The sequence below is a fragment of the Massilia varians genome (genome assembly GCF_027923905.1).
Classification (GTDB): domain Bacteria; phylum Pseudomonadota; class Gammaproteobacteria; order Burkholderiales; family Burkholderiaceae_D; genus Telluria; species Telluria varians_B.
The window spans coordinates 1-56,606 of the sequence record NZ_AP026966.1; the positions used below are offsets into that span (position 1 = coordinate 1).

Genomic DNA, 56,606 nt, shown 5'->3' on the forward strand with positions numbered 1-56,606 from the left:
ATGGAAAACTTTTGGCAGACCTGTTCCGCGCAGCTGGAACTCGAGCTGACGCCGCAGCAATACAGTGCGTGGATCAAATCGCTGGTCGTCCTCGATTACGAGGATGGCAAGCTGCGCATCGCCGCGCCGAACCGGTTCAAGCTCGACTGGGTCAAGACCCAGTTCGCCACGCGCATCACCGAGCTCGCCTGCCAGTACTGGGAAGCGCCGGTGGAAGTGCAGTTCGTGCTCGATCCGAAGAACAACCCGGCCAGGAAGCCGGCGGGTCCTGCCGCTGCTGCCGGCGACGGCAGCGCCAGCGGCAACGGCGCCCCGCGCCCTGCCGATCCGGCGCCGAGCCAGGGCAACGTGAACATCGCCAACTCGCCCAAGCGCGAGCAGAGCCGCATCAACACCGACCTGACCTTCGAGAGCTTCGTCACCGGTAAGGCCAACCAGCTGGCGCGCGCCGCCGCGATCCAGGTCGCCAACAACCCGGGCGTGTCGTACAACCCGCTGTTCTTCTACGGCGGCGTCGGCCTCGGTAAGACCCACCTGATCCATGCGATCGGCAACCAGGTCATGGCCGACAACCCGAACGCGCGCATCCGCTACATCCACGCCGAGCAGTACGTGCGCGACGTCGTCACCGCCTACCAGCGCAAGGGCTTCGACGACTTCAAGCACTACTACCACTCGCTGGACATGCTGCTGATCGACGATATCCAGTTCTTCGGCGGCAAGAGCCGCACGCAGGAAGAATTCTTCTATGCGTTCGAAGCGCTAATCGCCGCCAAGAAGCAGATCATCATCACCTCGGATACCTATCCGAAAGAGATCACCGGCATGGACGACCGCCTGATCTCGCGCTTCGACTCCGGCCTGACGGTGGCGATCGAGCCGCCGGAGCTGGAAATGCGCGTGGCGATTCTGCTCAAAAAAGCGCAGTCCGAGAACGTGACCCTGTCGGACGACGTCGCCTTCTTCGTGGCCAAGCACCTGCGCTCCAACGTGCGCGAGCTGGAAGGCGCGCTGCGCAAGATCCTGGCCTACTCGCGCTTCCACGGCAAGGACATCACCATCGACGTGGTGAAGGAAGCCCTGAAAGACCTGCTGTCGGTGCAGAACCGCCAGATCTCGGTGGAGAACATCCAGAAGACGGTGGCGGACTTCTTCAACATCAAGGTGGCGGACATGTACTCCAAGCGCCGGCCGGCGAACATCGCCCGTCCGCGCCAGATCGCCATGTACCTGGCCAAGGAGCTGACCCAGAAGAGCCTGCCGGAGATCGGCGAGCTGTTCGGCGGCCGCGACCACACCACCGTGCTGCACGCGGTGCGCAAGATCGCCCAGGACCGCCAGAAGAACGCCGAGTGCAACCATGAGCTGCACGTGCTGGAGCAGACGCTGAAAGGTTAATACGTAGGGTGGACGGGTCCTCCCGTCCGCGCGTCCAGCCAGCGGTTGATGAGACGCGATGCGATGATTCGGAAGATAGTTGAACGCGCGGACGGCGGAGCCGTCCACCCTACAAAAAGCGATTGCCGCCCCAATATCCGGAGAGGTTTGTGTTATCTCCCGGCAATTGGCAAAATAGTGTTAGAGCAACAAATAATTAATACTTAACTGAGGATATCTATGCAACTGGTCAAAACCACCCGAGACACGCTTCTCCGGCCACTGCAGATCGTGAGTGGTATTGTCGAGCGTCGGCACACCATGCCGATTCTGGCCAATATCCTCATTCGCAAGGACGGCGAAAGCGTCTCGTTCCTCTCGACCGACACCGAAGTCCAGATCACCACGCTCGCCAACATCGGCTCGGGCGACGACGTGACCGGCACCACGGTGGCGGCGCGCAAGCTGCTGGACATCCTGCGCGCGCTGCCGGAGTCGGGCGATGTCACCATGACCCTGCAGAACAAGCGCCTGGCCGTCCAGAGCGGCAAGTCGCGCTTCGCCCTGCAGACCCTGGCCGCGGAAGAATTCCCGACCGTGTCGGTGGCCGACAGCTACAACGCCAGCGTCACCCTGCCGCAGAAGACGCTGAAGCACCTGTTCAACATGGTGCACTTCGCGATGGCCCAGCAGGACATCCGCTACTACCTGAACGGCCTGCTGTTGGTGCTGGACGGTAACAATATCATCGCCGTCGCCACCGACGGCCACCGCCTGGCCTTCTGCCAGGTGGCCACCGAGCAGGCCTTCGAGCGCCAGGAAGTGATCATCCCGCGCAAGACCATCATCGAACTGCAGCGCCTGCTGGAAGAAAGCGATGAGGAGGTGCGCCTGGATATCGCCGCCTCGCAGGTGAAGCTGACCTTCGCCGACATCGAGCTGGTCTCGAAGCTGGTCGAGGGCAAGTTCCCTGACTACACCCGCGTGATCCCGAAGGGCTACAAGAACGAGTTCACGATCGGCCGTGACGAGCTGCTGCGTTCGCTGCAGCGCGCCGCGATCATGACCAGCGACAAGTTCAAGGGCGTGCGCTGCATCATCGAGCCGGGCGTCATGAAGATCAGCTCGACCAATGCCGACCAGGAAGAAGCGGTCGAAGAACTCGAGATCGACTACGGCGGCGACACCATCGACATCGGTTTCAATGTCACCTACCTGCTCGACGTGCTCAACAACCTGAAGTGCGACCAGGTGAACATCGCGCTGGGCGATTCGAACTCGTCGGCGCTGATCTCGATTCCCGACAATGGCGACTTCAAGTACGTCGTCATGCCGATGCGGATTTAAGCAGCACCCACGCAGCATTTGGGTTCGGGCGCCGCTTTCGTGGGCGCCTGAATCACCCGTTTTATAGAGAAAGCAGTCCATGTCCGAGAATACCCAACCAGAAATGACTCCCGCCGCCAAGGCGGACGAATACGGCGCGTCCTCGATCCAGATCCTGGAAGGCCTGGAAGCGGTGCGCAAGCGCCCGGGCATGTACATTGGCGACACCTCGGACGGCACCGGCCTGCACCACCTGGTGTTCGAGGTGCTCGACAACTCGATCGACGAGGCCCTGGCCGGCTACTGCACCGAGATCCACGTCACCATCCACTCCGACAACTCGATCTCGATCACCGACAACGGCCGCGGCATCCCGACCGGCGTCAAGATGGACGACAAGCACGAGCCGAAGCGCTCGGCAACCGAGATCGCCCTGACGGAACTGCACGCCGGCGGCAAGTTCAACCAGAACTCGTACAAGGTCTCCGGCGGCCTGCACGGCGTCGGCGTCTCGTGCGTGAACGCGCTGTCGAAGCTGCTGCGCGTGACCGTGCGCCAGAAAGGCAAGATCCACCAGCTGGAATTCTCGCGCGGCGTCCCGGTGGACCGCATCATCGAGGTGGTCGACGGCGTGGAAGTCTCGCCGATGAAGGTCCTGGGCGACACCGACAAGCGCGGCACCGAAGTGCACTTCTGGGCCGACGAGGAAATCTTCACCACCGTCGAGTTCCACTACGAGATCCTGAGCAAGCGCATCCGCGAACTCTCGTTCCTGAACAACGGCGTCAACATCAAGCTCTCCGACCAGCGCACCGGCAAGGAAGAAGTGTTCGCCTTCGAAGGCGGCACCCGCGGCTTCGTGGAGTACATCAACAAGGCCAAGTCGGTCCTGCACCCGACCGTGTTCCAGGCCACCGGCGAGCGCGTGTCGGACCAGGGCACCAACATCTCGGTGGACGTGTCGATGCAGTGGAACGACGCCTACAACGAGCAGGTGCTGTGCTTCACCAACAACATCCCGCAGCGCGACGGCGGCACCCACCTGACCGGCCTGCGCGCGGCGATGACGCGCGTGATCAACAAGTACATCGACGAGAACGAATTCGCCAAGAAGGCGAAGGTGGAGATCTCGGGCGACGACATGCGCGAGGGCCTGACCTGCGTGCTGTCCGTCAAAGTGCCGGAGCCGAAGTTCTCGTCGCAGACCAAGGACAAGCTGGTGTCGTCGGAAGTGCGCGGACCGGTCGAGGAGATCGTGGCCAAGACCCTGACCGACTTCCTGATGGAGAAGCCGAACGACGCCAAGATCATCTGCGGCAAGATCGTGGAAGCGGCCCGTGCGCGCGAAGCGGCGCGCAAGGCGCGCGACCTGACCCGCCGCAAGGGCGTGATGGACGGGCTGGGCCTGTCCTCGAAGCTGGCCGACTGCCAGGAACGCGACCCGGCGCTGGCCGAGCTGTACATCGTCGAGGGTGACTCGGCAGGCGGCTCCGCTAAGCAGGGCCGCGACCGCAAGTTCCAGGCCATCCTGCCGCTGCGCGGCAAGGTGCTGAACGTGGAAAAGGCACGCTTCGAGAAGATGCTGTCGTCGGAGCAGATCACCACCCTGATCGCGACCCTGGGCACCTCGATCGGCCCGGACGAATTCAACGTCGACAAGCTGCGCTACCACCGCATCATCATCATGACCGACGCGGACGTCGACGGCGCCCACATCCGCACCCTGCTGCTGACGCTGTTCTACCGCCAGATGCCGCAGCTGGTGGAGCGCGGCCACGTGTACATCGCGCAGCCGCCGCTGTACAAGGTGAAGGCCGGCCGCGACGAGCGCTACCTGAAGGACGACGTCGAAGAAGCGAGCTACATGATGACGGTGGCGCTGAACAGCGCCTCGCTGATCCCGCGCGAAGACGCCGAGCCGATCAGCGGCGAAGCGCTGGCCGAGCTGGTGCGCCAGTACAACCTGTCGAACGCCATCATGATGCGCCTGACCCGCGTGATCGACCGCGCGGCGCTGACCGCGATCACGGCCGGCGTGACGCTGGACATGAGCACGCTGGAGAAGGCCGAGGCCTCGGCCAAGGCGATGGAAGCGGCGATCAAGGATCCGGCCGTGAAGGTGGTCGTGCGTTCGGACGAGCTGTCCGAAAAGCACGCGCTGCGCATCGAGCGCATGCGCCACGGTAACGTGAACGTGACCTCGATCGACGCCGACTTTGTGCAGAGCAACGACTACGCCGTGCTGGCCAATGCGGCCGCCACCTTCCAGGGCCTGATCGGCGAAGGCGCCATCATCCGCCGCGGCGAAGGCGAGAAGATGAAGGAGTTCGCGGTGCGCGGCTTCCACGAAGCCATGATCTGGCTGCGCGAAGAGGCGGAACGCGGTGTTTCGAAACAGCGTTACAAGGGTCTGGGCGAGATGAATCCGGAGCAGCTGTGGGAGACCACGATGGATCCGACCGTGCGCCGCCTGTTGAAGGTGCAGATCGAGGATGCGATTGCGGCTGATCAGATCTTTACCACGCTGATGGGGGATGAAGTCGAACCGCGTCGTAACTTCATTGAGACGAATGCGCTGCAGGCGGGGAATATCGACGTCTAAGCGTTCTGCGCTCCAAGCCAAAACGGCCTCGTACTTGTACGAGGCCGTTTTTTATTCCAGCGTCCACTGGTGACGGCGGCTACTCGATTTGTTCCTCGAACTCATTCAGGCGCTTCAGGACCGCCTGGTTCTTGGCATACTTGCGCTTCAACTGCTGGAGCTTCTTGTCCGTGCCAGTGCACAGCTTGCGGATTTCGCGTTTGACTTCCTGCATGCGCTGCTCGTCTGATGGATCGGGAATCGCACCTCGGAAGTGGTCGCAACCCTCACGCTGTTCTACATACTTGGCGACATCGGAAGGAAGGCGGGCTTCCGCTGCAGCCGCTGAACCGAGGCCCAAGCAAAGTAGGGCAAGTACCGCCTTCATCGTTAGACGCATGGCTACGCTCCGGTCTCTGGCTCCTGCTCTGGAATTGGTCGCACAACGAGGAACTGGTACAACATCGCGCTGAGGAAGGCAATGCCGGCGCCTGCCAGCAAGGCCGGCACGAAGGACCAGGCTTGCGCCATATAGCCGGTGAAGATCGGTGCCAATGCGCTGCCGATGAAACCGCCGAAGTTCTGGATCGCGCCCAACGAAGCGATACGGCTGCGCGGCGCCACGACCGTGACCAGCGACCAGGAACAAGCCGAGGCAGCATTGGCCAGGAAGATGACCACCGAAATACAGGCAATAGCCAAGGTATTGCTCTCGACCAGTGCCGCAGGAATCGTGAACGCTACCATGCCAAGCATGGCGATCACGACCGCCGTGCGGCGGCCGGCCAGCACCGATGAGGCACGCTGTGTGATCTGGTCGGAGGCCCAACCGGCCACCAAAGCGCCGGCGAAGCCGCACAGGAAGGGAATGGTTGCCGCCACGCCGACGTAGGCAAGGTCCATGTTGCGCTCTGTGCGCAGGTAACCGGGCAGCCAGGTCAGGTAAACCCAATTGAGATAGACCGATCCAAAGAAGCCGAGCAGCATGCCCCAGGTTGCACGGTGCCGGAACAGGGCGAGCCAAGAGGAGAAGCCCGCTTTCGGCGCCTCTTCCACCCTCTGGCCTTCATCCAGATAAGCCAGCTCCTCCGCGGACATCTGCTCGCGCGCCGGGTCGCGATACAGCATCACCCAGACGACCGCCGCCACGATGCCGAGTGCGCCGGTAACGAAGAATGCCCAGTGCCAGCTGGTGGCGGCGATCAGGGGCGACAGGCACAGTGGTGCCAGTGCAAAACCCAATGGGGACGCCGAGTTGTAGATGCCCGTCGGCGTACCGCGTGCCTTGATGGGGAACCAATTGCTCACGACACGCGCCGCCGCCGGGAACTGTGGCGCCTCGCCGATACCGAGCACGACCCGGGCAAGCACGAACCAGCCGAAGGTCGAGACCAGGCCGCCCGCAGCTTGTGCCAGCGACCACAGCACCAAGCCCGCGCCGAGCAGCCAGCGCGGGCCAATCTTGTCGACCAGGGCGCCAACAGGGAGCTGGCAAAGCGCATAGCTCCAGGAGAAGGCCGACAACAGTAAACCCATCTGGCCAAGCGAGAGGCCGAGGTCGGTGCGAATGAATTCATTGGCGACGGCAAGTGTTGCACGGTCGAGGTAGTTAATGACGCCAGTAACGACCAGGAGGACCAGTGCGATGTTCTGACGGCGACGGATGCGTGGAGGTGTAACTCCATAGGAAGGGGAAGCATTCATCCCGTGATGCTACCAACGAATATTGATCTGGCGAAAGGAATTTTCATTCAGAAAACTTTGGCCAGGTTCGCCGACACAATCGCGCAGAACGCGTTCTCGATATTGTTGATGAGATATTGAACAAGACGTAGACTATGTCAATCAACGATCCCATCAATCTGAGTCCACGTGCCATCCCGACCAAAAGACACGATTCCGTGGAGCGATGACGAACTCGGAGCGGCCATCAAGGCTTACCTGTCCATGCTCCACAAGGAGCTGGCTGGGATTGCCTACAACAAGGCTGCGGTGAACCGTGATCTCCGTGCTGACGCATTAGCTGCACGCACCGAAGGCTCCGTCGAGTTCCGAATGCAGAACATCTCCGCTGCGTTGTACGAGCTAAAAATGCCCTATATCGTCGGCTATAAGCCAGCTCGTAATATCGGTTCGGATGTCAAAGAAAAGATGAGCGCCTTGCTGAGTGCCTATGGTGTCGAATCGCTGGAGCCTTATGTGCCGACAGCCGACATCAATTCGCGAGCCTGTCAGTATTTCTGTGTGGAACGGGGTCATGAAATAATCTCGAAAGGACTGTTCCATGACCGAAGTGATGACCACCAAAAAGCCCAAGAAACAGAAAGCCGCATACCCATTCCCGGTCGAGCTGATCGACCAGTTGCTCGCCCAGGTCGAGAACAAGGACGCCGAATCGATCCTCGGTGAAGCTGGCCTGGCCGGACAGCTCAAGAAGATGCTGGCCGAGCGCATGCTGTCGGCCGAGCTGAGCCATCACCTGGCCAGCGAGGGCGAAGGCAGCAAGAATCACCGTAACGGCAGCAGTCCGAAGAAGGTGCTGACACCGGGCGGCGAACTCCATCTGGACATTCCACGTGATCGCCTGTCGAGCTTCGAGCCCAAGCTGGTGGCCAAGCACCAGCGCCGGATGACGGGCTTTGACGATCACGTCATCAGCATGTACGCGCGCGGCATGAGCGTGCGCGAAATCCAGGGGCATTTGTTGGAGCTGTACGGTACCGACGTCTCGCCAGACCTGATCTCGACCATCACCGACGAGGTTCTCGAAGAGGTCAATCAATGGCAGCAGCGGCCACTCGAAGCGATGTACCCGATCGTCTATTTCGACGCGCTGCGCCTGAAAATCCGGGACGAAGGCACCGTCAAGAACAAGGCCGTCTACCTGGCCTTGGGCATTCGTGCCGATGGCCGCAAGGAGGTGCTGGGCCTGTGGATCGAGCAAACGGAAGGAGCCAAGTTTTGGCTGAAGGTTTTCAACGAACTGAAGAACCGAGGACTGGAGGACATCCTGATCGCCGTCGTCGACGGCCTGCGCGGCTTCCCTGAGGCCATCGAGGCGGTATACCCGCAAGCGCAGATTCAGACCTGCATCGTACACCTGATTCGCAACTCGACAACGCTGGCAGCGTGGAAGGACCGCAAGGAGCTGGCGGCGGCCCTGAAGCCCGTCTACCAGGCTGCCAATGCTGACTTGGCTGAAGCGGCGCTTGACGCGTTCGCGGCCGGGCCATGGGGCACCAGATTTCCGACGGTGGCAGCGATGTGGCGCCGCCAGTGGCAGCAGGTAATTCCCTTCTTCGCCTATCCGCCGGAAGTGCGCACCATCATCTACACGACCAATGCCATCGAGAGCTTGCATATGCGCCTGCGAAAGATCGTCAAGAACCGCGGCCACTTCCCCAGCGACGAAGCAGCAACCAAATTGTTGTTTCTGGCCTTGCGCAATATCGAGAAAGATTGGAAGATGCCGCAGCGTACCTGGAAACAGGCTGCCAATCAGTTCGCCATTATGTTCGGCGAGCGCTTCACGAACGCAATTACCTAACTACGAATTCTGGCCCCGCACACAGAATTTCTGACAGGTCCCAATTCGCTTTCGGCGCGTGTTTCCGAACTAAGACAACGACACTTGGGCGCCATTCCACGTGGGGCGATCACTCCTGGTGTGAATACCTCGACCGTCACGACATTCGTGCGCGATCCCGCGGTCAAGGCATGGGTTCTCCAAGCAGCTAACGGCCACTGCGAAGCTTGCGGCAGCCCAGCGCCATTTATCGGAACCGATGGCTTGCCATATCTCGAAGTCCACCACGTCATGCCGTTGTCGAGTCACGGTTCGGATAGGACGACAAACGCTGTTGCGCTTTGTCCAAACTGCCACCGCCGCTGTCATCATTCGATGGATCGGGATGAATTCAGAATCATGCTATATGAGCGAATTCCACGCCTGATTCTCGAGGTTCCCGAACCACATGACCATGCCGCCGCAGAGCCAATGCCTTCGGAAGTCAATTCGGCTCTTTCGCAAGCAATGCCATCGTCCTCCGGCTGACCACCTCGCCTGCCACCATGAACACACCCTCGCCCGTGTAATGCACGGTCTCGGGATGTTTCGGCGTCTTCGCCGCCCGCGCTGCGACCACTTCCCAGATGAAGAAGTTGTACTTGTCCACCAGGCTGTCGTCATGCAGCCGGCAAGCGAAGTGGGCGTGACATTCTCGAATGGCCGGTGCAGCAACGCCCTCCACCGCCTCTGGCGTCAAGCCGAAACGCTCAAACTTGTCGACCTCGCTGCCAGACGTGGTGCCGATCCCCACCACCGCATCCAGCAGCGCCGTGGTCGGCAGGTTGATGACGCACTCGCGGTTTTGCCGCACCATCTCGAAGCTATGGTTGCTTGATGCGATCACGCAGCCCACCAGGGAGGGAGAGAACTCCATCACGATGTGCCAGCCCATGGTCATGATGTTGCGCCGGCCTTCCCAGCATGAGCTGACGAGCACGATCGGTCCCGGCTCCAAATAACGGCGGATCTTTTCCAGCGGGACATCCTGTTTCGTATAGGTCCGTGCCATGCTCGTCCTCGCGTACGTTTGCCTGCGGCAACCCGGCATTTCAGGGCTGAGTTGCTATAGTAAGACGTATCAGATATCAGCCGGAGCACAACCAAAATGCGACTTCTTCGCCAAGCCGCCATCATCCTCGGAGGAACTTTGGTTTCCACAATCGCCATCGCCGCGCCCGAACAGCAGGCCGCGGCCTTCATGAATATCTACTCGACGCACTGCCTGAAGTACCTGCACGACTTCGACGGCCTGCGCAAGCAGCTATCAAGCTTCCCCCAGCTGCCCGCCGAGGCCGCGGCCGTGTTCCTGCAGGGCGCCAAGGGCAATGCCTGGTCGGTGCCGAGCCAGCACGGCCAGTTCATCATGGTCGTCCATTCGGACAAGAACCTGTGCGCGCTGTACGCCAAGACGGTGCCGGCCGCGACGGTGCAGGCGATGTTCGAAAAGACGGTGGGCAAGGCGCCCGAGCCTTTCCGCAGCGAGCGCAAGCGCAATACCTCGGAAAAGGGGCCGGACGGCGTCAAGAGCACCGTCGCCTATGAATGGAGCACGGACAAGTCGCCGCGCAAGCCGCTGTTCGCGCTCACCACCACCACCAGCAAGAACAGCGTGGCACAGGGCGTCGCCACCGCGGCGATCGGCCACTAAAGCGCTTGCGGCGGCGCTGCCCGCTTACGGCACCTTGATCTTGATCACGGCGTTGCCCGAGGTCAGGTACAGGTTGCCCTTGCCGTCGTTGGTGATGCCCCGGATCGGCGCCAGGCTGCCCGGCAGGCTCCCTGCCTGCAGCGTGCCGTTGCGCGCGGTGCCGGCGATGGTGCTCACCACGCCCTCCGGCGTGATTCTCCGCACCAGGTTGTTGACCGCGTCGGCCGCGTAGACGTTGCCCTGCGGGTCGACCGTCAGCGCCACCACTTCCTCGAAGGTCGCCGCCGTCCCGGTGCCGTTGGCCGCGCCGCGCCCGTTCGGTGCGCCCGCCAGCGGGGTCAACACGTTGGCGTTGACGGTGGTGGGATTGAAGGTACGGCTGATCCTGCGCTGCAGGTCGAACACGTAGACGTTGTTGTTGCTGTCGACCGCCACGCCGCGCGCTTCCGCGGTGCGCGTGCCGATCAGGTCCTGGGCCACGTCAATGCCTTCCAGCATGCCCGTCGCGCCGGCGACGATGCGCCGCGTGCTGACGCCGTTCGTCACCAGGAGGTGGTCGCGCGCGTCGGCCGCGATCCCTTTCGGGACGAGCACCGGCATGCTGCCCGCGGTGACATTGCTGCCCACCGGGATGGTCGCCACCGTCGCCACCTGGCCGGCGCTGCTGATGCTGCGGATGCGCATCTCGTCCGTGACGTACAGGGTGCCGCTGCTGTTGATCGCCAGCGCCAGCGGCTGGAGGAAGCGTGCGCGGTCGCCGGGGCCGTCGACGTACTGGCTGGCGCGCACGGCGCCGGCCAGGGTGGTGACGGCGCCGGCCGGGGTGATCTTGCGGATGGTGTCGTTGCCGGTGTCGGCCACGTACACGTTGCCGGCGGCGTCGATGGCGATGCCGGTGGGCTTGTCGAAGCGCGCAGCTTCGCCGGTGGCGTTGGTGCTGCCTGCATCGAGGGCGCTGCCGGCGAAGATGCTGATGGCGGCCTGCGCGGGCGGCTGCTTGTCATCGTCCTTGTCCTTGGGCGGATGGTCGCCGCAGGCGGCCAGCAAGAGCATCAGTGCCGACGCTCCCAGTACCTTCACGCGCATGCGCGCCCTCTTTGCCACCGCCGGTCGCTTCATCGTCGTCTCCAGGATTCGATGAGCAAAATGCTAGCACGGTACTTGCACCGAGACGCGTCGAATCTTCATGCGGCCCGCATGAATCAAGCGTCCTGCGCGCCTCCGCTCATGCGATCAAGGAACTGCACCGAAGCACGCTCGCTCATCACCAGCACCAGCTTCAGGCGCGCGCGCGTCATGCCGACGAACAGTTTTCTCAGCGTGAGTTCGTCCATCTCTTCGAAGTCGATCTCGGTGAAGATCAGCGCCGGCGCCGACTGGCCCTTGAAGCGGTACACCGATTCCGCCAGCAGCCCGCCCTCGCGGAACACCGGGTTGCCGAACAGGTCGTAGGCGCCGGTGAAGGAGCGCAGGGTGTGCGCGTCGCTCAGTTTATCGAGCTTGAGGATGGCCGACTTTTCGCGCCCGCGGAAGGAGCAGATCGCGATGTCCTGGCGCCCGAAGCCCGCGGCCAGGCACAGAGTGACGGCGCGCCGGGTCTGCGACAGCATGGCCTCGACGTCGCCTTCCGGGTAAGTGAGCTCCTCGATGTCGGCGCCCTTGAAGGGGCTGCCCGCCTCCACCGGCTGGCTGACGGCGCCGATCGAGCCCAGCATCTGCACCACTTCGCGCGGGCTGCGGTAGTTGGTGTTCGAGTGCAGCACCACCCAGCCGGGCAGCGGCACCATCTCTTTGCCGTACAGGTTCTGGTCCGGGTCTTCCAGCCAGATGGCGCGGCCGCCCTCCTTGAGCATGCGCAGCACGATGTCGCGCCAGGTGGTGGTGAAATCCTGGCCCTCGTCGACGATGACGACGTCGTACTGCCAGGTCTCGGGCAGGTCCGCTTCCACCAGCGCGCCCTCGATCTCGGCCCAGACGGTGGGCGCGCCGTAGTCGGGCGTCCTGCCCTGGGCGCGCAGCCAGGCGTCGCACAATTCGTGGAAGTTGGCGACCCGGCCGCCTGCGGGCACAAGGCGCTCGATGTGGTCGGCCAGCGGGCGGTTGAAGCAGACGTAGAGCGGGCGCAGGCCGGCATCGATGGCGGCCGTGTATTCGGCCAGCGCCAGCTGGGTCTTGCCGCTGCCGGCGGTGCCCACCACGCGCAGGCGGAAGGGAGAGAACTCGAGCCGGCGCGCCCAGGTGGCCAGGCCCCCCGACAGGCGCGTGACCATGCTGGTGGCGCAGCCGATCATCGAGCTCGGGTCCGGGCGCAGGCTCAGGGTGTCGCCGAGGTAGCGGGTGACCCGGTCGAACTCCTCGGTGCGGGCGGTGAGCGGCAGGATTTCGCGGATCTTCGCGCCCAGGCGGCCCTTGGTGGTGGCGTCGATGATGTGGCTGGGGTCGATGCCGGCCTGCTGCGGGTCCTTCACGATGTAGTCGGGGCAGTACAGCAGGTAGTCGATCGACAGCTCGCCCTGGTAGCGCTTGGCGAAGCCTTCGATGGTGTGCAGGATCTGATGGCGGATCTTGCGCGGCTTGCCCTGGTAGTTCTTGACCAGGCCATCCTTGCTCTCGTTGAGGAAGCCGGCGATCTGCTCGATCAGCAGCAGCCTGCCGTTCGGCGCCACGATGATGAAGTCGATGTCGCCGTAGGCCGAGAAGCCGTGCTCGACGTTGGTCCAGTGGACGCCGTGGTAGATCTCGTAGGGCGTGTCCGAGAGGCGCTTCTCGAGGAGCGTCAGGGTTTCGATTTCACGCGCGGCAGACCCGGTGACGGACATCTCGCGCCAGCCGGCAGGATGGATATGGGCCATGGATCGTCGGGTGCCTGTTTTTTAGATAGAAACATTGTAAAGCCGATCATGTTTGTTGCCAGCACCGTTGAACCGGATGCGCCGCACAACCGTAGGGTGGTCGGCTTCGCCGACCGCGCGTCCAGCCAGTGCGAGCGATGTGGCAACGCAACCGTGAGTTGAACGCGCGGTCGGCAGAGCCGACCACCCTACGAATACCCACGCAGTTCAGCGGCAAACGAACGCACTTGCGCGCAGCTGTCTGCCGCTGCCCGGAAACACCACGCGCTCAGCGCCTCCATCAGCTGCTCCTCGCTGGCCAGCGAACGCTGCCACAGCTGCGCCAGCTGTTCGCGCAAGGCCTGCACCCTGCTGAGATAGTCGCTGGAAGCCAGCAGCCCGCCCAGCCGGCCCTGCTCGTCGCCATTCAGGTAGCCGGGGTCACGGCTCAGCAGGCGCAAGGCCGCTTTCCGGTCCAGTCCGCTACCTGGGGCGATGCCGCGCAATTCGCGCCGCCACACCGGCCTGAGCCGGGCATTCAGCGCCGCCATCACCCGCGCGCGGTTGGCCAGCACGGCGCGCAGGGTCGCCGCGTCCACCAGCGCGTGGCGGTAGCGGATGCGGGGTGGCGCCGGCAGCGGCCGCGCCTTGGCCAGGCGCAGCCACTCCAGCAGCCGGATGTACATCCAGCCGATGTCGAATTCGTACCATTTCACCGACAGCTTGGCCGAGGTGGCGAAAGTATGGTGGTTGTTGTGCAGTTCTTCGCCGCCGATCAGCACGCCGAACGGGACGATGTTGGTGGCTGCTTCCTGGCAGTCGAAATTACGGTAGCCGACGGCGTGCCCGGCGCCGTTGATCACGCCTGCCGCCAGCACCGGAATCCAGAGCATCTGGATGCCCCACACCGACAGGCCGATGACGCCGAACAGCAACACGTCGAGCACCAGCAGCAGGCCGACGCCCTGCCAGGTGAAGCGGCTGTACAGGCCGCGTTCGATGGCGTCGTCCGGGCAGCCGGCGGCGTAGCGCGCAATGGCGTCAACGTCTTGGCTGGCAGTGCGGTAAAGTTCGGCGCCGCGCAGCAGCACCGTGCGCAGGCCCACCTGGCGGGGGCTGTGCGGGTCGCCCTCGCGTTCGCAGTGTGCATGGTGGCGGCGGTGGATGGCCACCCATTCGCGCGTGACCATGCCGGTGGTGAGCCACAGCCAGAAGCGGAAGAAATGGGCCACCAGCGGGTGCAGGGACAGGGCGCGGTGCGCCTGGTGGCGGTGCAGGTAGACGGTGACGGCCACGATGGTGACGTGCGTGGCCAGCAGGGTGTAGGCCAGGATGGCAAGGGGCGAGGCCCCCGTCAGCCCATCGGCCAGGAAAAGCAGGAATGCATCCATCGCGTGCTCCCGTGGTCAGCTACGGAAGCGAAGTATGCGCGCTTCCCGCGCCCAGGAAGCGCACGCCTGCGGTGCACAGGCTTGAGCAGGATCAGCGGCGGCGCGGCGCCGGACGTGGGCCCGAGGGGCCGCGGTTTTCGATGTGGCGGAAAGTGATGCGTGCCTTGTTCAGGTCATACGGCGACATTTCCAGAGTGACACGGTCGCCCGCCAGGATGCGGATGTGGTTCTTCTTCATGCGGCCCGAGGTGTAGGCGATCAGCTTGTGGCCGTTATCGAGCTCAACGCGGAAACGCATTTCAGGCAGGATTTCGGACACCAGTCCGTTCATTTCGATCAGTTCTTCTTTAGCCATGCTAGCTCCTTATGCTGTTGACGGCCCGCGCGGCGCACGGGTCGTTGAAACGTCGGTCGCACCGCCCGGCGAAGCATGGCGGCGTTTGCTGATGCTGGCCAGACCGGGGCCAGGGTGGAGAGAGGAAAGCGCGCAGCTGCAAATGGAACAACAGGTGCGGAGGCTTGGGCGGCGGCGTAGCGCGATGTTGCAGATACGGAGCCGGGGGATGTCGGAAGCGCTGCTTCGACGACAGACCGCCAGTATACCAGCGATGGCGCTGCGCTGCAGAAAAGTGCCCTGTTCAAATATTGCCCGATTGCTATACTGCCCACTTTGATGGAGGCGCAACAAGCATGAAATACCTGATGGCGCTGGCCCTGCTGGCTGGTTTGGCACTGTCGGGCACAGGCCAGGCAGCGATCCACTGCACCCTGCTGGTCGATGCCGGCACCGGCAAGGTCCTGGTGCGCGAAGGCCAGTGCGAGCAGCGCGTCACGCCGGCCTCGACCTTCAAGGTGGCGATCAGCCTGATGGGCTACGACAGCGGCATCCTGGTCGATACGGCCACGCCGCAGTGGCCCTTCCGCGAGGGCTACGTCGACTGGCTGCCGGAATGGCGCACCACGACAAGCCCGGCCGCGTGGATGAAGCACTCGGTGGTCTGGTATTCGCAGCAGGTGACGACCCGGCTCGGCGCGGAGCGCTTCCAGTCCTACCTCGACCGCTTCGACTACGGCAACCGCGACGCTTCCGGCAACCCCGGCAAGAACGACGGGCTGACCCAGGCCTGGCTGGGCAGCTCGCTAAAGATCTCGGCCGACGAGCAGGCGGTATTCCTGCGCAAGCTGGTCAACCGCACGCTGCCGGTATCCCCCAGGGCCTTCGACATGACCGCCGCGCTGATGCGTCATGCGCGCCTGCGCAGCGGCTGGGACGTGTATGCGAAGACCGGCACCGGCTCGGAACCGGGCTCCCCGCCGCACGGCTGGCTGGTGGGCTGGGCCGTCGACGGCGGACGCACGGTCGTGTTCGCGCGCCTGGTGCAGGACGAGCAGCGCGAGAGCGGCGGCCGGGCCGGCCTGCGCGTGCGCGACGCCTTCATGAAGGAGCTGCCGGCGCTGCTCGAGAAACTGTAGCCGCTTCCGCAGCGCAGCAATTTTTGCTTGACATGCGATCCATTCCTCTCTTAGAGTGGATCGCATGTCCTTCCACCTGCATCTGTCGACTTCCCTACCTGCCGCCGGCGTGCTATCGCTGGCAGCCCTGCTACTACGCGCGTAAATCACGCCGTACGTCCCGGCCTGTCGCCGGCCCGCAAGCAGTCAAGGAAAGTTGTACCGATGTCCAAGATTCCGTTTCATACCCCGTCGTTCTCCGCTACCGGCACCATGCTGGCCGTTGGCTCGCGCGCACAGTTTCGTCTCCTGCTAAAGCTACTGACCGGTTGCCGGGCCTAGCGTTCGTGGCCCGTCCGGCAGCCTGCCGCCACACCTCCGCCCAACCGGGCCACCGTGTCACGCAAACCAGGAGCAAACGCAATGCTGAAGAACCCCGCCGCCAAATACCGCCCTTTCCCCGCCGTCCAGCTGGCTGACCGCCAGTGGCCCGGCCGCAGCATCACCAAGCCGCCGGTCTGGATGAGCACCGACCTGCGCGACGGCAACCAGGCCCTGATCGAGCCGATGAGCCCGGAGAAGAAGCTGCGCTTCTTCGAGATGCTGGTCAAGATCGGCATCAAGGAGATCGAGGTCGGCTTCCCTTCCGCATCGCAGACCGACTTCGACTTCGTGCGCATGCTGGTCGAGGAAAAGCGCATCCCCGACGACGTGACCATCATCGTCCTGACCCAGGCGCGCGAGGAGCTGATCCGCCGCACGGTGGAATCGGCCGCCGGCGCCAAGCGCGCCATCGTCCACGTCTACAACTCGGTGGCCCCGGTGTTCCGCCGCGTGGTGTTCGGCATGGAACGCGAGGAGATCGTGCAGATCGCGGTGAAGGGCACGCAGCTCATCAAGGAACTGGTGGCGCAGCATCCGCAGACCCAATGGGGCCTGGAGTATTCGCCGGAATCCTTCTCCACCACCGAGCTGGACTTCTCGAAGCAGATCGTGGACGCCGTCAGCAATGTGTGGCAGCCGACGCTCGACAACAAGATGATCGTCAACCTGCCCTCCACCGTGGAAGCGAGCACGCCCAACGTCTACGCCGACCAGATCGAGTGGATGTGCCGCCACCTGGAGCGCCGCGAGTCCCTGGTCATCAGCGTGCACCCGCATAACGACCGCGGCACCGCCGTGGCGGCGGCCGAGCTGGCCGTGATGGCCGGCGCCGACCGCGTCGAGGGCTGCCTGTTCGGCAACGGCGAGCGCACCGGCAACGTCGACCTGGTCACGCTGGCGATGAACCTCTACACCCAGGGCATCGACCCGGGCCTGGATTTCTCCGACATCGACGCGGTGCGCCAGGTGGTGGAGGAATGCAACCAGCTGCCGGTGCACCCGCGCCATCCGTATGCCGGCGACCTGGTCTTCACCGCCTTCTCCGGCTCGCACCAGGACGCCATCAAGAAGGGCTTCGCGGTGCAGAAGGCGGACGCCATCTGGGAAGTGCCCTACCTGCCGATCGACCCGGCCGACCTGGGGCGCAGCTACGACGCCGTCATCCGCGTCAACAGCCAGTCTGGCAAGGGCGGCATGGCCTACCTGCTGGAGCAGGAATACGGCCTGGAACTGCCGCGCCGCCTGCAGATCGAATTCTCGCGCGCGGTGCAGCGCGTGGCCGATGCCACCGGCCGTGAAATCGACGCGGCCAGCATCCACACGCTGTTCGCGCGCGAATACCTGGAGCAGGAGACGCCATGGCAATACGTGGCGCACCGCATGACGGAGGACAGCGCGCACGGCGTGCAGATCGCACTCGATCTCACGCGCCACCACGCGCCGCAGGCCATGCAGGGCAAGGGCAACGGCCCGATCGACGCCTTCGTGAATGCGCTGGGCCTGGACATCCGCGTGATGGACTACCATGAGCATGCGATCGGCCACGGCGCCGACGCCCGCGCCGCCTGCTACGTCGAACTGCGCGTGGGCAGCGGCCAGACCCTGTTCGGCGTGGGCATCGACAGCAATATCGTGACGGCCTCGTTCCGTGCGGTGCTGTCGGCGGTGAACCGCCACCTGGCGATCGCGGGCGCGGGAGAAGCAGCGATCGCTGCCTGACACGTCCAGCGCATGAATAGCGAGTTCATCACTTCTGTTCCCATCCTCCGCACGCAGCGCCTCAGGCTGCGTGCATACCGGCGCGAGGACTTCGACGTCTTCGCGGCGCATCTGGCCGACCCGGTCAGCGCGGCCCACCTGGTCCCGGCCGACCGCCATGCCGCATGGCGCATCTTCTATGCGCAAGCGGGGCTATGGCTCATCCATGGCGCCGACTGGTGGGCGGTCGAGGAACAGGAAACCGGCCGGCTGGTCGAAAGTGTCGGCGCCTTCTTTCGCGAGGACGCCACCGTGATGGAGCTTGGCTGGAATACCTATCGCGCCTTCTAGGGCCGCGGATTCGTGAACGAAGCGGCGGCGGCGGCCTTGCACCATGCGCTCGAGATCCGGCGCGAACCGGCAGTCCGGGCCCTGATCGCTTCCACCAATGCATCGTCGCTGCGGGTTGCCGGGCGCCTTGGCCTGGTTTATGAAGCGGACACCGAGATCGCCGGCAAAGCGGTCGGCATCTACTCGCGTCAGCGCTCCCTGAAAGGCGTATTGGGAGGAGAATGATGGTCCATGGGGCCATCGGCTCACCCACAGGAGGAAGCATGAACAAGGACGCTCAACAAGTCGCGATCGTCACCGGCGCCTCGCGCGGCATCGGCGCCGCCCTGGCCCAGCGGCTGGCCGAGGATGGCTACCAGGTGGTGGTCAACTACGCCAGCAACGAGGCCGAGGCCCAGCGCGTGGTCGCCACCCTGCATGCCTGCGGCCACAAGGCGGTGGCGGTGAAGGCCGACGTGGCCAAGCCGGAGGAGGTGCGCGCGCTGTTCGACGCCGCCGAACGCGAGCTGGGCAAGGTGGACGTGCTGGTCAACAATGCCGGCGTGCTCAAGACCATGCCGCTGGCCGATACCTCCGACGAGCTGTTCGCCCAGACCTTCGGCGTCAACGTGCAGGGCACCTTCAACACCCTGCGCGAAGCGGCGCGGCGCCTGAACGACGGCGGGCGCATCGTGAACTTCTCCACCACCGTGCTGGCCATGAAGCTGCCCGGCTACGCCATCTACAGTGCCAGCAAGGCCGCGGTGGAAGCGATGGGCGCGGTGTTCGCCAAGGAATTGCGCGGGCGCCGCATCCGCGTCAACACGGTGGCGCCCGGGCCGGTTGCCACCGAGCTGTTCTTCTCGGGGAAAACCCAGGAGCAGATCGACCACTTTGCCAGGCTGCCGCCGCTCGAGCGCCTCGGCGAGCCGGGCGACATCGCGCGCATCGTATCCTTCCTGGTGAGCGAGGAGTCCGGCTGGATCAACGGCCAGGTGCTGCGCGCCAACGGCGGCACCGCCTGAAGATTGCCCCCCATGTCCTACCGTCTCGCCATTTTCGACTTCGACGGCACGCTGGCCGATTCCTTCCCCTTCTTCATCAGCGTGTTCAACCAGATCGCCGACGAGCTCGGCTTTCGCCGCATCGCCGCGGAGGAGGCCCAGCAGCTGCGCCACCACGATACCCGCACCATCATGCGCCACGTCGGCATACCGGCCTGGAAGCTGCCGCTGGCCTCGCGCAGCTTTATCGGACTGATGCGCGAGAACGCGGCGCGCATTCCGCTGTTCGAGGGCATCGGCGAGGTGCTGCACACGCTCGACCGCGAGGGCGTGCGGCTGGCGATCGTGTCCTCGAACTCGGAACAGAACGTGCGCCTGGTGCTGGGGCCGCGCCTGAGCGCGCTGTTCGGCCACTACGAATGCGGAATGTCGATGTTCGGCAAGGCCGGGCGCATCCGCAAGGTGGTGAAACGCGCGGCGGTGCCGGCCGCACATGCGCTCTACGTGGGCGACCAGGCGCTGGACGCCGATGCGGCGCGGCGCGCGGGCGTGGCCTTCGGCGCGGTGAGCTGGGGCTATGCGCCGATCGAGGCGCTGCGGCGGGTGGCGCCGGACCGGGAGTTCGGCACGCCGCAAGAGTTGCTGCACATCGTCAGCCCCGGAGCTAACCCTTCACGCACACCACCTGTTTAAGGGTGTGCACGACCTCGACCAGGTCGCGCTGCGCATGCATGACCGCGTCGATGTCCTTGTAGGCCATCGGAATCTCGTCGATCACGCCTTCGTCCTTGCGCGATTCCACCCCTCGGGTGGCGCGCTCGACGTCCGCCTTCGTGAAGCGGCGCTTGGCCTCGGTGCGGCTCATGACACGCCCGGCGCCATGGCTGCAGCTGTTGAAACTTTCCGGGTTACCCTTGCCGCGCACGATGAAGCTCTTGGCGCCCATCGATCCCGGAATAATGCCGAGCTCGCCTTCTCGCGCCGACACCGCGCCCTTGCGGGTGACGAAGACGTCCTTGCCGAAGTGCTTCTCCTTCTGCACATAGTTGTGGTGGCAATTGACTGCCTCCACATGCGTCTCGAAGCCTTGCGGGATCACCTCGCGCATCGCGCGAATCACGTTGTGCATCATCACCTCGCGGTTGATGCGCGCGAACTTCTGGGCCCAGCCGACCGCTTCCACGTAGTCGTCGTAGTGCTCGGTGCCTTCCTCGAGGTAGGCCAGGTCCTGGTCGGGCAGGTTGACCATGTGGCGCCGCATGTCCTGGCGCGCCAGCTCGATGAAATGGGTGCCGATCGCATTGCCGACCCCGCGCGAGCCGGAGTGCAGCATCACCCACACGGAACCCTCCTCGTCCAGGCAGACCTCGACGAAGTGGTTGCCGCTGCCCAGGGTGCCGAGGTGCTTGTGGTGGTTGGTGCCGCGCAGCTTCGGGTACTTGCGGCAGATGGCGTCGAACTCGTCCTTGAGCCTGGCCCAGCCGGCATCGACCGGCGGCGGCGGATTGTTCCAGGAGCCGGCGTCGCGCCCCTTGTGCTGGCGCGTCTTGGGCGACATGCCGTGCGGCACCACCTGTTCGATGGCGCTGCGCAGGCCCGACAGGTTGTCGGGCAGATCGTCGGCGCGCAGGGTGGTCTTGGCCGCCATCATGCCGCAGCCGATGTCCACGCCGACCGCGGCGGGAATCACCGCGCCCAGGGTCGGGATCACGCTGCCGATGGTCGAGCCCTTGCCAACATGGACGTCCGGCATCACGGCGACGTGGTGGAAGACGAACGGCAGTTGCGCCAGCTTTTCCAGCTGCTGCCTGGCTTCGGGCTCGACGGGCACGCCTTGCGTCCACATCTTGACCGGTTTGCCGCCTGCGGGCGAGAGCAGCTCGATGCCCGATGCCGTCCTGTTGTCCTGTTTGCTGTCCTTGTGCTTCATGGGCGCCATCTTCGCGCAAATCCGAAAACGGTGCAGCGCGCCACGCCCTTGCCGCGCCGCCCGGTTGCGCCCGCCCCATGCCGCTTCTATACTCCGTCAGGCAATGCCTTCATGCATCATCTGACAACGGAACCGCCATGCGCAAGCCCTTCTACCTGCTCCCTGCACTTCTTGCACCGCTGCTGCTGGCCGGCTGCGTCAACGATTCGGCCAGCTACCCGATCGACGGCAAGGAGCATGCGCTTACCGTGCGCGTGCTGCAGGATTATTTTTGGAGCAAGGATGCGACGCTGCGCCTCACGGTCGCCCGCATGCCGGACTGCCAGCGCCAGCTGGAGCTGGGCAAGGTGTCGCTGTCGGGCCTGGAGATCGAGCTGTTCGCGAGCGGCCCCAACCTGTACACGCTGCGCTCGGGCGAGGATGTCTGGCAGGTGGAAACCCAGGGCTGCACCGAGCTGGAGGCGCCGCAAGCGAATGCCGTCACCGGCCAGGCGCTGGGCAGCTTCCATCTCGACGAGCACGACAAGCTGGTCTTCGAGGCGGCCGCCGCGGGGGCCGGCAGCGCTGCCGGGAACGAGTAAAGCGTAGGAAAGCGCGGCCGGCGCAGGAGCCCGTCCACGCGTCCTGCGTGCGTTGGATCCCCTCGTCCGACGCAGGTGGCGACCGGTACGTTGCCGGCCGCGCCGCCCTACCCGGCCATCATCGACATCGTCAGGGGCGCAGCCAGCCGCGCCCGATCGGTACCGCCAGCACGCGGCGGTACAGGTTTTCCGCCACCGGCAGCAAGTGGGCGCAGGCCGCGCGCACGGCCGGCGTCTGCACCAGCAAGGCCATCGCCGCCGACATCAGGAGCGCACCCGCCATGTCCTTCGGCCAGTGCACGCCGAGGTAGACGCGCGACCAGGCCACCACCAGCGCCAGCGGCAGCAGCGTCCATCCGACGCGGCGCGCCTCCTGCACCCGGCTGAACGCCAGCACCAGGGCCACCGAGAAGATGCTGGTGGCGTGGTCGCTCGGGAACGAGCTGTCCGGCGCGTGCAGCAGGAAGGTCTGGCCGATTTCCGCCACGAAGGGCCGCGGGCTGTACCAGAACTGGCCGATCAGCGCGTTCAGCGTGAGCGCGCAGCCGGCCGCGATGAAGGCACGCAGCGCGACCTCGCGCCCCGGCCCGCCGCCGAGCCACAGCATGACAAGCGACAGCGGCACCACGAAGATCAGCCACTGCGCGGCGAAGATGGCAGCCATCAACTGCCAGCCGGTCAGGCCGGCCTGGGCGTTGAGGGTAGAGAAAAGAATCAGGTTGAGATGCTCGAACATGGCGCCGGCTTGAAGATAAGAGTTTGATAACCGTTCCTGTAGCTTAGCCGAGCCCAGCCGCCACACTGTTCAAGAAGTGCAACAGATTGTGACAAACCCTTGTCAATGTCGCGCGTAACTGCTTCAGCTCAATGACGGTGGAGCAGGCGCCTCAGCTGTGCCAGTTCCATGTCCCGGCCCGATTTCTCGAGCACGCTTTCCAGCAGGGTACGGTCGCCGTCGCGCAGCATGGTCCACTGCGTGAAGTACTCGTGCACGGTGCGCCAGGGCGGAAAGCCGGCCGGCATGCTGCGCCAGGTGGCGCCGGTGTGGAGGAAATAGAGGACGGCGCAGAACACGTCGTACAGGTCGTGCTTGCGGGGCCGGGTCTTGCGGCGCGCCGCTTCCAGCATGCCGCGCACGGGCTCGAACTGCTCGCGAGAAATATCGCTGGGAAAGACCGGACGATCCATGGCGCGTCCTCCGAAAATGACTTGGAGGCCGGCGATCCGGAACAGGTTCCAAGGCGGGCGCGGCGGCCCGCCCTTCCAGATTATTCCTAGTCGCGGGCGAGCGCCAGGAATTCGGTGCGCAAAGCCAGGTTCGGTTGCAGTTCACCGAGCAGGGCCGAGGTGATGGTTTCCTCGCCAATGGCGCGGATGCCGCGGCTTTCCATGCACATGTGGCGGCACTTGACGACCACGCCCACCGCCTTCGGCTCCAGCACTTCCATCAGCGCGTTGGCGATCTGGATCGTCATGCGTTCCTGCACCTGCAGGCGCTTCGAGAAGATGTCGACCAGGCGGGTGAGCTTGGAGAGGCCGACGATCTTGCCGTTCGGCAGGTAGCCGACCGTGGCCTTGCCGAAGAAGGGCGCCAGGTGGTGTTCGCAATGGCTGTAGACCGGGATGCCGCGCACCACGATCAGCTCGTTGTACTCCTCGGCGCCGTCCTCGAAGGCCTTGAGCACTTCGACAGGATCCTGGTCATAGCCCGAGGTCCAGTGTTTCCAGGCCTTCGCCATGCGGTGCGGCGTTTCCTGCAGGCCCGGACGGTCCGGATCCTCGCCCAGGCTGGTCAGCAGGCGGCGCCAGTCGTGTTCGGTGAAAGCTTCTTTGTCAGACATGGTGAACCTTAAAAAATCGATTGCCGCAAGTATATAGAAAATGCGCGAAGGGTTCCGGCGGCTGCCGATTTATTGAGCAAAGTTAATATCGCCCCGTTACGGAACAAGTAGCGTGGAAGGTGGTTCCACTCCTGGGAGATCGCCATGTTCGGCAGCACGGTCCTCGAAGTCGCCATCGGCCTGACGTTTTGCTACGGCACCCTGGCGCTGGTCGTCAGTACCTTGCAGGAAGCGCTGGCGGCGGCCTTCAGCCTGCGCGCCAACATGCTGCTCGACGCGGTCAAGCGCATGCTGGACGATCCGCGCTGCGAGGCGCTGGCGCAGAGCCTGTACGACCATCCGCTGGTCAATCCGCATGGCAGCACCCATGCGCGGCGCAAGCTGGCCGTGCGGCCATCCTACATCGAACCGGCACACTTCGCGATCGCCTTGCTCGATTCGCTGCGCAGCAATCCGGCCATCCCGCTGCAGGCGGCGATCGAGGCCCTGCCCGACGAGCAGGTCAAGCGCGTGCTGCTGGCCCTGTACCGCCAGTCCAGCGGGGACCTGCAGCGCTTCCAGGAGGGCATCGCCGGCTGGTTCAACAGCGCCATGGAACGCCTGTCCGGCGTCTACAAGCGGCGCCAGCTGCTGATTTCCTTCCTGATGGCCCTGCTGCTCACCATCCTGCTGAACATCGACAGCATCCACCTGTTCCAGACCCTGTGGCAGAACCCGGCGCTGGCCGCGCAGATCAAGGCCGCCCCGGGCGCGCTCGACGCCGAGGCCCTGCGCCAGCTGTGGGCGATGCCGATCGGCTGGAGCAGCTTCCCGCCGCGGCTCGACAGCGCCTTTGCGCTGCAGGTGGCAGGCTGGCTGATCACCGCCGGCACCACGCTGTTCGGCGCCCCGTTCTGGTTCGACCTGCTGCAGCGCGCGGTGCAGCTGCGCGGCACCGGGGCCAAGCCCCAGCCGCAGCTTGCGGTACGCACGGAGCACGCGCCGGCGCAGTCCTGAGCGCTACCTCCCCGGCGGGCGGTGGGCGTCCACCAGGACGCTCGACACCGACATGTGCGGCACCCGTTCGGGCCATTCGTCATCCGGCCCGAACCAGCGCGCCTCCGAGATCTCGGAGGTGTCGAGGCGGATCTCGCCATCCAGGTAATCGGCCGTGAAGGCCAGCATCAGCGAATGCGGGAAGGGCCAGGACTGGCTCGCGAAATAGCGCAGGTTCTGCACCCGCAGCCCCACCTCCTCGTAGACCTCGCGGTGGATCGCCTCTTCCACCGACTCGCCCGCCTCCAGGAAGCCGGCCAGCGGCACGAAGCGCTTGGTCGGCGAAGCGATGTGCATCGCCAGCAGCACGCTGTCTCCCTTCCTGATCAGGACCATCATGGCCGGCGAGATGCGCGGGTAGGCCATGTGCCCGCACTGCACGCACTTGTAGCAGCGCTCGCCGGCCGCCAGCACGGTGCCGCTGCCGCAGGCGCCGCAGAAGCGGTGGGTGCGCGCCCACTCCGCGACCTGGGCGGCGCGCGCCGCCAGGCCCAGCAGGGCCTCGTCCATGTCCGCGAACAGCGAGCGCAGGCCGCGCAGGGCATAGCCCGGCGGCAGCGCGGGCTCGCTGTCGAACCAGCCGGTCTCGCAATAGCGCTCGCCATACAGCCCGAGCGGCTGCAGGCGGGCACGGTCGACCTCGAGCCGGTCGAGCGTGGCGGCGTCGGGCAGCGCGAGATCGTGTTCGCGCACCAGGAGCCGGCCGCCGTGGAACAGGAAGCTCAGGGGCGCGGGATCGGATTGCTGCGCGAACAGCGGCGTGAAGCTGGAAGGGGTCTGGAGCATGATCGGATCGGTTCGGACGGACAGGACAATAACCCGATCATACCGCCTTTCGCGGCGCCCTTCTTCCACCCCCGTTAAGAACCTGTCCGGGCAAAACGAAGTGAACTAATCCTGCTCAGCAGGCTCAAAGTTGGGCTGTTCGCTGCATCGCCCCCGACACCAGGAGATCACCGATGGACGACACCCCAGTTGTGCTTGGCATTAACCGGACCCAGGACGCCAGCATCTGCCTCATGCAGGGCTCGCACCTTGCCTGGGCCATCCAGAAAGAACGTCTCACGCGTCACAAGCACCACTGGGGTAAGCCCGGCGACCTGCGCGACCACTATGCGCCGCGCCTGCCCGGGCTCGAACGGCCGGTCGACATCGTCGTCGAATGCTTCTCGTCCGACGAAGAAATCGGCAGCCTGCCCGTCTATGACGACGAACTGGCCGCCACGCTGGCGCTGGCGCGCGACGGCCGGCGCGCGCGCATCTCGCACCACCTGGCGCACCTGTACAGCGTGTTCCACCCCTCCCCTTTCGACGAGGCCGCGGTGATGGTCATCGACGGCCAGGGCAGCCCGGTCTCCGACTTCACCGAACACTGGAGCGACGCCGCCACCACGCCGGGCGACCGGCGCGAAGTCGCTTCCTTCTACAGCGCCAGCCGCAAGGAGATCCGCTGCATCGGCAAGCAGGTCCGGCCGCCTGACGGCAGCCGCCACGACGATGGCCGCCTCGTCGGCCTCGGCATGTTCTACTTCCTGCTGACCCAGGCGATCTTCCCGGGCGAGGGCAACGAGGGCAAGGTGATGGGCCTGGCCCCCTACGGCGACCCGGCGGCGCTCGGCCTGCCGCCGCTCGACGTCGAAGGCATGGCGGTCGGCATTCCCTCCGCCTGGCGCGCGCTGCTGCGCGAGCGCAGCCGCTTCCGCTTCGGCAGCGCGGAAGCGCGCTTCACCGACTGCGCCAACCTGGCCGCCGCCGGCCAGCGCGCCTTCGAGGACGCCCTGCTGGCGCTGGCGCACTGGCTGTACCGCCAGACCGGGGCCGAGCACCTGTGCTTCGCCGGCGGCACGGCCCTGAACTGCTCCGCCAACGAGCGCCTGCTGCGCGAGACCCCGTTCCGCCGCATGTTCCTGCCGCCGGCGCCGAGCGACGCCGGCACCGCCCTGGGCTGCGCCATCTACGGGCTCACCGAGCTGGCCGGCCGGCCCTGCGACTTCCGCTGGAGCGCCGACTACCTCGGCCCGCCGCCGCAGCTGTCCGACATCGAAGCGGCGCTCGACGGCGCCACCGACCTGGTGGTCGAACGGCCGCGCGGCCGCGACGCCCTGTGCGCGCGCATGCTCGACCTGTTGTGCACCGGGCGCGTGGTCGGCCTGTACCAGGGCCGCAGCGAATTCGGCCCGCGTGCGCTGGGCCACCGCAGCATCCTGGCCGATCCGCGCCGCGACCGCATCCGCGACTGGATCAATGCACGGATCAAGCAGCGCGAATGGTTCCGCCCGCTCGCCCCGTTGGTGCCGGAAGAACGCGCCGCCGTCTACTTCGACGTGGCCGGCCCGTCTCCCTTCATGCAATTCGCCGCGCCGGTGCGGCCCGAAGTCGCGCCGATGCTGCCGGCCATTACCCATGTGGACGGCACCGCGCGCCTGCAGACCGTCGGCCCCGCGGACGACCCGCTGCTGCGCGCCCTGCTGGCCGGCTTCGAGGTGCGTACCGGGGTGCCGGTGCTGCTCAACACCTCCTTCAACGGCCGGAACGAGCCCATCGTCGAGACGCCCTTCGAGGCCGTCGCCGCATTCCGGCAGATGCCCCTGCACGCACTGGCGATCCCGCCTTTCCTCGTCACCAAGCGCAGCGAGCCGGAGCTGCCGGTATGATCCGTGCCTATCCCGGGCGCCCGAGCGTGCGGGCGGGCGAGACGCTCACCCTGCACGTCTCGGGCGACCAGCCGCGCTTTCGCATCGCCATCTACCGCTGGGAGCACGGGCTGGTGCCGGTCTGGTGCGGCGCCTGGCTGCGCGCCGAGCACCTGCCTGACGGCCGCGCCGACGAAGACTGGCAGTGGCCGCCCTACCAGGTGGAGACCGGCGACGACTGGCCCTCGGGCGTCTACATCGCCCATCTCGAGCTGCCGCAGGGCCAGCCCCTGCGGCTGTCCACCGATGCCGCCGCCGCCCTGTTCGTGGTACGCGCCAGGGCGAGCAAGACGATCCTGTACAAGCTGCCCGTGGCCACCTGGCATGCCTACAACTGCGCCGGCGGCGGCTGCTTCTACACCAATCCGCCGCGTTCCGAACATCCGCCCGGCGCCCGGGTCTCGCTGCGCCGGCCCGGCGGCGGCATCGGCGGCCCCACCTGGGGCGCGCAAGACCACTATGACCCGCGCTCCCCGCGCCAGACCTTCGCGCACTGGGATGCGCGCTTCATCCGCTGGATGGCGTGCTGCGGCTATGCGGCCGACTTCTGCACCGACCTCGACATCCATGCGCAGCCGGGGCTGCTGCAGGATTACCGCCTGCTGGTCAGCGTGGGCCACGACGAATACTGGAGCGAAGCCACCCGCGACGCGGTCGAAGATTTCGTTGCGGGCGGCGGCAACCTGGCCCTGTTCGGCGCCAATCTGTGCTGGTGGCGTCCTACGCGGCCCGATCCACCTGGTCGACGAGGGCGCAGCCATGGTTTGCCACCAGGGCGGCAAGCACGGCGCCCTGGACCACTGGTGGCCCGCCACCGGCGCCCGGCGTCCGGAAGACTCCCTGAGCGGCGCCAGCTACCGCCACGGCGGCGGCTGGTGGGACGGCCCGCGCGACACCCCCGGCTTCGTGGTCCAGCAGCCCGGCCCTTGGATCTTCGCGGGCACCGGCCTGGCGCGCGGCGAATCGCTCGGCGGCGATACCTGGCCGCCGCTGCCGGGATACGAGTGCGACGGCGTACCGGTCGACCACATCGGGCCGGACGGCCAGGTCATCCTGTCGGCCTGGCGCGACGAAGCCGGCACGCCGGACGGCTACCAGCTGCTGGCCGCCTGCCCGCTCGACCGGCGCTGGCAGGAACTGCCGCCGCGCGAGCGCCATCGCGCCGGCGAGGGCATCCACGTCGCGGCGATGGGCATGTTCCGGCATGGCGGCACCGTGTTTTCGGCGGGGACGACCGACTGGGCGCAGGTGCTGGGCGAAGCGCGCGACCGCAGGGTCGAACGCATCACCCGCAACGTCCTCGACCGGCTGTCCCATGCCTGACACCCGATGTCGGTCCGGGAGCGTCAGACAAGATGAAGGCCGCCGCGCCGCTATGGCGCCTGGCTGTGGAGTTTGTGCAAGGCTGGATGAATTGGAGAACACATGAACCGGCGTTCCTTCCTGCACCGTCACGCTATCCGCAGCGTCATCGTGTTTCGCGCCCTCCAGCTGGGGGACATGCTCTGTTCGGTACCCGCCCTGCGTGCGCTGCGCAGCGCCTTGCCGGACGCGCGGATCGTGCTCACGGGCCTGCCCTGGGCGGCGCAGTTCGCCCGGCGCTTCGACGCCTACATCGACGATTTCATCCCCTTCCCGGGCCACCCGCTGCTGCCCGAACAGGCGGCCCGCCACGAGGAACTCACGGCCTACTATGCATCTCTATGCGACCAGGGTTTCGACCTCACCCTGCAGCTGCACGGCAGCGGCGACGTGAGCAACCATATCGTCGCCGGTTTCGGGGCCCGCGCCATGGCTGGCTTCACCCGCGGCGCGGCAAGCCAGACCGAGCGTACCCTGCTCGTGCCCTGGCCCGACACCGGCGCCGAACAGGAACGGCTGCTGGCCCTGCTCGAGCGGCTGGGCGCACCGGACGCCGGCCCCCAGCTCGAATTTCCCTTGCGGCGCGAGGACATCGAGGAACTCGAGACCAGCAAGCTGGCGCCAGGCCTCGAGCCCGGCAACTACATCTGCATCCATCCGGGCGCACGCAAGCGCGATAAATGCTGGCCGCCCGAACGCTTCGCGGAAGTGGCGGACCAGCTCAGGGAAGAATTCGGCCTCGACACCGTGCTCACCGGTTCAGCCGACGAAGCCCCGCTCGCCCGCGCGGTGGCGGAGCACATGTGTTCGCCCGCGATCGAGGCCGCGGCGCAGATCTCGATCGGCGCCATGGCGGCCCTGATGAGCCGCTCCCGGCTGCTGATCTGCAACGACACCGGGGTATCGCATATCGCGGCCGGCCTGGGCCTGAACAGCGTGGTGGTGTTCAGCAAGGCCGACATTGCCCGCTGGGCCCCGCTTGACCGCCTGCGCCACCGCTGCATCTGGGATCCGGCCGCCGAGCGTGCCGCGGTGGTGCTCGAGCATGCGCGCGCCCTGCTCTCCGGGACGGAGCCAAGCGGACAACGTGCCACCGGCATGTGGCCGTACTGGTGAAGGCACGGGCGTCGTCCACCGGGCCAGGACGCCGCCCCGGCTTCACGCACGTGATGCGATGGCAAGCCGGCCTTGCAGCTGCGCGAACGCCAGGGCAAGCACCTCGTCGACCGAAATGTCGTGCAGGAAGCTCTCCTGGTGCGGGCAGCGCGAGGCGCGGTTGTCCGCGCCGCACACGCTGCAGCTCACCTGGGCCGAGACGGCCGCCCGCAACAGGCCTGGCCGCAAGGGTGCGCCGTCGGCCAGGTTGGTATGCCAGAACAGGCCCACGGCCGGGGTGCCGATGGCCAGCGCCAGGTGCAGCGGTCCGGTATCGTTGGATAGCACCAGCGCGGCACGCTCCAGCACGCCGCACAGGCCGCCCAGACCGAGCTTTCCGGCAAGGTCGAGGGCCGGCTGGCGCATGCCGCCGACGATCCGCCGCACCAGGCCGGCCTCCTGCGCGGTGCCGTTGACGGCGACCAGCGCGCCGGCCTGCGCCAGCGCGTCGCCGACGGCGCTGAAGCGGTCCGCGGGCCAGCAGCGGCGTGGATCGGATGATCCCGGCTGCATCAGCACCAGCGGCCGGTCACGCTCCCGCGGCGGCGCCGTCATCGCGGGGGCGTAGGTCGGAAGCCGCTCCTGTGCCGCGTCCCGGCAGCCGGGCGGCAGGACCTGGGCCGCGGCCTCGCGGTCCGCCGGCGTGACGGCCAGCTCGCGCCACATCCACGGCAGCGCCGCGCCGGCCAGCGCGGCGATCTCCAGCAAGGCCAGCCGCCGGTTGGCCGGTTCGACGTGGGCAGCCCAGCGGTCCAGCGCCGCGGCGCCATCCGCACGCGCGCCGATCACCAGCCTGGCCCCCATGCGCATGACGAAGGGATTCGAGTAGCGTCCGCCGCCATACATCTGCGCCACGATATCGAAGCCTTCGCTTCGCATGCGTTCGACGAAGCACGCGATGGCATGCGCGTCGGCCGGCTGGTCCAGCGGCGCGCCCACGCCCGGAATGCGCGGCAAGACCACGACCCGGTCGACCGGCCCCGGCCGCCCTTCGAGGAAATCCGCGTGCCAGGCCTTGCCGAGAAACACCAGCTCGGCATCCGGATAGGCATGCTTGAGCGCGTGCAGGGCCGACAGGGCGAAGACGAAGTCGCCTACCGCGTTCGGCCGCAGCACGGCGATCTTCGCTACCCCGTCGAGCCGGGCCGCTTCGTCGTTCATGGCCGCTCCGGCACCGGCGCCAGTGAGTCCGGCAAGGCCGCCGCATCGCCGTGCGGCAGCAGTGCCCAGGGCGCATCGACCTCGCGCCTGTTCAGCGTGGTAGGCAGCTCCATGTGATAGGCGCCCGAGGGCAGCATGCCGCAGCCGCCGAAGCGCTCCATGACGCGCAGCTGGGCAAGCACGTCTTCGCCACAGTGGCCGGGAGGCAGCGCGGGCCAGAAATCGAAGCCGCCGGCGGCGCGCAGCTGGGCGGTATCGAACAGCACGCAGCCGCCCACCCAGGCCACGCGGTAGGCGCGCTCCTCGCCTGGCGGGATACCGAGGCGGCGCTGCAGGTGGAACAGATTGGCCGCGCTGTGCAGGTGATGGCGTGCCCATGCGCTGCCGCCCGGCCTGAGCGTTTCCGGCTCGACGCGGCCTTCCCAGAACGCGAGCTGCTCCTGCGCCGGGCGCTCCTGCCCCAGGTAGCTCAGGCCATGCACCGCGCTGCCCGCAAACCCGCATCCCTGCCGCACGAGCAGGCCGTGCAGGCGCCTGACCAGGCCCGGTTCGAGGATGACGTCGTCGTCGACGAACAGGCAGTAAGGCGCCTGGACCTGCGCCAGCAGGAAGGCGCGCTGTTCGGCCATGCCGCGCCGCGGCAGGTGGTGCCAGGTCGCGAGCTGGTGCCCGCGGGCGCGCAGGTAGCGCAGCACGGCCACCACCTCGGCCTGCCCGAGGGCGGTGCTGCCCTCGGTCTGGTCCGATACGACAATGCGCAGCGCGGGATAGTCCTGTGCCCCGATCGCCGTCAGCGTGACCGCCAGCGCCGCCGGCCGGCCGCAGGTGGGCACGAGGATGTCGATGCGCGGCAGCGCCATTCAGCCGCCTGCCTGGGCCGCGCCGCTTGAGGCCTGCCCGTACAGGTAGGGGTTGAGCGCGGGATCGTTGTACATCTTGAACTGGCGGTAGACCTTGAAATAGGCCTGGCCGCTGCGCGCCTCGCGCAGCAGCTGCTCGAGGCAGGCTGCGAGGTCGTGGCGCTGGGTGATCAGGCGCTGCAGCCGGGCGCTACACGCCTGCACGTGCGCCTGTCCCGCATCATGGCGTTCGGTCTGCAGCCGCATGTGGTGGATCTTGAGCGACAGGATCGACAGCCGGTCGATCATCGCGCCCGGCGTCTCGCTCGACAGGCGTGCGCCGGGCGCAGGCGCAGCGTCGAGGCCGGCGAGCAAGGCTTCGTCGATGGCTTCGACCGCATCGTTGCGCTGCTGGTTGTAGCGGTCGATCAGGCGTTTGCTGGTGGCGATCTCGGCGGCCGGGACGTCGACCCGGCGTGCGCGGTCTTCTTCCTGCCACAGCAGGCAGTTGTAGCGGTGATTGGCGTCGATGGCCTGCCAGGCCCCGGGGAATTCGGCCGTGCGGTGCAGGCTCGGCCAGCCGGCCCGGGCAAGCTCGCCATCGTGGAACTGCGTCACCGCGGCTGCATCGACTGTGCTCGTCATGGCATCTCCGTGATCAAGGGGCTTGTCTCTTGGAGATGGCGCGGCGGACGAAGTTCGGCCAGTGCCGGGACCGGCTTGGGATAGCGCAAACAAAAAAAACGCAGACGGCGCGTGGCGCGGTCTGCGTCGGAAGCCGGCTTGCGCCGTGCGAGGATCGGGTGCCGGCGGCAAGCCGGCGCAAGGTTTACTTCAGCAGCTCGGTACGGCTTGCAACGAAGGCGATGACCAGGGACAGGCCGCCGACATAGGCGATGGCTGCCTGCATGCCGACGAAGTGGGCAACGGCGCCGATCACCGGCGGGCCCATCAGGCTGCCGCCGTAGGCCATGCTGGCGACGGCGGCCAGGGCCATCGGGCCTTGCGCGCCGGCTGCGCTGAACACGAAGGGGAACAGCAGCGACAGGCCGAGGCCGGCGAGCGCGAAACCGGCCAGGGCGACGTAGGCGTTCGGGGCCATCACGGCGAAGAACAGGCCGGATGCCGACACCACCGCGCCGATGGTGACCAGGCGCTGGGCGCCGAAGTGCACTTTCATCTTGTCGCCGACCATGCGCGACAGCAGCATCATGACCGAGAACGAGGACAGGGCCAGCGGCGCCAGGCCGTCCGAGGCGCCGAAGTGCTCCTTCAGGAACACGCCGCTCCAGTCGGCGATGCTGCCTTCCGACATCGAGCCGAGGAAGCCCAGCAGGCCCAGCAGTGCCAGGGGACCGCGCGGCAGCGAGAACGACTTCTTCTCCACCTGCTCGGCGGAATCGTCGGCATCCATCATGCTGAACGCGCCCCACAGGACCAGGGCCAGCGGACCGGCCAGCATCAGGAAGTGGGTGCCCGGGGCGATCTTCATGCTGGCCATCAGGCTGCCCAGGGTGGCGCCCACCAGGCCGCCGGCGCAGGCGAGGCCATGCAACATCGACATGTCGGCCTTGCCGGTCGTCTTCTCGCGCTTGCTCGCGGCCGCGTTGATGGCGACGTTGAAGATACTGGCGCTAATACCCAGCATCAGGACCGCCAGCATCAGGCGCGGCACGGTCGGCGCCATGCCGATCGACACCAGCACGGCGAGCAGGGCCATGCCCGAGATCAGCGCCGACTTGCGGGCGCCGAAGCGGCCCATCAGGAAGGACGAGATCGGGTAGGACACGACGGCGCCCAGGCCGCCGCACAGCAGGACCATCGACAGCGCCGAGTGGGACACCTGTACGCGCTCGGCCAGGGCCGGGATGCGGCCGGCCCACGAACCCATGATCAGGCCGAACAGGGCGAACAGGACAGGAAGTGCATATTGCTGGGTTTGCGCGAGGCTAAAAGAGCGCGGGCTGGAAACAGTGGTGTGCATCGGCGTGAATTGTTAAATCTTTCGGGGTTGCGAGAGTTTTGCCAGCCCATCCTGATCGGGGAATTATTTACGTCAGGAAGCTGATGGGAGGCAATTCTAATGCCGCGAACATTTTTTTGTTTTCCGTGCGGAAAAATTTTTTATAGCGTTGTTTTGTGTCGACGCAAAACTGACAACATCCTTTGATGAACGATTACCGAAGCATGCAAATGTATGCAGGAAACACGCCAAATACTCCTAAATGTAAGCAAATGCTTCTGGCTGGCAGGTCGTCGCGTCGCGTTTCCACATCGCGAAAACCAGGAGTAGATGGACAAGATAGTGCGCTGCTTTCGTATTCTGGAGAAACTACATTGGATCAAATGGAATAATGAAATCGCCAATTCCGTGAGATAAAACGAACTCATCCCTATCGTTTATTCCCTTTATCTATTCCTGTTATTCAGCGAATGAATTGTTAAATTGAAGATCTCGCCTTTGAAATGCCGCTGATACGCAGAAATACATGGATGCGTTGTCATAAAAACAGAAAGGCGATCCTCTGGCCTTTCCCACTCCTGACCTGCGGGAGTATGCTTGGCAAGGATCAATCGACGACAAGGAGGACATCCAATGGACGACACGGTACGTTGGGGCATCCTGGGCACGGGCGGCATCGCACGCGCATTCGCGCTGGGGCTGAAGCATGCGCCGGGCGCGGTGCTGGCGGCGGTCGGGTCGCGCACGCTCGAGAGCGCCGAAACCTTCGCGGGTGAGCTGGGCATCGGGAAGGCCTACGGCTCCTACGAGGCGCTGGTCAAGGCGGACGACGTCGACATTATCTATATCGCCACGCCGCACCCGATGCATGCGCCGAATTCCCTGCTGGCCCTCGGCGCCGGCAAGGCCGTGCTGTGCGAAAAACCCTTCGCCATCAACCGGCGCGAGGCCGGCGAGGTGGTGGCGCTCGCCCGTGCCAAGAACCTATTCCTGATGGAGGCCATGTGGACGCGCTTCCTGCCGGCGCTCGCCGAGGTCAGGCGCATCATGGCCTCCGGCGAGATCGGCACGGTCACGCAGGTGCATGCCGATTTCGGCTTCTCGGCCACGCTTGACCCCGAGCACCGGGTCAACAAGCGCGAACTGGGCGGCGGCGCCCTGCTCGACCTCGGCATCTACCCGCTGTCGATCGCCTGCGCGCTGCTTGGCAAGGTGGAGAACGTGCAGGCCCAGGCCATCATGAGCGAGACCGGGGTGGACGCCACCACCGCCTTCACCATGCGGCACGAGGGCGGCACGCTGTCGGTGTGCAGCTGTTCGATCCGCGCGCGTTCGGCCTCGGAACTGATCGTTTCCGGCACCAGGGGCAGCATCCGCCTGCACCGCATGTTCCACCTGGCCGAGCGCGTCACCGTGGACCTGCAGGACGGTTCCTCGCGCACCATCCCGACGCCCTACCTGGGCAACGGCTACACGCACGAAGCGATCGAGGCCGGGCGCTGCCTGCGCGAGGGCCTGATCGAGCATCCCCTGATGACGCACGAGGACACCTTGTCCAACATGGCCCTGCTGGACCGGATCCGCGGGCAGATCGGCCTACGCTACCCCGCCGACGCCTGATCCGCGCCGGCGGGCACGGGGCGTTCGCCGATCTGCTGGCGCCACATCGCGTAGTACAGGCCCTTCTGCGCCACCAGCGCGTCGTGCGAGCCGGTTTCGACGACGCGGCCCTTTTCCAGCACGTAGATGGTGTCCGCGTGCATGACGGTCGAGAGCCGGTGCGCGATCAGGATCGTGATCTGGCTGGCGCGCGCCGAGACGTCGCGCACCGTGTTGGTGATCTGCTCTTCGGTGAGCGAATCCAGCGCCGACGTCGCCTCGTCGAAAATCAAGAGGCGCGGTTCGCGCACCAGCGCCCGCGCGATCGACAGGCGCTGCTTCTCGCCGCCCGACAGCTTCATGCCGCGCTCGCCGATGACGATGTCCAGCCCGTCGGGCGACCGCTCCACCAGCCTGGCGCACGAGGCCTGCGCCATCGCGGCCATGATCTGTTCGTCGGTCGCATCCGGCTTCACGAACAGCAGGTTGTCGCGGATGGTCCCCGCGAACAGATGGGTCTCCTGCGTGACGAAGCCGATCTGGCGGCGCGCCTCGTTGTAACGCAGGTCTGCGGTCGAGATCTCGTTGTAATACACCTTGCCGCGCGCAGGCGTGTACAGGCCGACCAGCAGCTTGACCAGGGTCGACTTGCCCGATCCCGACGGCCCCACGAAGGCCACCGTCTGGCCCAGCGCGGCGCTGAACGAGATGTCCACCAGCGCATCCTCCTGCGCGCCCTTGTGGCGGAAGCCCACCTCGGCGAAGCGGATCTGCTCGAGCGGCCCGATCTCGACGAAATCCTGCGGGCGCCGTTCGATCGGCTTGTCCATCAGCGCGCGGAAGTTGAGCAGCGAGGCCTCGACCTCGCGATGCGCCAGGATGATGTTGCCCAGCTCCTGCAGCGGCGCGAAGATGGCGACCGAGATGAACTGCATCGCAATCAGCTCGCCCGTCGACAGCACCTTGCGGAAGATCAGCCACAGCAGGGCGAACAGGATCGCCAGCCTCAAGAGGCTCAGCGTGCTGCCCTGTAAGAAGGAGAGCAGCCGGATGCGCTTCACCTTTTGCATCTCGAGCGCGAAGATGCTGTCGGTCTGGGCGCGCAGGCGCCGGATCTCGGTGAAGGTCAGGCCCAGGCTCTTGATCAGTTCGATGTTACGCAGCGATTCGGTGATGAAGCCGGAGTTGCGGTTGGTCTCGCGCACGATCGAGCGCTGCTGGGTCTTGATCTCGCGGCTCAGCAAGCCGGTGAGCCCGCCCAGCACCAGCACCCCGACCAGGAACACCGGCACCAGCAGCCAGTGCTTGGTCACCGCGTACCAGACCAGGAAGGACACGCCCACCATCGATGCGAACACGGTGTTGATGAAGGTGTTGATGAAGCGCTCGCTGTCGGCGCGCACCTTCTGCAGCAGCGACAGGGTTTCGCCGCTGCGCAGGTCTTCGAATTCCTGGTACTTCAGGCGCAGCACCTGGCGCAGGCCGTCGTTGAAGATCGCCACGCCCAGCTTCTGCACCACCAGCCGCGTCACGTATTCCTGCAGCGCCTTGGCCAGGCGCGCCAGCAGGGCCACCAGCACGGCCAGCCCCAGCAGGCGCAGCACGCCCGCCACCAGTTCGTCGTCGCTCCTGCCGCCCGGGTGCAGCGCATAGTCGTCGATGATCATCCCGAAAATGATCGGGTCGACCAGGTTCAGCACCTGGGCCAGGCCGGCCAACAGCAGCGCAATCGCGGCCAGGCGCCAATGCGGGCGCAGGTAATTCCAGAGGATGTGCATGTTTCGCATGCTAGCAAGCCCTCCGCCTGCAGCGCGCACGAGCGCTGTGTTTGGCAGGATTTTTGCCGTATTGACCTGAAGTAATGCGTTGCCGTATCCCATGCAAAACAGTAAAGTGGAGCCATTTGCCGCTTTTTTCCCGGCATGGAGGTTGACGTGAACGACAGTATCCGGCCATCGCGGCTGCTGCTCGCCACGGACTTGTGTGCGCATTGCGACCGCCCACTGGACCGTGCCAAGCAGCTGGCGCTCGAATGGCAATCCGAATTGGTCATCCTGACCGTGCGCGAAGGTCCGCGCACGCCCGACGAGGTGAGCGCCTGGCTCGACCGCGGCGCCGGCGTGTCCGCGCTCGAACTGGCCGCGCGCCGCGAACTGCAGGAAGAGTTCGCCGGCAGCGGCGTGGCGCCGACCCTGCAGGTGAGGGACGGCGAGGTCGTCGATGCCATCCTGGATACTGCCGGCTCCCTGGGCGACGGCGTGGTCGTCACCGGCGCCTCGCGCGACGAAGGCTTTCAGCAGCTGATCTTCGGTTCCACCACCGAACGCCTGGCGCAGGGTCTGGTCCAGCCGCTGCTGGTGGTGCGCCAGCGCACCCGCGGCGGCTATGCGCGCATCCTGGTCGCAAACGATTTCTCGGACGCCTCGCGGCGCGCGCTGGAAACCGCCGTGCGGCTGTTCCCCGGACGCCGCATCGTCCTGTTCCACGTGCTCGAAGCACTGGCCGAGCCGGTAGCCGGCGCGGTCCCGGAGATGCTGGCGGCCAGCGAGCGCTTCCTCGACGGCTGCGCCCTGCCGCCCGGCGCCCGCCAGCACATCGCGCCCTTCATCGGCCATGGCGGCGTCACCGGCACCATTGCCCGCTATGCCCACGAACATGCCCTCCAGCTGGTCGTGCTGGGCGTGCGCGAACGCTCGAGCGTGGCGCGTGTATTCATGGGTAGCCGCAGCGACGACCTGCTGCAGCACCTGGCCTGCGACACCTTGCTGGTGCGTGCACCAGAAGGCGGTGTCGATGGCTGAACGACCCGCACCCGCCTATTGGCTTTCGGAGGACTGACCGCATGCTCCTGCTCCTCCTTTCCCTTCCTTTTGCCGCTGCCCTGGTGGCGGCCTGCATGCCCACCGGATCGCGCCACCGCCCGGCCGCGGTGGCGGCGATCGCCACCGCCGGCGCGTTGTTGCTGGCGATCCTCCAGTTCGGCCGCATCGCCGAGGGCGAGGTCCTGCGCAAGCAGATCGACTGGCTGCCCGACTTCGGGCTCGCGCTGGTGCTGCGCATGGACGGCCTGGCCTGGGTCTTCTCCATCATGGTGCTCGGCATCGGCCTGCTGGTCTTGCTCTATGCGCGCTACTACATGTCGCGGCGCGATCCGGTGCCGCGCTTCTATGCCTACATCATGGCCTTCATGGGGGCCATGCTCGGCGTGGTCCTGTCGGGCAACCTGATCCAGCTGGTGGTGTTCTGGGAACTCACCAGCGTCACCTCCTTCCTCCTGATCGGCTACTGGCAGGAGCGCAACGACGCCCGCCGCGGCGCGCGCATGGCCTTTACCGTCACCACCATCGGCGGCCTGTGCCTGCTGGCGGGGGTGCTGCTGCTCGGGCACATCGCCGGCAGCTACGACCTGGAGACCGTGCTGGGGGCGGGCAATGCGATCCGCGCCCACGACTGGTACGTGCCGGCCCTGGTGCTGGTGGCGCTCGGCGCGCTGACCAAGAGCGCCCAGTTCCCCTTCCATTTCTGGCTGCCGCATGCGATGGCCGCGCCCACGCCGGTGTCGGCCTACCTGCACTCGGCCACGATGGTCAAGGCCGGGGTGTTCCTCCTGATGCGCCTGTGGCCGGCCCTGGCCGGCACCGAGGAATGGACCTGGATCCTCGGCAGCGCCGGGGTCTTCACCCTCCTGATCGGCTCCTTCTTCGCGATCTTCCAGCACGACATGAAGGGCCTGCTGGCCTATTCGACCATCAGCCACCTGGGCCTGATCACGGTCCTGATGAGCATCGGCACGCCGCTGTCGGTCGTGGCCGCGATCTTCCATACCATGAACCATGCGGTCTTCAAGGCCTCGCTGTTCATGGCGGTCGGCATCGTCGACCACGAGAGCGGCACCCGCGACATGCGCGTGCTGCGCGGCCTGAAGCGCGCCATGCCGCACACGGCGGCGCTGGCGATCGTGGCCAGCGCGGCGATGGCCGGGGTGCCGCTGATGAACGGCTTCCTGTCGAAGGAGATGTTCTTCGCCGAGACCATGATCGTGGGCGGCACCGAGAACTGGTGGATGTCGGTGGCCGCGGTGCTGATGGGCTTGTTCAGCGTGATCTACTCACTGCGCTTCATCAGCGTGTTCTTCGGCCCGCTGGCGCGCGACCTGCCGGAAGAGCCGCACGAGCCGCCGCGCTGGATGCGGATGCCGATCGAACTGCTGGTGCTGCTGTGCATCGCGGTCGGCGTGATGCCGGAACTGGTGGTGGGCGACGTGCTGGCGGTGGCCGCCGGCTCGGTGCTGGGACCGACCCTGCCCGAATACAGCCTGGCGATCTGGCACGGCGTCAACCTGCCGCTCGTCATGAGCGTGATGGCCCTGGTGGGCGGCGCGCTGTGCTACCTGCTGCTGCGCAAGCACTTCGGCCTGCGCGGACGCGACCAGGTCCCGGTGCTGCACCGCGTGAAGGGCGCCCAGTTGTACGAGAACGTGATGCTCGGCCTGGCCCAGGGCGCCTCCTGGGTGATCCGCATCGGCGGCACCCGGCGCCTGCAGCCGCAGCTGCTGGTGCTGGTGGCGGCGATGGTCGCCGTGCCGCTGCTGCTGGCGCGCCCGGTGCACGACCTGGCCGCGCCCGCGCTCGACCAGCTCGATCCGCTGTTCGCCCTTCTGTGGCTGATCGGCGCCGGCTGCGCCGTGGCCGCGGCCTGGAAAGCCAAGTACCATCGCATGGCGGCGCTGGCCCTGGTCGGCGCCACCGGACTGGCGACCTCGGTCACCTTCCTGTGGCTGTCGGCGCCCGACCTGGCGCTGACCCAGCTGATGGTGGAAACCGTGACCACGGTGCTGATCCTGCTCGGCCTGCGCTGGCTGCCGCCGCGCTTCCGCCCGGCCCACCTGGCCGAGCGCATCCCGGCCAGCGCCTGGCTGCGCCGCTCGCGCGACGCGCTGGTCGCCGTCGCCGGCGGCCTCGGCCTGGCCGCGGCCAGCTATGCGGTGCTGACCCGCCCCGGCGACGCCACCCTGCGCGACTTCTTCGTGCGGCATGCCCTGTCCGAGGGCGGCGGCTCCAACGTGGTCAACGTGCTGCTGGTCGACTTCCGCGGCTTCGACACCATGGGCGAGATCACCGTGCTGTCGGCGGTGGCGCTCACCGTGTACGCGCTGCTGCGCCGCTTCCGTCCGGCGCCGGAAAGCGTCGCCATTCCGGTGCAGCAGGCCAGCGACGTCGATCCGGCCGTGCAGCAGAAACCGGCCGAGCAGGCCGCTCCGGGCGGCTACCTGATGATTCCGGCCGTGTACCTGCGCTTCCTGCTGCCGGTGATGGGCGTGATCGCGGTGTACTTCTTCATGCGCGGCCACAACCTGCCGGGCGGCGGCTTCGTCGCCGGCCTGATCTTCGCCACCGCCCTGATCGTGCAGTACATGGTGGCGGGCACCGAGTGGGTCGAGTCGCACCTGCGCCTGCGCCCGCACCGCTGGATCGGCTGGGGCCTGGTGACGGCCTGCGCCACCGGCATCGGCGCCTGGCTGTTCGGCTATCCCTTCCTGACCAGCCACACCGCCCACGTCACCCTGCCGCTGCTGGGCGAGCTGCATGTGCCCTCGGCCTTCGTATTCGACCTCGGCGTGTTCCTGGTGGTGGTCGGCACCACCATGCTGATCCTGGTGGCGCTGGCACACCAGTCGCTGCGCAGCCGCCGCGTCCCGCCCGGCGCCGCGCGCAGCGGCGCCATTCCACCCGCCAAGGAGATCCAGTAATGGAAGCCGTGCTCTCGCTCGCCATTGGCATCGTATTCGGCGCCGGCATCTGGCTGGTGCTGCGCCCGCGCAGCTTCCAGGTGCTGGTCGGGCTGATGCTGATGTCCTATGCCGTCAACCTGTTCATCTTCGCCATGGGCCGCCTGGCCGTGGACCGCCCGCCGATCACGCGTGCCGGCACGGTGCCCGATCCCGCGGCCCTGGCCGACCCGGTGCCGCAGGCGCTGGTGCTGACCGCCATCGTGATCGGCTTCGCCACCACCGCGCTGTACCTGGTGGTGATGATCGGCGCGCGCGGCCTGACCGGCACCGACCACGTCGACGGCGAGGAGCCGGAAGCATGATGCAGCAATTCCTCACCCTCGACTGGACCCGCCACCTGGTGATCCTGCCGGTGCTGCTGCCGCTGCTGTGCGGCGCGCTGCTGGCCCCGCTGACCCAGGGGCGCCATCGCCTGAAATTCGCGGCCGCCTACATCAGCGTGCTGGCGCTGCTGGCCAATGCGTTGGCGCTGGCCTGGCTGGCCGACGGCAGCTGGCCGGGCGGCGTTCAGGTCTACCTGGCCGCCAACTGGTCCGCTCCCTTCGGCATCGCGCTGGTCGCCGACCGGCTGTCGGCCATGATGCTGGTGCTGACCGCGCTGCTGGGACTGGCCGCACTGCACTATGCCCAGCCGCGCTGGAGCCGGATCGGCGTGCACTTCCACTCCCTGTTCCAGTTCCTGCTGATGGGGATCAACGGCGCCTTCCTGACCAACGACCTGTTCAACCTGTTCGTGTTCTTCGAAGTCATGCTGGCCGCTTCCTATGGCCTGGTGCTGCATGGCTACAACGTGGCGCGGCTGCGCGCCAGCATGCAGTACATCGCCGTCAACCTGGTGGCCTCGCTGCTGTTCCTGATCGGCGTGGCGATGATCTACGCGGTCACCGGCACCCTCAACATGGCCGACCTGGCCGGGCGCCTGCCGAACTTGGCGAGCGCGGACGCCGGCCTGCTCAAGGCCGGGGTGGCGGTGCTGGCGCTGGCCTTCCTGGCCAAGAGCGCCATGTGGCCGCTCGGCTTCTGGCTGCCCACCACCTATGCGGCGGCCTCGCCGCCGGTGGCGGTGATGCTGGCGCTGATGACCAAGGTCGGCGCCTATGTGGTGCTGCGCATCTGGCTGATGGTGTTTTCGGACAGTGCCGGCGAACTGTCGCGCTACGGCTACGATGCCCTGCTGTGGGGCGGCATGGCGACCATCGTGTTCGGCGCCGCCGGCATGCTGGCCACCGACACCGCCGGACGCATGGCGGGCTACGCGGCGATCATCTCCTCGGGCACGCTGCTGTCGGTGATCGGCTATGGCCAGCCGCTGCTGGTGACGGCCGGCCTGTACTACTACCTCGCCTCGACCCTGGCGATCGCCGCCTTCGTGCTGCTGATCGAACTGTTCGACCGCATCCGCACGCCCGGCGCCGCGATGCTGGCGCTGACCATGGAAGCCTTCGCGGTCGAGGATGCCCCGGCCGAGCCGAAGGGCCGCGGCGTGCCGGCCGCGATGGCCTTCCTGTCGCTGGCCTTCCTGGCCTGCGCCCTGATCATCGCGGGCCTGCCGCCGCTGTCCGGCTTCGTCGCCAAGTTCGGCATGTTCCACGCCCTGATCAACCCGGGCCCGGACGTGGCCCCGATCGGCGCCGCCGGCTGGACCCTGATGGCCCTGGTGTTCGGCTCCGGGCTGATCGCCATCGTGTCGCTGATGCGCTTCGGGGTGCGCACCTTCTGGGCTTCCGAAGCCCTCGCGCCGCCCGCCCTGCATGCCTCGGAGGCGCTGCCGGTGGCGGGCCTGCTGCTGGCCTCGGTCCTGATGACGGTCCAGGCGCAGCCGCTGTTCGCCTACCTGGCGCGCGCCAGCGCCGACATCCACCGGCCGGCCCTGTACATCGACGCGGTGCGCAGCGCGCCCTCGGTGCCGGGCCCGACCTCGGCCAAGGAGGCGCCATGATGCGCTGGCTTCCCTACCCTGTGGTATCGCTGGGACTGTGCGTCCTGTGGCTGCTGCTGAACCAGACGGTCGACCCGGCCAACCTGCTGTTCGGCGCGCTGCTGGGCATCGCGGTGCCGCTGCTGACCCGCCGCCTGCAGCCCTTCGGCTACCCGCGCATGCGCGCGCCGGTCACCTTCGTGCGCCTGATGGGGATGGCGGGCGTGGAGGTGGTGCGCTCCTGCTTCAACGTCTGCCGCATCATCCTGTTCCGCGACTACCGGACCGTGAAGGCGCAATTCATGCGCATACCGCTCGACCTGCGCGACCCCTACGGCCTGGCGATGCTGTCCTGCCTCATCAACATGACGCCAGGAACCGTGTGGGTGGAAATTTTGCCAGAGGGCTATGAGCTGTCGCTGCACGTGTTCGACCTACACGACGAGCAATGGTGGATCGACACCATCAAGACCCGCTATGAACAGCCGCTGATCGAGATCTTCGAAGGCGGCGCAACCCAACCGGAGGACAAGGATGGAAACCCTGCTTGAACTGGCGGTCGGCTATGCCCTGGTGTGCACGCTGCTGGCGATGGCCTTCTGCGCGCTGCGCCTGCTGATCGGACCGTCGGCCCACGACCGCGTGCTGGCCCTCGACACGCTGTGGATGGCCGGCATGCTGCTGGCCCTGGTGCTGGGCATCCGCTTCGGCACCCAGGTCTATTTCGAAGTGGCGATCCTGATTGCGCTGCTGGGCTTCGTGTCGACGGTGGCGATGGCGAAGTTCCTGATGCGCGGGGAGATCATCGAATGAGCGGGCTCGAATACCTGCCGGGCTGGGCGACTGTGCCGGTGGCCGTGCTGCTGGTGCTGGGCGCGAGCATCGTCCTGATCGGCGCCCTCGGCCTGCTGCGCCTACCGACCTTCTACCAGCGCATCCACGGTCCGGCCATCACCATCACCCTGGGCGCCGGCTGCCTGCTGCTGGCCTCGATGCTGTACTTCACGGTGGCGAAGTCGCGCCTGGTGATCCACGAGATCATCATCGCGGTCTTCCTCCTGATGACGGCGCCGGTGGTGTCGATGATGATCATGCGCGCCGCCGTTTACCGCGACCTGCGGGCGCGCAGGCACGATGCCGGCGCGACCGAGGGCGACGTCTACGTCATTCCCGACGAACCGGACGAAGGCGTGCCGGGCCAGAAAGACTGAGCGCTGCTCAGCGCTTCAGGAAGTCCAGCATCAGCGCATTCAGCTGCGCCGCGTGGGTGGCCGCGAAACCATGCGGCGCACCCTGCACCACCTCGAGGCGGCTGCCGGCGATCATGTCGTGCGAGCGCTGGCCCGACACCTGCAGCGGCACGATGCGGTCGGCATCGCCATGGACGACCAGGGTCGGGATGTCGAACCTGGCCAGGTCGGCGCGGAAATCGGTGCCGCCGAAGGCATTGATGCATTCCCGGGTCGCCAGCGGCGACGCTTCCCAGGCAATCCACTTGCTGAAGGCGACCAGTTCCTGGCCGTCCTTGCCGTCCGGTTCCAGGTTGTAGAAATTGTAGAAGAAGTCGCCCAGGAAGCCGATCCGGTCCTTCCTGACCGCTTCCAGCATGCCGTCGAAGACCGACTTGTCGACGCCTTCCGGATTGTCCCCGGTCTTGAGCAGGAAGGGGGGCACGGCGCCCAGCAGCATGGCTTTAGAGACCCGTTCGCTGCCGTAGCGGCCGATGTAGCGCGCCACCTCGCCGCCGCCCATCGAGAAGCCGGCCAGGACCGCGTCGCGCAGGTCGAGCTGGGTCATCAGCGCGTCGAGGTCGGCCGCGAAGCTATCGTAGTCGTAGCCGCTCGTCGGCCGGCCCGACTGGCCGAAACCGCGGCGGTCGTAGGCGATCACGCGGTAGCCGCTTTCCGCCAGGGCCGTGATCTGCGACTCCCACATGCGGTGGCTGAGCGGCCAGCCGTGGATCAGGACGACGGGCTGGCCCTGGCCCTGTTCGTAGTAATACAGCTCGGTCGGATTGGCGCCGGAAGTCTGGATGCGTGGCATGGCTTTCCTTTCAAAGGGAGGGCGTCGGTGGGAACTGCACGACCGACAAGTGTATGCGCTCGCCTCCGATCGGCACGCACGCTTCGGGAAAGAAAAAACCCCGCAGCGCGGGGCGTGCGGGGTCTTGGACAGGTGCCGGATGACGCGATCAGAACGGGATGTCGTCGTCCATGTCCGAGAAGTTCGGCGCCGGGCGCTGCGGCTGCGGACGGGCGGCCGGTGCCGGCGGGGCCTGGCGCGGTGCCGGACGCTGCTGCGGCTCGTAGCCGCCGTCATCCATGCCGCCGCCCATGCTGTCGCCACCGCCCATGCCCTGGCGGCCGCCCAGCATCTGCATGTTCTCGGCGATGATGTCGGTCGCGTAGCGCTCGATGCCGTCCTTGTCGGTGTACTTGCGGGTCTGCAGGCGGCCTTCGACATAGACCGAGGAGCCCTTCTTGAGGTACTGGCCCACGATCTCGGCCAGGCGGCCGAAGAACGAGATGCGGTGCCATTCGGTCAGTTCCTTCTGCTCGCCGGTCTGGCGGTCCTTCGACTTGTACGAGGTGGCGACCGCGATGTTCGCGATGGCGTCGCCGCTCGGCATGTAGCGGATTTCCGGATCGCGGCCCAGGTTGCCGACGATGATGACCTTGTTGACTGATGCCATGTTGTTACTCCAATGAGTTTTGTAGAGCCCTGACTCTGCGTGATTTCCAAGCGTCAGGGAACGTGGTGCTGCAACCAACTATTATGGGCCCGAAAGGCAGAGAAAAAAAGGAGATTTTGCGTCCCTGCCCACATGCCCGATTGCGCCAGGTCCAGCATGAAAAACACGGGTTTGACCCGCGTCCGAACAAAAATTTTCGCTATCTGGACGCTTTGTCATTGAACAGCCGGGGAAACGGCCCACATACGGCGAACCCGGCTTTTCGCGTGCGGCGGGAGCGTTCCGGTTTGCTATCGAAACGTATTCCAGTGGCGCAAAACTGCTGGATGCATGTACAGCACTTCGAAAAAACAGCTACACTACTAGGTTCTCCCTGATTGGCCCGCTCACCGCGACAGTCCATCGTGCGCCGGCCCTGCAAACTTTATTGAAAGCCTGCCCAAAAAAACCAATGGAAGAAATTCGCATTCGCGGCGCACGCACGCACAACCTGAAGAACATCAACCTCGACCTTCCGCGCAACAAGCTGATCGTCATCACGGGCCTGTCGGGTTCGGGCAAGTCCTCGCTCGCCTTCGACACCCTGTACGCGGAAGGCCAGCGCCGCTACGTCGAATCGCTGTCGGCCTATGCGCGCCAATTCCTGCAGCTGATGGAAAAGCCGGACGTCGACCTGATCGAAGGCCTGTCGCCGGCGATCTCGATCGAGCAGAAGGCCACCTCGCACAACCCGCGCTCGACGGTCGGCACCGTCACCGAGATCCACGACTACCTGCGCCTGCTGTACGCACGCGTCGGCACTCCCTACTGCCCGCAGCACCCGCACGAGCCGCTGGCGGCCCAGACCGTGTCGCAGATGGTCGATGCGGTGCTGGCCATGCCGGAAGGCACCAAGCTGATGATCCTGGCCCCCGTGGTGGCCGGCCGCAAGGGCGAGCACGGCGACCTGTTCCAAGCCATGCAGGCCCAGGGCTTCGTGCGCTTCCGCGTCGCCAGCGGCGTCAATGCGGCGAAGATCTATGAGATCGACGAGCTGCCCAAACTGAAAAAGACCGAGAAGCACAGCATCGATGTCGTGATCGACCGCGTCAAGGTCAATCCCGAGATCAAGCAGCGCCTCGCCGAAAGCTTCGAGACCGCCCTGCGCCTGGCCGACGGCCGTGCTGTAGCGTATGAAATGGATACCGAGAAAGAAACCGTCTTCTCGAACAAGTTCGCCTGCAACGTCTGCGGCTATTCGCTGCAGGAGCTCGAGCCGCGCCTGTTCTCCTTCAACAACCCGATGGGTGCCTGCCAGGAGTGCGACGGCCTCGGCCACATCGAGTTCTTCGATCCGAAGCGCATCGTCGCCTTCCCGCACCTGTCGCTGGCCTCCGGCGCCGTGAAGGGCTGGGACCGCCGCAACCAGTTCTACTTCCAGATGCTGCAGAGCCTGGCGGCCCACTACGACTTCGACCTCGACAAGCCCTTCGAGACCCTGCCGAAAACGGCCCAGGAAGCCGTGCTGTTCGGCTCGGGCAAGGCCGCGATCCCGTTCAGCTACGTCAACGAGCGTGGCCGCACCGTGATCCGCGAGCACACCTTCGAAGGCGTGGTCAACAACCTGCAGCGGCGTTACCGCGAGACCGACTCGATGGCGGTCAAGGAAGAGCTGGCCAAGTTCATCAACGAGAAGAAGTGCCCGGCCTGCGAGGGCGCGCGCCTGCGCACCGAAGCGCGCTTCGTGAAGATCGGCCAAGGCGCCCAGCAGCGCGCGATTTATGAAGTCTCGGACAAGCCGTTGCGCGACACCCTGGCCTTCTTCGAGACCCTGGAGCTGAGCGGCGCCAAGAAGGACATCGCCGAGCGCGTCATCAAGGAAATTACGGCGCGCCTGAAGTTCCTGAACAACGTCGGCCTGGACTACCTGTCGCTGGATCGCAGCGCCGATACCCTGTCCGGCGGCGAAGCGCAGCGCATCCGCCTGGCCTCGCAGATCGGCTCGGGCCTGACCGGCGTGATGTACGTGCTGGACGAGCCCTCGATCGGCCTGCACCAGCGCGACAACGACCGCCTGATCGCGACCCTGAAGCATTTGCGCGACATCGGCAACAGCGTGCTGGTGGTGGAGCACGACGAGGATGCGATCCGTACCGCCGACTACATCGTCGACATGGGCCCGGGCGCGGGCGTGCATGGCGGCGCGGTGATCGCGGCCGGCTCGCTGCCGGAGATCATGCGGAGCGAGCATTCGCTCACCGCGCAGTACCTGGACGGCCGAAGGAAGATCGAGGTGCCGAAGAAGCGCACCAAGATGGATCCGGCGCGCCAGCTGGTGATTACCGGCGCGCGCGGCAACAACCTGAAGAACGTTTCCCTGACCCTGCCGGTGGGCCTGATGACCTGCGTGACGGGCGTGTCCGGTTCGGGCAAGTCGACCCTGATCAACGACACCCTGTACCCGGCCCTGTCGCGCCACCTGTACGGTTCGCAGACCGAGCCGGCGGAGCACGATGCGATCCACGGCCTGGAGCACTTCGACAAGGTGATCTCGGTCGACCAGGCGCCGATCGGCCGCACCCCGCGTTCGAACCCGGCGACCTACACCGGCGTGTTCACGCCGATCCGCGACCTGTTCGCCACCGTGCCGACCGCGAAGGAACGCGGCTACTCGGCGGGCCGCTTCTCCTTCAACGTGAAGGGCGGCCGCTGCGAGGCATGCCAGGGCGACGGCGTGATCAAGGTCGAGATGCACTTCCTGCCGGACGTGTACGTGCCTTGCGACGTCTGCCACGGCAAGCGCTACAACCGCGAGACGCTGGAAGTGCAGTACAAGGGCAAGAACATCACCGAAGTGCTGGAGATGACGGTCGAGGACGCGCACGAGTTCTTCAAGCCGGTGCCGGTGATCGCGCGCAAGCTCCAGACCCTGCTGGACGTGGGCCTCGGCTACATCAAGCTGGGCCAGAGCGCGACCACGCTGTCGGGCGGCGAGGCGCAGCGCGTGAAGCTGTCGCTGGAACTGTCCAAGCGCGATACCGGACGTACCCTGTACATCCTCGATGAACCGACCACCGGCCTGCACTTCGCCGACATCGACCTGCTGCTGAAGGTGATCCACCGCCTGCGCGACCAGGGCAATACCCTGGCGATCATCGAGCACAACCTCGATGTGATCAAGACCGCGGACTGGATCGTCGACCTCGGGCCGGAAGGCGGCGCCGGCGGCGGCACCATCGTCGCCAGCGGTACGCCGGAGGACGTGGCGAAGAACAAGGCGAGCGTGACCGGCAAGTACCTGAAGCCCTTGCTGAAGGCTTGAGAACCATGACCGCGCGCTGACAGCATCGCGCATGAAGCAGGGGCAGCGCCGCGGGTGCTGCCCCTTTTTATTCACGCAGCCCCTGCTAGCGGCTGCGCTCCCGCTCCGACTCGGTCTTCGTGTCCTTGCTCGACGTGGTCCCGCGCGTCCCGCTGCTGCCCATGGCTGCCGTACCGCTGCCGCTCGACGCATTCGCCAGCGCCTGGCGCAACATGTCGGCTTGCGGATTCTTCACCTTGCCGCTCATGACGTCGCGCGCCGCCACCTGGCGCCGGTAATAGGCCGCGGTCTCGTCTTCGTCGTAGTCGATGTCCGTGATGTTGATGGCCGCGCCGCCGAACAGGCCTTCGGTGTCGGCCCAGGCGGTGATGTTGCCCCAGCCGGCCGAGCCTTCGCCCTTCTTCGACCAGTCGACCAGCGTCAGGCCGGCGTCGGCTCCCAGCGAAAACTTGTTGTTCTGCATGAAGCTGTTCAGGGCTTTCTGGTCATTGAGCACGAAGGCGATGGCGCCGGCTTCGGCCCCCGCCTGCAGGCCGGCGGTGATGCCGCCCATGTTGTAGAAGGCCGGGTTGCTCCAGGTATTCCCGTTGCGCACCAGGAGCACGCCTGCGCCGCCGCGGGCGCCGACACCCAGGGCCGCTTCGCCATACTTGGGCACGACGAACACGCCCTTGGCGCGCTCCAGCAGCGCGCGCATCTCCGGCGTGGCCTGCATGCGATGGACGACCCGGATGGCGCTGTTGACGTGCTCGTTCGCGTCCTTCAGCTCCTCCTTGTGGCGGGCCGTGCCCGGGGTGGCGGCATCCTTGGCCGACCCGACCTGGGCAAGGGCAGCGCCTGCCGTTCCAGCCAGCAGCGCGGCAAGAGAAGTCGCAACGAATCGTTTCATGGTCCTGTTCATGATTTCTTCTCCCTACGATGGCGTTGAACGAGCGGATAGCCTAAACCCCGCACCGATCGGGTAGCGCCACTTTGAGTGTGCGAAAAGGACCGCAGGAATGATCTGGAAAATCATGACCCGGCAATAAAAAAGGACAGGCGTCCAGCCTGTCCTTCGGTGTCACTGCGTAGCTGGATGAATTACGCAGCCAGTTGCTTCTCCAGCTTGGCCTTGGTGTCGACCAGCTCTTGCGGCAGGCGGTAGGCCAGCTTCTCGAACAGCTCGCTGTGCAGCTTCAGCTCTTCGTTCCAGGCGTCCTTGTCGATCGAGGTGATCTGGGTGAACTGCTGCTCGGTGAAGTCCACGCCTTCCCAGTTCAGGTCGGCATAGTTCGGCGAGGTGCCGAACAGGTGCTGCTGGCCGCCCTGGGCGCCGCCTTCGGCGCGGTCCAGGATCCACTTCAGCACGCGCATGTTGTCGCCGTAGCCCGGCCACACGAAGCCGCCGTTCTCGTCGGTGCGGAACCAGTTGACGCAGAAGATCGAAGGCGCAGTGCCTTGCGCTTCGACTTTCTTGCCGAGGTTCAGCCAGTGCTGGAAGTAGTCGCTCATGTTGTAGCCGATGAAAGGCAGCATCGCGAACGGGTCGCGGCGCACCACGCCCATCTGGCCGGCGGCGGCGGCGGTGGTTTCCGAGCCCATGGTGGCGGCCATGTAGACGCCTTCCACCCAGTTGTTGGCTTCGGTCACCAGCGGCACGGTGGTCGAGCGGCGGCCGCCGAAGATGAAGGCCGAGATCGGCACGCCGGCCGGGTCGTCCCAGGCGGCGTCGATCACCGGGTTCTGGGTGGCGGCGACGGTGAAGCGCGCGTTCGGATGGGCGGCCTTGGTGCCGGACGCCGGGGTCCAGTCTTTGCCCTGCCAGTCGATCAGGTGATCGGGCGCCTGCTTGGTCATGCCTTCCCACCACACGTCGCCGTCGTCGGTGAGCGCCACGTTGGTGAAGATGACGTTCTCGCGCAGCGAGGCCATGCAGTTCGGGTTGGTCTTGTCGTTGGTGCCCGGGGCCACGCCGAAGTAGCCGGCTTCCGGGTTGATGGCGTACAGCTTGCCGTCCGCGCCCGGCTTGATCCAGGCGATGTCGTCGCCGATGGTGGTGACCTTCCAGCCATCGAAGGCCTTGGGCGGGATCAGCATGGCGAAGTTGGTCTTGCCGCAGGCCGACGGGAAGGCGGCCGCCACGTATTTCTTGTCGCCCTTGGGCGATTCGACGCCCAGGATCAGCATGTGCTCGGCCAGCCAGCCGGTGCCGCCGGCCTGCGCTTCCTGGTAGCCCATGTTCGAGGCGATGCGCAGCGCGAAGCACTTCTTGCCGAGCAGCGCGTTGCCGCCGTAGCCCGAGCCGAAGGACCAGATCTCGCGGGTTTCCGGGTAGTGGACGATGTACTTGGTGGCGTTGCACGGCCACGGCACGTCTTTCTGGCCGGCGGCCAGCGGCATGCCGACGGTGTGCACGCAAGGCACGAACTCGCCATCGGTGCCGAGCACGTGGAACACGGCCTTGCCCATGCGCGTCATGATGCGCATGTTGACGGCGACATAAGGCGAGTCGGACAGTTCGACGCCGATGTGGGCGATCGGCGAGCCCAGCGGACCCATCGAGAACGGCACCACGTACAGCGTGCGGCCGGCCATGCAGCCGTCGAACAGGCCGTTCAGGGTGCGGCGCATCTCGCCCGGGTCCATCCAGTTGTTGGTCGGGCCGGCCTGCTCCTTCGTTGCCGAGCAAATGTAGGTGCGGTCTTCGACGCGGGCGACGTCCGACGGGTCGGACCAGGCCAGATAGGAATTCGGACGCTTCGCCGGGTTCAGCTTTTTCATGGTACCGGCTTCGACCATCTGCGCGCACAGGCGGTCGTACTCTTCTTCGGAACCGTCGCACCAGTAGATGCTGTCAGGCTTCGTCAGGGCGGCGATGTCCGCGACCCAGTTGATGAGCTTCTGGTGTTTGACGTGAGCTGGAACGTTCAGTGCGGCGACGCCGCCCATCACGGGCTGGTTCATAGATACCTCCAATGCCAATTAAGAATACTGTCACGGCAGGATCGTCCGTCTGGCCGTGCCTTAGAATGGCGGATCGCCCCATCGGAGCGCGGCAGTTTACGGCGGTCGTGTCGACGGCCTCATAAGGGGGAAGCCGAAGTGGTGCTGCCGGGTCCGGCACAAGCATGTCAGACCCTCAAGAATTGGCCGATTGTACACCCGTAAAACCCGATTCACGCTCAGCTACTACAAAAAAGTAGCCAAAAATGTCCGAGTAATGTAGTAGGCTATTTACGGTCTTTTTGGAAGCTGTTATTTCGCTACGTGATCGAACTTATTTGAAAGCAACTTTTATGCGAATAGCTGTTTTGGACGATTATCAGGACGCCGTGCGCGGCCTGCAATGCTTCCGCCTGCTCGACGGACACGAGGTAAAAGTATTTACACATCCAGCGCGCGGCCTGGGCCAATTGGCTGCACGGCTGGCGCCGTTCGACGCGCTGGTGCTCATCCGCGAGCGCACCGCCTTCCCCGCCGCGCTGCTGGCCCGGCTGCCGAACCTGAAGCTGATTTCGCAGACCGGCAAGGTCAGCGGGCACGTCGACGTGGCGGCGGCAACCGGACACGGCATTGCAATTGCCGAGGGCATCGGTTCGCCGGTGGCGCCATCCGAGCTGACCTGGGCCCTGATCATGGCGGCCAGCCGCAAGATCGTGCCCTATGCGAGCAACCTGAAGGACGGCCTGTGGCAGACGGCCTCGGTCAATCCCGTGCTCAACGGTCTGGGGCGCTCGCTGCGCGGACGCACGCTGGCGATCTGGGGCTACGGCAAGATCGGCCAGCTGGTGGCCGGCTATGCGCGCGCCTTCGGCATGCGCGTCCTGGTCTGGGGCAGCGAAGGCAGCCGGCAGCAGGCGGTCGCCGACGGCTGCGAGGCGGCCGCCTCGCGCGAGGCCCTGTTCGCGCAGGCGGACGTGCTCACGCTGCACCTGCGCCTGGGCGAGGCCACGCGCGGCATCGTCAAGGCCGAGGATTTCGCACGCATGAAGCCGGACGCGCTGTTCGTCAACACGAGCCGGGCCGAGCTGGTCGAGGACGGGGCGCTGGAGCAGGCCTTGCGGGCCGGACGGCCCGGCCATGCGGCGCTGGACGTGTTCACCAATGAACCGCTCAAGCCCGATTCGCCGCTGCTGCGCATCCCGACGGTGCTGGCCACACCGCACCTGGGATATGTGGAGCAGGACAGCTACGAGATCTATTTCCAGACCGCGTTCGAGAACCTGGTGCGCTTCGCGGCGGGGCAGCCGGATAACATCCTCAACCCCGAAGCCCTGGGCAAGCGTTAACTTTCCTGCTTCAGTTCCGGTATGCCGGTAAAACTGGGCTTACGCATCGGCATCACATGGGTGCCGGTCCACAAGCCCGCCCAGCCGGGCGGCCAGCCGATCTGCGGCCCTGCATACGGCTGCAGCCCGGCGCGTACCGGCACCACCGGCACCGGCGGCGCTTCGATCAGCTTGCCGCCGCTCTGGCGTTCCATGTTCAGGCTGTACATGTAGCCCGGCAAGAGCAGCTCGCAGACCTGGGCGAACCAGGCCGTGTGGTCTTCGTCGCGCCCCAGCGCCTGCGCCAGGCCTTGCGGGTCGAACTTCGCCAGCGCATGGATCAGCTCGTCGGTGCTGGCGCCCGGCGAATCGCCCCAGCCCATGACCGGATTGTTGTTGTAGTCCGCGCCCGAGCCGTACCAGCCTTCGCGCCAGGTGCGCTGCATCCAGTTGCGCGGCCCCGTGAACAGGTGCCAGCGCCAGTGCAGGCCGGACGGTTTGGGCCAGGAGTACAGGTAGAGCTTCTGGTAGCCCGCCTGGTGCAGCGCGCGCACCACTTCCATCAGGCGCGCATGCGGCATGCGGTCGGGCGGCGTGCGGCGGAACAGGATCGGCTCGCCGTCGGCGTGCTGCACCTCGTCGCTCGACAGGTTCAGGTCGAGCGTGCGCTGCTCGCTGCCGAAGCGCGCCGAGATCCAGCCGGTGAGCAAGTTGACGTGGGTGATCACGCCATAGCCTCGATGGCGGTGGAAAATGACGGTGCCCGGTGCGACGGTTTTCATGGGAGTAACTGAAGAGAAAAATGAAGGAGACGGGTAAAGCTACTCATCCGATCCAGGCGATTCTAGCGCTTCGCCTACGGATACACTACCGTTTGCGGCTATCATTACGCACCTTATTTCTGCACGTGGACAAACCAACATGACTTTGCGAATCATCGCCACCGGCGGCACTTTCGACAAACACTATAACGAACTGAACGGCGTGCTCGGCTTTGCCGAAAGCCACCTGCCGGCGGTGATCGCGCGCTCGCGCATGACCGTGCCCTGCGAGCTGGAAGTGCTGCCCCTGCTCGATTCGCTCGACATGCAAGACCCGGACCGCCAGCGCGTGCTGGCCTCCTGCCAGGCGGCGCAAGAGAAGGCCATCGTCATCATCCACGGCACCGACACCATGCGCGAAACCGCGGCCGTGCTCGGCGCAGCGAGCCTCGGCCAGACCATCGTGCTGACCGGCGCCATGATCCCCTACGAGATCGCGAATTCCGACGCCCTGTTCAACCTCGGCTTCGCCTGCGGCGTCGCGCAAACCCTGCCGGCCGGCGTCTACGTGGCCATGAACGGCCAGGTGTTCCCATGGGATAACGTCACCAAGAACCGCGCCGCCGGCGTGTTCCAGCAGCTCTAATTTCACAAAACCTACAGGGCAAGGCGCACCGTCGAAGACAGTACATGTGTACGGCGAGACGGTGCAACGCAGCCATGGAGGTTTTGTAGGCAGGCGCGCGCTGCACCGGCGCGCGCCTGCCTATACTGCCCTCTCCAAACGAATTTGTCCGAGGAGAGAGCAATGAACGAGCAGCGCCCTATCCTGACCACGCGCCAGGGCCACCCGGTCCGCGACAACCAGTCGCTGCGCTCGGTGGGCGAACGTGGTCCCGCCACGCTCGAGAATTACCAGTTCATCGAAAAGATCACCCATTTCGACCGCGAGCGCATCCCGGAACGGGTGGTGCATGCGCGCGGCACCGGCGCCCACGGCTACTTCGAGCCCTACGGCAGCATCGGCGGCGAGCCGGTCAGCAAGTACACGCGTGCCCGCGTGCTGAACGAACTCGGCGTCCAGACTCCGATCTTCGTGCGCTTCTCGACGGTGATCGGCGCCAAGGAATCCCCCGAGACGGCGCGCGACCCGCGCGGCTTCGCCATCAAGTTCAAGACGGTGGACGGCAACTGGGACCTGGTGGGCAACAACCTGAAGGTCTTCTTCATTCGCGACGCGATCAAGTTCCCGGACATGATCCACGCCTTCAAGCCCGATCCGGTCACCAACCAGCAGGAGCCGTGGCGCTTCTACGACTTCATCTGCAGCCATCCGGAAGCGCTGCACATGATTACCTGGGTCAAGAGCCCGTGGGGCATCCCGGCCAGCTACCGCGAGATGGAAGGCTCGGGCGTGAACACGTATAAACTGGTCAACGACCAGGGCGTGGCCCACCTGGTAAAGTTCCACTTCCAGCCGAAGCAGGGCGTGCGCAACCTCACTGCCAGCCAAGCCGCCGAAATCCAGGCCATTGATACCAGCCACGCCACGCGCGACCTGTACGAAGCGATCGAGCGCGGCGAGTTCCCGGAATGGGAATTCTGCGTGCAGATCATGAGCGACGGCGAGCATCCTGAACTCGACTTCGACCCGCTGGACGACACCAAGCGCTGGCCGGAAGACCAGTTCCCGCTGCTGCCGCTGGGCCGCATCGTGCTGAACAAGAATCCCGACAACGTGTTCGCCGAAACCGAGCAGGCGGCCTTCGGCACCGGCGTGCTGGTGGACGGCATCGACTTCTCGGACGACAAGATGCTGCAGGGCCGCACCCTGTCCTATTCCGACACCCAGCGCTACCGGGTGGGCCCGAACTACCTGCAGCTGCCGATCAACCAGCCGCAGGAAGGCGCGGCGGCGCGCACCAACCAGCGCGACGGCCAGATGACCTATTACGTGGACGGCCGCGGCCAGGACAAGCACATCAACTATGAGCCGAGCCTGATGGGCGGCTACAGCGAAGCGCCCAAGCCCGACAAGGAATACAACCAGTACGTGGAGGGCCACCTGGGCCGCTACCAGACCACCCGCACCATGGATGACTACGCCCAGGCCGGCGCGCGCTACCGCACGTTCGAGGACTGGGAGC

At 66.0% G+C, this 56,606-nt stretch carries 49 protein-coding genes and 3 pseudogenes (1 of these 52 running past the window's edge); 30 read left to right on the plus strand and 22 right to left on the minus strand.

Annotated features, from left to right (window positions below; all coding sequences use genetic code 11):
- The 3 genes from dnaA to gyrB all read left to right on the plus strand — a co-directional run bounded on the left by dnaA (position 1) and on the right by gyrB (position 5,305).
- Positions 1-1,398: a chromosomal replication initiator protein DnaA gene (dnaA, locus tag MasN3_RS00005; RefSeq protein ID WP_281911188.1), complete on the plus strand. Its 1,398-nt coding sequence runs from the start codon at positions 1-3 to the stop codon at positions 1,396-1,398.
- Between the two features lie 219 nt (positions 1,399-1,617).
- Positions 1,618-2,724, plus strand: a complete 1,107-nt coding sequence (gene dnaN, locus MasN3_RS00010) for a DNA polymerase III subunit beta (RefSeq protein ID WP_036206688.1) — start codon at positions 1,618-1,620, stop codon at positions 2,722-2,724.
- A gap of 79 nt (positions 2,725-2,803) precedes the next feature.
- Positions 2,804-5,305, plus strand: coding sequence for a DNA topoisomerase (ATP-hydrolyzing) subunit B (gyrB, locus tag MasN3_RS00015; RefSeq protein ID WP_281911191.1), 2,502 nt, complete (start codon positions 2,804-2,806; stop codon positions 5,303-5,305).
- Between the two features lie 79 nt (positions 5,306-5,384).
- On the opposite strand, the gene MasN3_RS00020 is transcribed toward gyrB, so the two are convergent.
- Both MasN3_RS00020 and MasN3_RS00025 read right to left on the minus strand, forming a co-directional pair.
- Positions 5,385-5,684, minus strand: coding sequence for a hypothetical protein (locus MasN3_RS00020; protein ID WP_281911192.1), 300 nt, complete (start codon positions 5,682-5,684; stop codon positions 5,385-5,387).
- A gap of 2 nt (positions 5,685-5,686) precedes the next feature.
- A complete protein-coding gene (locus tag MasN3_RS00025) occupies positions 5,687-6,988 on the minus strand; it encodes an MFS transporter (RefSeq protein ID WP_281911193.1) in 1,302 nt (433 codons plus the stop codon).
- A gap of 168 nt (positions 6,989-7,156) precedes the next feature.
- Between MasN3_RS00025 and MasN3_RS00030 the strand changes: the two genes are divergently transcribed.
- From MasN3_RS00030 to MasN3_RS00040, 3 genes are all read left to right on the plus strand, one after another.
- On the plus strand, positions 7,157-7,693 hold the full coding sequence (locus tag MasN3_RS00030; RefSeq protein WP_281911196.1) for a hypothetical protein: 537 nt from the start codon (positions 7,157-7,159) through the stop codon (positions 7,691-7,693).
- Positions 7,581-8,831 carry an IS256 family transposase gene (locus MasN3_RS00035; RefSeq protein WP_281913402.1) on the plus strand — a complete coding sequence of 417 codons (1,251 nt, stop codon included), beginning with the start codon at positions 7,581-7,583 and terminating at the stop codon, positions 8,829-8,831. The genes MasN3_RS00030 and MasN3_RS00035 overlap by 113 nt, the downstream gene beginning before the upstream one ends.
- A gap of 147 nt (positions 8,832-8,978) precedes the next feature.
- Positions 8,979-9,338 (plus strand): HNH endonuclease, encoded by a 360-nt coding sequence (locus MasN3_RS00040; protein ID WP_281914595.1) that lies wholly within the window; start codon positions 8,979-8,981, stop codon positions 9,336-9,338.
- Here MasN3_RS00040 and MasN3_RS00045 read toward each other — a convergent pair.
- Positions 9,295-9,861 carry a flavin reductase family protein gene (locus tag MasN3_RS00045; RefSeq protein WP_281911198.1) on the minus strand — a complete coding sequence of 189 codons (567 nt, stop codon included), beginning with the start codon at positions 9,859-9,861 and terminating at the stop codon, positions 9,295-9,297. The two genes, MasN3_RS00040 and MasN3_RS00045, sit on opposite strands and share 44 nt — an antisense overlap.
- 138 nt (positions 9,862-9,999) lie before the next feature.
- Between MasN3_RS00045 and MasN3_RS00050 the strand changes: the two genes are divergently transcribed.
- Positions 10,000-10,500 carry an NMCC_0638 family (lipo)protein gene (locus MasN3_RS00050; RefSeq protein ID WP_281911200.1) on the plus strand — a complete coding sequence of 167 codons (501 nt, stop codon included), beginning with the start codon at positions 10,000-10,002 and terminating at the stop codon, positions 10,498-10,500.
- Positions 10,501-10,524: 24 nt separating this feature from the next.
- On the opposite strand, the gene MasN3_RS00055 is transcribed toward MasN3_RS00050, so the two are convergent.
- From MasN3_RS00055 to infA, 4 genes are all read right to left on the minus strand, one after another.
- Positions 10,525-11,619 carry a hypothetical protein gene (locus MasN3_RS00055; protein ID WP_281911201.1) on the minus strand — a complete coding sequence of 365 codons (1,095 nt, stop codon included), beginning with the start codon at positions 11,617-11,619 and terminating at the stop codon, positions 10,525-10,527.
- Between the two features lie 83 nt (positions 11,620-11,702).
- A complete protein-coding gene (locus tag MasN3_RS00060; RefSeq protein WP_281911202.1) occupies positions 11,703-13,352 on the minus strand; it encodes an ATP-binding domain-containing protein in 1,650 nt (549 codons plus the stop codon).
- A gap of 188 nt (positions 13,353-13,540) precedes the next feature.
- Positions 13,541-14,722, minus strand: coding sequence for a DesA family fatty acid desaturase (locus tag MasN3_RS00065; RefSeq protein WP_281911203.1), 1,182 nt, complete (start codon positions 14,720-14,722; stop codon positions 13,541-13,543).
- A gap of 91 nt (positions 14,723-14,813) precedes the next feature.
- Positions 14,814-15,077, minus strand: coding sequence for a translation initiation factor IF-1 (gene infA, locus MasN3_RS00070; RefSeq protein ID WP_027867080.1), 264 nt, complete (start codon positions 15,075-15,077; stop codon positions 14,814-14,816).
- A 335-nt stretch (positions 15,078-15,412) separates the two neighbouring features.
- Between infA and blaOXA the strand changes: the two genes are divergently transcribed.
- The 5 genes and pseudogenes from blaOXA to MasN3_RS00100 all read left to right on the plus strand — a co-directional run bounded on the left by blaOXA (position 15,413) and on the right by MasN3_RS00100 (position 20,283).
- Complete coding sequence (gene blaOXA / locus MasN3_RS00075; RefSeq protein WP_281911208.1) at positions 15,413-16,195, plus strand: class D beta-lactamase; 783 nt, start codon at positions 15,413-15,415, stop codon at positions 16,193-16,195.
- 402 nt (positions 16,196-16,597) lie between these two features.
- Entirely contained in the window at positions 16,598-18,277 is a 1,680-nt protein-coding gene (gene leuA / locus MasN3_RS00080; protein ID WP_281911209.1) for a 2-isopropylmalate synthase, read from the plus strand.
- A gap of 12 nt (positions 18,278-18,289) precedes the next feature.
- Positions 18,290-18,832, plus strand: a pseudogene (locus MasN3_RS25240) (GNAT family N-acetyltransferase).
- A 38-nt stretch (positions 18,833-18,870) separates the two neighbouring features.
- Positions 18,871-19,611 (plus strand): SDR family oxidoreductase, encoded by a 741-nt coding sequence (locus tag MasN3_RS00095; protein ID WP_281911215.1) that lies wholly within the window; start codon positions 18,871-18,873, stop codon positions 19,609-19,611.
- 12 nt (positions 19,612-19,623) lie between these two features.
- Positions 19,624-20,283 (plus strand): HAD hydrolase-like protein, encoded by a 660-nt coding sequence (locus MasN3_RS00100; RefSeq protein ID WP_281911217.1) that lies wholly within the window; start codon positions 19,624-19,626, stop codon positions 20,281-20,283.
- Here the strand turns inward: MasN3_RS00100 and MasN3_RS00105 are convergent.
- Positions 20,255-21,436 (minus strand): RtcB family protein, encoded by a 1,182-nt coding sequence (locus MasN3_RS00105; protein ID WP_281914596.1) that lies wholly within the window; start codon positions 21,434-21,436, stop codon positions 20,255-20,257. The two genes, MasN3_RS00100 and MasN3_RS00105, sit on opposite strands and share 29 nt — an antisense overlap.
- 221 nt (positions 21,437-21,657) lie before the next feature.
- Between MasN3_RS00105 and MasN3_RS00110 the strand changes: the two genes are divergently transcribed.
- Complete coding sequence (locus tag MasN3_RS00110; RefSeq protein ID WP_281911220.1) at positions 21,658-22,101, plus strand: hypothetical protein; 444 nt, start codon at positions 21,658-21,660, stop codon at positions 22,099-22,101.
- Between the two features lie 130 nt (positions 22,102-22,231).
- Here MasN3_RS00110 and MasN3_RS00115 read toward each other — a convergent pair whose 3' ends face one another.
- The 3 genes and pseudogenes from MasN3_RS00115 to folE form a co-directional block, all read right to left on the minus strand.
- Positions 22,232-22,837: a phosphatase PAP2 family protein gene (locus MasN3_RS00115; protein WP_281911222.1), complete on the minus strand. Its 606-nt coding sequence runs from the start codon at positions 22,835-22,837 to the stop codon at positions 22,232-22,234.
- A 176-nt stretch (positions 22,838-23,013) separates the two neighbouring features.
- Positions 23,014-23,289 (minus strand): annotated as a pseudogene (locus MasN3_RS00120) (transposase); the annotation flags it as partial.
- A gap of 86 nt (positions 23,290-23,375) precedes the next feature.
- Entirely contained in the window at positions 23,376-23,942 is a 567-nt protein-coding gene (gene folE, locus MasN3_RS00125) for a GTP cyclohydrolase I FolE (protein ID WP_281911223.1), read from the minus strand.
- Positions 23,943-24,086: 144 nt separating this feature from the next.
- On the opposite strand from folE, the gene MasN3_RS00130 reads away from it, so the two are divergent.
- A complete protein-coding gene (locus MasN3_RS00130) occupies positions 24,087-24,938 on the plus strand; it encodes a hypothetical protein (protein ID WP_281911225.1) in 852 nt (283 codons plus the stop codon).
- A 3-nt stretch (positions 24,939-24,941) separates the two neighbouring features.
- Here MasN3_RS00130 and nudC read toward each other — a convergent pair whose 3' ends face one another.
- Positions 24,942-25,763: an NAD(+) diphosphatase gene (nudC, locus tag MasN3_RS00135; RefSeq protein ID WP_281911226.1), complete on the minus strand. Its 822-nt coding sequence runs from the start codon at positions 25,761-25,763 to the stop codon at positions 24,942-24,944.
- Between the two features lie 173 nt (positions 25,764-25,936).
- Here nudC and MasN3_RS00140 point away from each other — a divergent pair, with 173 nt between their 5' ends.
- The 4 genes and pseudogenes from MasN3_RS00140 to MasN3_RS00150 all read left to right on the plus strand — a co-directional run bounded on the left by MasN3_RS00140 (position 25,937) and on the right by MasN3_RS00150 (position 30,148).
- On the plus strand, positions 25,937-27,631 hold the full coding sequence (locus tag MasN3_RS00140) for a carbamoyltransferase family protein (RefSeq protein WP_281911227.1): 1,695 nt from the start codon (positions 25,937-25,939) through the stop codon (positions 27,629-27,631).
- A pseudogene (locus MasN3_RS25155) lies at positions 27,628-28,332 on the plus strand (N,N-dimethylformamidase beta subunit family domain-containing protein); the annotation flags it as partial. The gene MasN3_RS00140 and the pseudogene MasN3_RS25155, both read left to right, overlap by 4 nt.
- A gap of 97 nt (positions 28,333-28,429) precedes the next feature.
- Entirely contained in the window at positions 28,430-28,993 is a 564-nt protein-coding gene (locus tag MasN3_RS00145) for a N,N-dimethylformamidase beta subunit family domain-containing protein (protein WP_281911229.1), read from the plus strand.
- Between the two features lie 102 nt (positions 28,994-29,095).
- Entirely contained in the window at positions 29,096-30,148 is a 1,053-nt protein-coding gene (locus MasN3_RS00150) for a glycosyltransferase family 9 protein (RefSeq protein ID WP_281911231.1), read from the plus strand.
- Positions 30,149-30,190: 42 nt separating this feature from the next.
- On the opposite strand, the gene MasN3_RS00155 is transcribed toward MasN3_RS00150, so the two are convergent.
- The 4 genes from MasN3_RS00155 to MasN3_RS00170 all read right to left on the minus strand — a co-directional run bounded on the left by MasN3_RS00155 (position 30,191) and on the right by MasN3_RS00170 (position 34,171).
- Positions 30,191-31,348, minus strand: coding sequence for a glycosyltransferase family 9 protein (locus MasN3_RS00155; protein WP_281911232.1), 1,158 nt, complete (start codon positions 31,346-31,348; stop codon positions 30,191-30,193).
- On the minus strand, positions 31,345-32,208 hold the full coding sequence (locus tag MasN3_RS00160) for a glycosyltransferase family A protein (protein WP_281911234.1): 864 nt from the start codon (positions 32,206-32,208) through the stop codon (positions 31,345-31,347). The genes MasN3_RS00155 and MasN3_RS00160 overlap by 4 nt, the downstream gene beginning before the upstream one ends.
- Positions 32,209-32,832 (minus strand): DUF4254 domain-containing protein, encoded by a 624-nt coding sequence (locus MasN3_RS00165; protein ID WP_281911236.1) that lies wholly within the window; start codon positions 32,830-32,832, stop codon positions 32,209-32,211.
- A gap of 184 nt (positions 32,833-33,016) precedes the next feature.
- Positions 33,017-34,171, minus strand: a complete 1,155-nt coding sequence (locus tag MasN3_RS00170) for an MFS transporter (protein ID WP_281911238.1) — start codon at positions 34,169-34,171, stop codon at positions 33,017-33,019.
- A gap of 612 nt (positions 34,172-34,783) precedes the next feature.
- Here MasN3_RS00170 and MasN3_RS00175 point away from each other — a divergent pair.
- Entirely contained in the window at positions 34,784-35,770 is a 987-nt protein-coding gene (locus tag MasN3_RS00175) for a Gfo/Idh/MocA family protein (protein ID WP_281911241.1), read from the plus strand.
- Here the strand turns inward: MasN3_RS00175 and MasN3_RS00180 are convergent.
- On the minus strand, positions 35,752-37,527 hold the full coding sequence (locus MasN3_RS00180) for an ABC transporter ATP-binding protein (RefSeq protein ID WP_281914598.1): 1,776 nt from the start codon (positions 37,525-37,527) through the stop codon (positions 35,752-35,754). The two genes, MasN3_RS00175 and MasN3_RS00180, sit on opposite strands and share 19 nt — an antisense overlap.
- Positions 37,528-37,683: 156 nt before the next feature.
- On the opposite strand from MasN3_RS00180, the gene MasN3_RS00185 reads away from it, so the two are divergent.
- From MasN3_RS00185 to mnhG, 7 genes are read left to right on the plus strand one after another with little or no spacing between them, the layout of a single operon-like run.
- Positions 37,684-38,550 (plus strand): universal stress protein, encoded by an 867-nt coding sequence (locus tag MasN3_RS00185; protein ID WP_281911242.1) that lies wholly within the window; start codon positions 37,684-37,686, stop codon positions 38,548-38,550.
- A 41-nt stretch (positions 38,551-38,591) separates the two neighbouring features.
- A complete protein-coding gene (locus tag MasN3_RS00190) occupies positions 38,592-41,498 on the plus strand; it encodes a monovalent cation/H+ antiporter subunit A (RefSeq protein WP_281911243.1) in 2,907 nt (968 codons plus the stop codon).
- Positions 41,498-41,842, plus strand: a complete 345-nt coding sequence (locus MasN3_RS00195; RefSeq protein ID WP_281911245.1) for a Na+/H+ antiporter subunit C — start codon at positions 41,498-41,500, stop codon at positions 41,840-41,842. Before MasN3_RS00190 ends, MasN3_RS00195 begins: the two co-directional genes overlap by 1 nt.
- Complete coding sequence (locus MasN3_RS00200) at positions 41,842-43,479, plus strand: monovalent cation/H+ antiporter subunit D (protein ID WP_370662378.1); 1,638 nt, start codon at positions 41,842-41,844, stop codon at positions 43,477-43,479. The genes MasN3_RS00195 and MasN3_RS00200 overlap by 1 nt, the downstream gene beginning before the upstream one ends.
- Complete coding sequence (locus tag MasN3_RS00205; protein ID WP_281911248.1) at positions 43,476-44,009, plus strand: Na+/H+ antiporter subunit E; 534 nt, start codon at positions 43,476-43,478, stop codon at positions 44,007-44,009. Before MasN3_RS00200 ends, MasN3_RS00205 begins: the two co-directional genes overlap by 4 nt.
- On the plus strand, positions 43,993-44,271 hold the full coding sequence (locus MasN3_RS00210; RefSeq protein WP_281911249.1) for a K+/H+ antiporter subunit F: 279 nt from the start codon (positions 43,993-43,995) through the stop codon (positions 44,269-44,271). The genes MasN3_RS00205 and MasN3_RS00210 overlap by 17 nt, the downstream gene beginning before the upstream one ends.
- Positions 44,268-44,669, plus strand: a complete 402-nt coding sequence (gene mnhG / locus MasN3_RS00215) for a monovalent cation/H(+) antiporter subunit G (protein ID WP_281911251.1) — start codon at positions 44,268-44,270, stop codon at positions 44,667-44,669. The genes MasN3_RS00210 and mnhG overlap by 4 nt, the downstream gene beginning before the upstream one ends.
- A 7-nt stretch (positions 44,670-44,676) precedes the next feature.
- Here mnhG and MasN3_RS00220 read toward each other — a convergent pair whose 3' ends face one another.
- Positions 44,677-45,501 (minus strand): alpha/beta fold hydrolase, encoded by an 825-nt coding sequence (locus tag MasN3_RS00220; protein WP_281911254.1) that lies wholly within the window; start codon positions 45,499-45,501, stop codon positions 44,677-44,679.
- A 148-nt stretch (positions 45,502-45,649) separates the two neighbouring features.
- The gene (gene ssb, locus MasN3_RS00225) at positions 45,650-46,150 is read right to left on the minus strand and encodes a single-stranded DNA-binding protein (protein WP_209589756.1); all 501 of its coding nucleotides are present in this window, start codon (positions 46,148-46,150) and stop codon (positions 45,650-45,652) included.
- A gap of 451 nt (positions 46,151-46,601) precedes the next feature.
- Here ssb and uvrA point away from each other — a divergent pair, with 451 nt between their 5' ends.
- The gene (gene uvrA, locus MasN3_RS00230) at positions 46,602-49,451 is read left to right on the plus strand and encodes an excinuclease ABC subunit UvrA (RefSeq protein WP_281911256.1); all 2,850 of its coding nucleotides are present in this window, start codon (positions 46,602-46,604) and stop codon (positions 49,449-49,451) included.
- Positions 49,452-49,536: 85 nt separating this feature from the next.
- Here uvrA and MasN3_RS00235 read toward each other — a convergent pair whose 3' ends face one another.
- Both MasN3_RS00235 and MasN3_RS00240 read right to left on the minus strand, forming a co-directional pair.
- Entirely contained in the window at positions 49,537-50,340 is an 804-nt protein-coding gene (locus tag MasN3_RS00235; RefSeq protein WP_281911257.1) for a lipid-binding SYLF domain-containing protein, read from the minus strand.
- A gap of 191 nt (positions 50,341-50,531) precedes the next feature.
- A complete protein-coding gene (locus MasN3_RS00240) occupies positions 50,532-52,394 on the minus strand; it encodes a phosphoenolpyruvate carboxykinase (GTP) (protein ID WP_281911259.1) in 1,863 nt (620 codons plus the stop codon).
- Between the two features lie 332 nt (positions 52,395-52,726).
- On the opposite strand from MasN3_RS00240, the gene MasN3_RS00245 reads away from it, so the two are divergent.
- A complete protein-coding gene (locus MasN3_RS00245; protein ID WP_281911261.1) occupies positions 52,727-53,719 on the plus strand; it encodes a D-2-hydroxyacid dehydrogenase family protein in 993 nt (330 codons plus the stop codon).
- Here MasN3_RS00245 and MasN3_RS00250 read toward each other — a convergent pair.
- Positions 53,716-54,480, minus strand: coding sequence for an L-asparaginase (locus MasN3_RS00250; protein ID WP_281911264.1), 765 nt, complete (start codon positions 54,478-54,480; stop codon positions 53,716-53,718). The genes MasN3_RS00245 and MasN3_RS00250 overlap by 4 nt on opposite strands.
- A 139-nt stretch (positions 54,481-54,619) precedes the next feature.
- On the opposite strand from MasN3_RS00250, the gene MasN3_RS00255 reads away from it, so the two are divergent.
- Together MasN3_RS00255 and MasN3_RS00260 are read left to right on the plus strand one after the other, a co-directional pair.
- Positions 54,620-55,105, plus strand: coding sequence for an asparaginase domain-containing protein (locus tag MasN3_RS00255; protein ID WP_281911266.1), 486 nt, complete (start codon positions 54,620-54,622; stop codon positions 55,103-55,105).
- Between the two features lie 162 nt (positions 55,106-55,267).
- Positions 55,268-56,606: the 5' portion of a catalase gene (locus MasN3_RS00260; protein ID WP_281911269.1), read on the plus strand. It continues 275 nt past the right edge of the window; the window shows 1,339 of its 1,614 coding nt (coding positions 1-1,339); the start codon lies at positions 55,268-55,270; its stop codon lies off the right edge, out of view.

Coding starts and splice junctions, on each gene's coding strand:
- MasN3_RS00235 (WP_281911257.1), bottom strand. CDS start 50,340: ATGAAACGATTCGTTGCGACTTCTCTTGCCGCGCTGCTGGCTGGAACG.
- folE (WP_281911223.1), bottom strand. CDS start 23,942: ATGTCTGACAAAGAAGCTTTCACCGAACACGACTGGCGCCGCCTGCTG.
- MasN3_RS00025 (WP_281911193.1), bottom strand. CDS start 6,988: ATGAATGCTTCCCCTTCCTATGGAGTTACACCTCCACGCATCCGTCGC.
- ssb (WP_209589756.1), bottom strand. CDS start 46,150: ATGGCATCAGTCAACAAGGTCATCATCGTCGGCAACCTGGGCCGCGAT.
- MasN3_RS00115 (WP_281911222.1), bottom strand. CDS start 22,837: ATGTTCGAGCATCTCAACCTGATTCTTTTCTCTACCCTCAACGCCCAG.
- uvrA (WP_281911256.1), top strand. CDS start 46,602: ATGGAAGAAATTCGCATTCGCGGCGCACGCACGCACAACCTGAAGAAC.
- MasN3_RS00175 (WP_281911241.1), top strand. CDS start 34,784: ATGGACGACACGGTACGTTGGGGCATCCTGGGCACGGGCGGCATCGCA.
- MasN3_RS00130 (WP_281911225.1), top strand. CDS start 24,087: ATGTTCGGCAGCACGGTCCTCGAAGTCGCCATCGGCCTGACGTTTTGC.
- MasN3_RS00190 (WP_281911243.1), top strand. CDS start 38,592: ATGCTCCTGCTCCTCCTTTCCCTTCCTTTTGCCGCTGCCCTGGTGGCG.
- nudC (WP_281911226.1), bottom strand. CDS start 25,763: ATGCTCCAGACCCCTTCCAGCTTCACGCCGCTGTTCGCGCAGCAATCC.
- MasN3_RS00200 (WP_370662378.1), top strand. CDS start 41,842: ATGCAGCAATTCCTCACCCTCGACTGGACCCGCCACCTGGTGATCCTG.
- MasN3_RS00105 (WP_281914596.1), bottom strand. CDS start 21,436: ATGTGGACGCAAGGCGTGCCCGTCGAGCCCGAAGCCAGGCAGCAGCTG.
- MasN3_RS00255 (WP_281911266.1), top strand. CDS start 54,620: ATGACTTTGCGAATCATCGCCACCGGCGGCACTTTCGACAAACACTAT.
- MasN3_RS00170 (WP_281911238.1), bottom strand. CDS start 34,171: ATGCACACCACTGTTTCCAGCCCGCGCTCTTTTAGCCTCGCGCAAACC.
- MasN3_RS00055 (WP_281911201.1), bottom strand. CDS start 11,619: ATGAAGCGACCGGCGGTGGCAAAGAGGGCGCGCATGCGCGTGAAGGTA.
- MasN3_RS00220 (WP_281911254.1), bottom strand. CDS start 45,501: ATGCCACGCATCCAGACTTCCGGCGCCAATCCGACCGAGCTGTATTAC.
- MasN3_RS00250 (WP_281911264.1), bottom strand. CDS start 54,480: ATGAAAACCGTCGCACCGGGCACCGTCATTTTCCACCGCCATCGAGGC.
- dnaN (WP_036206688.1), top strand. CDS start 1,618: ATGCAACTGGTCAAAACCACCCGAGACACGCTTCTCCGGCCACTGCAG.
- gyrB (WP_281911191.1), top strand. CDS start 2,804: ATGTCCGAGAATACCCAACCAGAAATGACTCCCGCCGCCAAGGCGGAC.
- MasN3_RS00140 (WP_281911227.1), top strand. CDS start 25,937: ATGGACGACACCCCAGTTGTGCTTGGCATTAACCGGACCCAGGACGCC.
- blaOXA (WP_281911208.1), top strand. CDS start 15,413: ATGAAATACCTGATGGCGCTGGCCCTGCTGGCTGGTTTGGCACTGTCG.
- dnaA (WP_281911188.1), top strand. CDS start 1: ATGGAAAACTTTTGGCAGACCTGTTCCGCGCAGCTGGAACTCGAGCTG.
- MasN3_RS00065 (WP_281911203.1), bottom strand. CDS start 14,722: ATGGATGCATTCCTGCTTTTCCTGGCCGATGGGCTGACGGGGGCCTCG.
- MasN3_RS00240 (WP_281911259.1), bottom strand. CDS start 52,394: ATGAACCAGCCCGTGATGGGCGGCGTCGCCGCACTGAACGTTCCAGCT.
- leuA (WP_281911209.1), top strand. CDS start 16,598: ATGCTGAAGAACCCCGCCGCCAAATACCGCCCTTTCCCCGCCGTCCAG.
- MasN3_RS00165 (WP_281911236.1), bottom strand. CDS start 32,832: ATGACGAGCACAGTCGATGCAGCCGCGGTGACGCAGTTCCACGATGGC.
- MasN3_RS00100 (WP_281911217.1), top strand. CDS start 19,624: ATGTCCTACCGTCTCGCCATTTTCGACTTCGACGGCACGCTGGCCGAT.
- MasN3_RS00205 (WP_281911248.1), top strand. CDS start 43,476: ATGATGCGCTGGCTTCCCTACCCTGTGGTATCGCTGGGACTGTGCGTC.
- MasN3_RS00195 (WP_281911245.1), top strand. CDS start 41,498: ATGGAAGCCGTGCTCTCGCTCGCCATTGGCATCGTATTCGGCGCCGGC.
- MasN3_RS00045 (WP_281911198.1), bottom strand. CDS start 9,861: ATGGCACGGACCTATACGAAACAGGATGTCCCGCTGGAAAAGATCCGC.
- MasN3_RS00035 (WP_281913402.1), top strand. CDS start 7,581: ATGACCACCAAAAAGCCCAAGAAACAGAAAGCCGCATACCCATTCCCG.
- MasN3_RS00180 (WP_281914598.1), bottom strand. CDS start 37,527: ATGCACATCCTCTGGAATTACCTGCGCCCGCATTGGCGCCTGGCCGCG.
- MasN3_RS00245 (WP_281911261.1), top strand. CDS start 52,727: ATGCGAATAGCTGTTTTGGACGATTATCAGGACGCCGTGCGCGGCCTG.
- MasN3_RS00145 (WP_281911229.1), top strand. CDS start 28,430: ATGGTTTGCCACCAGGGCGGCAAGCACGGCGCCCTGGACCACTGGTGG.
- MasN3_RS00060 (WP_281911202.1), bottom strand. CDS start 13,352: ATGGCCCATATCCATCCTGCCGGCTGGCGCGAGATGTCCGTCACCGGG.
- MasN3_RS00110 (WP_281911220.1), top strand. CDS start 21,658: ATGCGCAAGCCCTTCTACCTGCTCCCTGCACTTCTTGCACCGCTGCTG.
- MasN3_RS00095 (WP_281911215.1), top strand. CDS start 18,871: ATGAACAAGGACGCTCAACAAGTCGCGATCGTCACCGGCGCCTCGCGC.
- MasN3_RS00155 (WP_281911232.1), bottom strand. CDS start 31,348: ATGAACGACGAAGCGGCCCGGCTCGACGGGGTAGCGAAGATCGCCGTG.
- MasN3_RS00020 (WP_281911192.1), bottom strand. CDS start 5,684: ATGCGTCTAACGATGAAGGCGGTACTTGCCCTACTTTGCTTGGGCCTC.
- infA (WP_027867080.1), bottom strand. CDS start 15,077: ATGGCTAAAGAAGAACTGATCGAAATGAACGGACTGGTGTCCGAAATC.
- MasN3_RS00160 (WP_281911234.1), bottom strand. CDS start 32,208: ATGGCGCTGCCGCGCATCGACATCCTCGTGCCCACCTGCGGCCGGCCG.
- MasN3_RS00210 (WP_281911249.1), top strand. CDS start 43,993: ATGGAAACCCTGCTTGAACTGGCGGTCGGCTATGCCCTGGTGTGCACG.
- MasN3_RS00150 (WP_281911231.1), top strand. CDS start 29,096: ATGAACCGGCGTTCCTTCCTGCACCGTCACGCTATCCGCAGCGTCATC.
- mnhG (WP_281911251.1), top strand. CDS start 44,268: ATGAGCGGGCTCGAATACCTGCCGGGCTGGGCGACTGTGCCGGTGGCC.